This is a genomic window from Colwellia sp. BRX10-4 (genome assembly GCF_014077465.1).
Lineage (GTDB): Bacteria > Pseudomonadota > Gammaproteobacteria > Enterobacterales > Alteromonadaceae > Colwellia_A.
In genome coordinates, this window is record NZ_JACGVZ010000015.1 from 57,672 (window position 1) to 107,042 (window position 49,371).

The window sequence follows — 49,371 nt, forward strand, 5'->3', positions numbered from 1 at the left end:
TATTTAGCGTACATTAAAGAAATTGAAAATCGTAAGAATGAGCTAGGATTAGCGCCTCTACCCATTGATTCTGCCGATCTATTATCAGAAATCATTGCTCAAATTAAAGATTCTGGAAGTGAGCATCGCGAAGATTCCCTTAACTTTTTCATTTATAACACTTTACCGGGCACAACGAGTGCTGCAGGTGTAAAAGCTGTATTTTTAAAAGAAATTATTCTAGCTCAGTCAGTTGTCGCAGAAATCACCCCGACGTTTGCTTTTGAATTGTTATCTCATATGAAAGGGGGCCCTTCAATTGAGGTACTTCTTGATTTAGCATTATCTGATGACGCAGCAGTAGCAAAACCAGCGGCAGAAGTTTTAAAAACGCAAGTATTTTTATATGACGCTGATACAGTGCGTCTTGAAGCTGCATTTAAAGCAGGCAACGCACTTGCGAAAGATATTTTAGAAAGCTACGCCCAAGCGGAGTTTTTCACTAAGTTACCTGAAGTTGAAGCAAAAGTTGAAGTAGTCACTTATATTGCCGGTGAAGGTGATATCTCAACTGATTTATTATCTCCTGGTCATCAAGCACATTCACGTGCTGACCGTGAATTACATGGCCAATGCATGAGCACACCAGAAGCTCAAGCAGAAATACTCGCATTACAAGTTAAGCATCCTAATGCGAAAGTGATGTTAATTGCTGAAAAAGGCACTATGGGTGTTGGTTCATCTCGTATGTCGGGTGTTAACAACGTTGCACTGTTGGCAGGCAAAAAAGCAAGCCCATACGTACCGTTTATTAACATTGCACCGGTAGTTGCGGGTACTAATGGTATTTCTCCAATATTCTTAACAACCGTTGATGTAACTGGCGGCATTGGTCTTGACCTTAAAAACTGGGTTAAGAAAGTAGATGCAAGTGGCAAAGCCGTTGTTGATGCAAATGGTGATGCAGTTTTAGAGGAAGCTTATTCTGTAGCGACGGGTACCGTATTAACTATCGATACCAAAGCGAAGAAATTGTACAACGGTGACAAAGAGCTTGCGGATATATCTTCAGCCTTCACACCACAGAAAGTAGAATTCATGAAAGCAGGTGGTTCTTACGCGGTAACATTTGGTAAGAAATTACAAACGTTCGCTGCTAAAACACTTGGCATAGCCACACCACCGGTATATGCCACTTCAAAAGAAATTTCTCATGAAGGTCAAGGTTTAACCGCTGTTGAAAAAATCTTTAATAACAACGCTGTTGGTGTAACATCGAACACACCATTACATGCGGGCTCAGATGTTCGCGTTAAAGTTAACATTGTTGGCTCTCAAGACACCACAGGCCCTATGACATGTCAAGAGCTTGAAGCGATGGCAGCATCTACTATTTCTCCACTAGTAGACGGTGCATACCAATCAGGTTGTCATACAGCATCAGTTTGGGACAGTAAAGCTAAAGCTAACATTCCTAAATTAATGGCATTCATGAACAAGTTCGGTCTTATTACTGCACGTGACCCGAAAGGCGTTTACCATGCAATGACTGATGTTATTCATAAAGTATTAAATGATATTACCGTAGACGATCGCGCAATCATCATTGGTGGTGACTCGCATACTCGTATGTCTAAAGGTGTAGCCTTTGGTGCTGACTCGGGTACAGTAGCAATTGCGCTTGCCACAGGTGAATCGGCTATGCCAATCCCTGAGTCTGTAAAAGTTACTTTTAAAGGCAAGATGCAAGACCACATGGATTTCCGTGATGTAGTTCACTCTACTCAAGCGCAAATGCTTAAGCAATTTGATGGCGAAAATGTCTTCCAAGGTCGTATCATTGAAGTGCATATCGGTACATTATTAGCTGACCAAGCATTTACCTTTACTGATTGGTCTGCAGAAATGAAGGCAAAAGCCTCTATCTGTATTTCTGAAGATGAAACATTAATTCAATCACTTGAGCTTGCTAAGAGCCGTATCCAGATAATGATCAACAAGGGTATGGAAAACGAAGCGAAAACACTTAACGGTTTAATCGCCTTAGCAGACCAACGCATCGAAGGCATTAAATCAGGTGAAACACCTGCATTATCACCAGATGATAATGCTAAATACTACGCTGAAGTGTTAATTGATTTAGATATTATCGACCAGCCAATGATTGCTGATCCAGATGTAAACAACGACGATGCTTCTAAACGTTACACTCATGATGTTATTCGCCCTGTTTCATACTACGCTGATAAATCAGTTGACCTAGGTTTTGTTGGTTCTTGTATGGTTCACAAAGGTGATATGCAAATTATCGCTCAAATGTTCCGTAATATGGAAGCACAAGGTAACAAGATAGAATTTAAAGCTCCATTAGTTGTTGCACCACCAACTTACAATATTGTTGATGAGCTTAAAGCTGAAGGCGATTGGGAGATTTTACAAAAATATTCAGGCTTCGAATTTGACGATGCTGTACCTAAAAATGCTGCACGTACTAAGTACGAAAACATCATGTACCTTGAGCGCCCAGGCTGTAACTTATGTATGGGTAACCAAGAAAAAGCTGAACCTGGTGACACGGTTATTGCAACATCAACACGTTTATTCCAAGGTCGTGTTGTAGCAGATACTGCTGAGAAAAAAGGTGAATCGTTACTTGGCTCTACACCATTAGTTGTGCTTTCCACAATGCTTGGTCGTTTCCCAACAATCGAAGAGTATAAGTCAGCAGTAGAAGGTATCGATTTAACACGATTCGCTCCTCCTACACATGAGATGACTACTAAGTACACTGCACCAGCAGTACCGATTAAAGTAATGTAATTAGCTATATAGAGTCCTTAATGGGGACTCTATTTTAAGTGATACATTAAGATAGATTTAGAAATATAAGGGTTATTTATTTTGGTTGAGTGAGGTAAAACTTACTATCAACTAAAATAAGTAATCCTTTTTTATTTTAATCTTCTAGTTATTAAAAATGGCACAGCAATGCAAGGACTAGACTCACTTAACTGGGTCGTAATTAAATGAGTATTTGGGAGGAGTTTACATTGACAAGAAATGCCTCTACTGACGAGCGCATTCAATATTAGCGGATAATGAAGGCATAATTAAATTGGGAAACGATTTTCTGTCGTCAAACTTTTCAATCCCTTTTAACACTTCAATGGTAAAACCATAAGTGCCACAAATCTCGTAAGATTGTCTCATCATAAAAGTAGCAAGTTTATCAAAGTGGGTGTCCGACTTGGGGTTCACCTCTAAGTGATATTTATTTTCAGCCAGTTTTGTTTGTTTAAACTGAATATTGTGATCAAAATCCCATTGTGAAGCTCCGTTTTCAGAAACAATGTTGGTACAAGCAGATAGAGCAAAACAAGTAATAGCTAAAGTAAATAAACGCATCATAAGCCCTTTTTCTGATAATAATTATATTGTATAAGGCAGCGGTACTCTACCATCGACAACCAAGAATGCACTAATACTGAGACAACATAGCTGCCAAGGCATGGCGATGGTGCTGAGACAGGTTACTGTTCCTAAAAATAAAAACCAGCAAAGATGCTGGTTTTTATATAAAGTTAGTCAAGCACTTACAAGTGCTTGTCTAAGAATTCACCTACCACCTTAAATGCTTCTATGCGATTTACATTTTCATCGAGGTAATGCGTACCATTGGCAAACTCAACAAAATCGATATCTAAATCAGCGTCTTTAGCCGCATCATAAAAATCGTCAGATTGGCTAAATCTTACCTGAGTATCATGTTTACCATGAATTAATAATATCGGTGCTTTGATCTGCTTAAGATAGTTAATTGCAGAAGTCGCTTTAAGACTGGCAATAGTTTTATCGTCCGTTGGGTTACCAATAGTTTTATCAATAAAAGGTCGTTTAGATTCGTATCTGTACTCATCTTTTGCTAACTCAAGTAAGTCACCAATCCCAGCGATACTGGCAATACATTTAAATTGCTTGGGCCTTTGAAATGCCGCCGTTAATGCCACATAACCGCCATAGCTAGCACCAACGATACAGCTATTATTAGTATCAACCAGTTCCGTCTCAGCTAACCAGTCTATCGCTTCATAAATATCATCTTGCATACGTTTACCCCACTGTTGGTAACCAGCGGTTTGATAAGCGTTACTAAAGCCGGTAGATCCACGAAAGTTAACTTGTAGTACGGCATAACCTTTACTGGCAAAGTATTGCACAAACGGACTAAAGTATTGGTAATCTCTTGATTGTGGACCGCCATGAGGGTGAATAATCAAGGGTGGTTTTTTATTATTACTCATTGGCGTTGTTGGCAACGTTAAATACCCGTGCAAAGACATGCCATCAGATGCTTCAAATTGAAACGGTTGAACACTAGCCAGCGGCTTGCCTTCTAAATAGGGGTATTGACTGATCCAAAAACCACCCGATTTATTAGTCAAATCTAACCAAAAAAACTTAGGGGGTGAATTATCTCGCTGAGCAGCCACTAAAATTTTCTTTTTATCTTTGCTCATACTATAAATACTGGCTTGGTATTGCTTGAAACTATTTTTTACAATGTTATAGATTTCAGTGTCAGCATCAGTAAAAAAATGATTCTTACGGTAGTGCTCAAAATAAATAGCACCAATAACTTCATTTCTATCCGCATTAAAAATAGCACCTTCTACATCATAGTTATCATTAGCATATAATAGCTTATCGTAGGTTCCCGACTTAATATCATATTGCCAAAGTGCGTCTCTATGTATCTTGTGATCAGAGATAACAATCGCCTTATCATCACTAACCAAAATAGGAGAAAAAGTTTCACCTTCGAACGCTTTTTTAGAGTGTAATAACTTCCACTCATCATTATTGTCTTTTCTGTACCATATATTCGTAATAGTACTATCATAATCGTCAGAACCTACACCCAAGACGACATCACCCGCTTTATTGGCAACCCAACTATAAACGTCATATTTATTAACGAATAACTTTTCAAACTTATTTTCATAAATATTAACTTTATAGACAGATTGTCCTTTATCCTTAGGAGAGTACATCTGCAATAATACAAATTCTTTTTCTGCTTTTAATAACGAAACAACTTGTTGAGAGCTGTTTAAATCATACATAGCGATTTCTGCACCCGTTAAACTGCGTAGGTTTGCTGCACGATTTAATTCAATCAAGTTACTGCCGTCAATGTTAACCGAAAATAATCGATTAACTCGAAATCTATCACCCCATTGCTTTTTAGAGTAACTCGATGATACCAACAAACGTTCATTATTTGCCCACATAACCGAGTCTATTCTGTCTTTAGACTTTTTAAGGCTAACAAGTTTTATAATACTATTTGAGCCAAAGTCACTCATCACAACCGACGGACCATCTTCACTGTTAAATATTCCAGCAATATGTTTACCATCTGGCGATACGGTAGGTTCTTGAATTATAGGTAAGTGACCAAATTCCTTGTAGGTTAACGTTTGTTTTTCGGCATGACTTAAGAAGGTCACGCTGAGCAATAGAATAGTGATTATTATTTTTTTCATTATTGCATCCTAGCGACTTGTTGATTAGCGGTAGTTGTCATTATCGATGATACGATAAAAATCATTTACCTATATCTTTACAAATTATTTACAAAATTACCAGTAAACTTGCCATATTTATAATTCAGGTCGGTCCAAACGAATAACGACGTTGGTCATTGAAAGAAGATGACTGATAATAATGATCAAAAAACGAAGGTAATAGGTATATCGCTGAATCTCACTAAATAGCTTTGGTGAGTCGGGGCTTAGGCACTTAGTTCAGTAAAGATTAAGCGCTAACTAAAACAATCAGCCATAAAAAATGCCATTCACTATCAATAGTGAATGGCATTTCAGCATAAATGCAGGTTTATCGTTTACTTAAAAACAATGATTATTTCTTTTTCTTTACCGCTTTTGCATTAGGTAAATCAGTAATTGAACCTTCAAAAATTTCAGCCGCTAAGCCAATAGATTCATTTAATGTTGGATGAGCATGAATGGTTAAGCCTATGTCTTCTGCATCAGCACCCATTTCAACGGCTAAACAAATTTCGCCCAACATTTCGCCCGCGTTGATACCAACAATGGCACCACCAAGAATACGGCCCGTTTCTTTTTCAAAGATTAACTTAGTTTTACCTTCGGTACGGCCAGAAGCGATAGCACGACCAGAAGCCGCCCAAGGGAAGTTAGCTACTTCAATGTTTAAACCTTGCTCTTTAGCTTCAGTCTCTGTTACGCCAGTCCAAGCCATTTCAGGGTCAGTGTAAGCAACAGAAGGGATACAACGTGGTTCAAAGGTATGTTTCTTACCTGAGATAACTTCTGCTGCACAATGCGCTTCATGAACCGCTTTATGTGCCAGCATAGGTTGACCAACAACATCACCAATAGCAAAAATATGTGGAACGTTAGTACGTAGTTCATTCGTTACATTGATGAAACCACGTTCATCAACGTTAACACCTGCTTTGTCAGCAGCAACTAAATGACCATTTGGCTTACGGCCAACAGCCACTAAAATTTTGTCGTAACGTACTGGTTCTGCTGGTGCTTTTTTACCTTCAAAAGTCACATACAAGCCGTCAACTTTAGCTTCAACGGCAACCACTTTAGTAGATAACATAATGTTGAAGTTTTTATTGTTGAAATTAGTATAAATTTTAACAATGTCTTTATCTGCAGCTGGTACTAATTGATCAGCAAATTCAACCACTGAAACATTAGCGCCTAAAGCTCTGTATACCGTACCCATTTCTAGACCGATAATACCACCGCCCAATACTAACATTTCATCAGGAATGTCATGAAGTTCTAAAGCGCCTGTTGAATCAATAACGCGTGGGTCATCATTTGGAATAAAAGGTAAATCGATAACAGAAGAACCTGCGGCGATAATAGCATTATCAAAAGTAACCGTCGTTTTCTCGCCGTCATTGCCTTCAACTTCAATGGTTTTATCTGAAGTGAACTTGCCGTAACCGTAAACTGTAGTCACTTTACGCGCTTTAGACATTCCACCTAAGCCGCCAGTAAGTTGGGAAACTACGCTATCTTTCCAGTCACGAATTTTATCTAAATTAATTTCTGGCTTACCAAATGTAACTCCGTGAGAAGCCATAGCAGCTGCATCATCAATAACTTTAGCAACATGAAGTAATGCTTTTGATGGGATACAACCCACATTTAAACAAACGCCACCTAATGTTTTTCGGCTTTCAATTAAGACTACATCTAAACCTAAATCTGCAGCACGGAATGCCGCTGAATAACCACCAGGGCCTGAACCTAATACTACTACTTGAGTTTTAATTTCGTTACTCATGTTTACCTCAATTAACTTGTTGTTTTGTCATTTATCGCTTCGCCAATATGGAAAGCCACAAATATAATATTATTTATACTTTACTGGGCGGAATTTTACTTAAACTCCTACCAAAGTACCATCTTTAATCGCGCCTTCTTTGACCAAAGTAGTAAAAAGTGAGAAGCATTTCTGCCTACTCACTTTTATCTTAGCGTCAAAGACTCTATCAATTATAAGATCAATTGACGGATATCAGACATTACACTGGCTAAGTGTACCGTAAAGCGTGCAGCTAAGGCACCGTCAATAACACGATGGTCGTACGACATTGATAATGGCAACATAAGTTTAGGCTCAAAATCCTTACCATTCCACTTAGGTTTTATTTCTGATTTTGAAACACCTAAAATTGCCACTTCTGGAGCATTAACAATCGGCGTGAATGCTGTACCACCAATACCACCAAGGCTAGAAATAGTAAAACATCCACCTTGCATATCGGTCGCTTTCAATTTGCCATCTCGTGCTTTCATGCTAATTTCTAGGAGTTCACGAGAGAGTTGATGAATACCTTTTTGGTCGACATCACGTACTACCGGAACGACTAAACCATTAGGCGTATCAACAGCAACACCAATGTGAATGTATTTCTTGAGAATTAAGCTTTCTCCGTCTTCACTCAAACTTGAGTTAAACGCAGGGAATTCACGTAAAGCATCAGCAACCGCTTTTAAAATAAAGACTAATGGTGTGATCTTAAAGCCTAGTTTTTTCTTTTCACAAATAACATTTTGTTCTTTACGAAACGCTTCAACATTAGTGATATCAGCTTCATCAAATTGAGTAACATGTGGAATAGTTACCCAATTACGATGGAGAAATGGACCTGATATTTTTTGAATGCGCGTAAGTGCTTTCGTTTCAATTTCGCCAAACTTAGAGAAATCGATAGCCTTAGCACTGACGACCTGTAAGCCCCCCTCACCCGCAGCAACCGAGCTACCCGCATTAGCTTTAGGTCGAGACAGTTCGTATTTCACGTAAGACTTTACGTCTTCTTTTAAAATACGACTTTTTCTGCCCGTTCCTTTAACTAAGGTCAAATCAACACCATATTCACGAGCAATACGGCGAATCGATGGCGAAGTATAAATACTACCCGATGAAGCCACTGTGCCCGCTTGTGGATGATGCGGAACAGGAGCAGCCTTTTGTGGTGCGGGTTTAGCTTTTGGTGCTTCAGCAACTTCTTCAGCAACAGGAGCAGGAGCAGCGACTTCAATCGGTGAGCCACTTGATGTTTCAAGCTTAATAACAATAGCGCCCTGCTTTACTTTGCCACCAACGCTAACCAATACTTCTTTAACGGTACCCGCATGTGACGAAGGCACATCCATCGTCGCTTTATCTGTTTCTAAGGTGATTAAACCATCTTCAACTTCAATAACATCACCAACACTCACTAAAACATCGATAATTTCAACTTCGCCATCTTCACCAATATCAGGCACTGCAATATCAATAATTTCACTTTGTGCTGATACCGCCGCCTTAGCAGGAGCCTCAGCAGGTGCAGGAGTTGACTCAACTTCTGCAACCGTTTCTTCTACAGCTTCTGCTGGCGCTTCGTCTGTAGTTTCCTCTGTAGCTTCAGCCGTTTCGGGTACTGCTTGCGATGATGTCATTTCAGCAATCACATCACCTTCTTTAATCTTATCACCGACACTGACCAATAATGCCGATAACTTTCCAGCAAATGGTGCGGGGATGTCCATTGATGCTTTATCAGTTTCAACGGTAACAATTCCTTCGTCTGCTTCGATTGAATCACCAACAGCAAAACAAATTTCAATAATTTCTACTTCGTCGCCACCAACATCAGGGACTAGAATCTTTTGACTATCTGACATATTAAATCTCCTAGTCTGCTTATGCGTAAAGTGGGTTAAGTTTTTCAGTGTCGATATCAAAGCGTTTAATCGCTTCAGTGACTACTGAACGCTCAACATCACCACGGTTAGCTAACTCAAATAACGCAGCAACAACAACATAAGCAGCATTCACTTCAAAGTGAGTACGTAAATTAGCGCGACTGTCACTGCGACCAAAACCATCGGTACCTAGACAGCGATATTCGGTGTCTATGTAGGCACGCACTTGCTCTGAATAGTTTTTAATATAATCAGTTGCTGCAATTGCAGGACCATTTCCTTTGGTAATAACGTTAGAAATGTACGCTTGTTTTTGCTTACTTTCTGGGTGAAGCATATTCCAGCGTGCAACATTCTGACCGTCACGCGCTAATTCATTGAATGAGGTTACAGAGTAAACATCACTTGAAATACCGTAATCAGCACTTAAAATTTGCGCCGCTTCACGTACCTTTTCCAAGATAGTGCCTGAGCCCATTAACTGCACATTCACTTTTGGTTTTTTCGAAGCTTTCTTCGCCGCTACCGTTTCAAGTTTGTAAATACCTTTAATTATCTGCTCTTCAACATCTTTATTGTCAGGCATCGCCGGATGTTTATAGTTTTCGTTCATCAAGGTTAAGTAGAAGAAAATATTTTCATTTTCTTCATACATGCGACGTAAACCTTCACGCACAATAACCGATATTTCATAACCATAAGTAGGATCGTACGTCACACAATTAGGGATCAAACCTGCTTGCACATGTGAATGACCATCTTGATGTTGTAAACCTTCACCATTCAAGGTTGTTCGACCGGCAGTAGCACCTAGTAAAAAGCCTTTTGCTTGGCTATCACCTGCAGCCCAAGCTAAGTCACCAACGCGTTGGAAACCAAACATAGAGTAGTAAATGTAAAATGGGATCGTTGTCGCATTACAAGTAGAGTAAGACGTACCTGCAGCAACCCAAGATGCCATAGCACCTAATTCATTGATACCTTCTTGTAAAACCTGACCTTTTTTATCTTCACGATAATAAGCAACTTGGTCAGCATCTTGAGGAATGTATTTTTGCCCTTCGTTTGCGTAAATACCCACTTGGCGGAATAAACCTTCCATACCAAAAGTACGTGCTTCATCAGGGATAATAGGCACGATACGCTTGCCTATTTTTTTATCTTTTAATAGTGCATTCAATACACGAACAAAGGTCATTGTTGAAGAAACTTCACGATCACCAGAGCCTTTCAATATTGCGTCAAAGACTTTAAGAGATGGAATTTCTAACGTTTCATCTGCTTGTACACGACGAGCAGGCAAAGAACCTCCTAACGCTTCACGACGCGCCTTCATATACTTGAACTCTTCGCTATCTTCAGGGAATCGATAGAAAGGCAAATCAGCAATCTCATCGTCATTGATCGGCATATTGAAACGATCACGGTAAAGCTTAATAGATTCAACATCCATTTTCTTCACGTTATGAGCAACATTCAATGCTTCACCTGAGGCACCTAAACCAAAACCTTTTACTGTTTTTGCTAGAATAACAGTTGGACGACCTTTAGTTTCTATCGCTTTTTTATAAGCCGCATAAACTTTAACCGGGTCATGGCCACCACGGTTCAAACGATAAATATCTTCATCAGACATATTGGCAACCAATGCCGCTGTCTCAGGGTATTTATTGAAAAAGTTCTCACGAGTATATTTACCACCCTTGGCTTTACAATTTTGGTATTCACCGTCAACCGTTTCTTCCATAAGTTGTAAAAGTTTACCTGAAGTGTCACGGGCAATAAGGGCATCCCAGTAAGAACCCCAAATAACTTTAACGACCTCCCAGCCAGCGCCACGGAAAGTACCTTCAAGCTCTTGAATAATTTTGCCATTACCACGAACAGGGCCATCTAAACGCTGTAAGTTACAGTTAATAACAAATGTTAAGTTATCTAAATCTTCACGTGAAGCTAAACCAATAGCACCTAATGATTCTGGCTCATCGGTCTCGCCATCACCTAAATAACAGTAAACGCGTTGTGCTGAACAATCTTTAATACCACGATCGGTTAAATATTTAAGGAAACGCGCAGTATAAATTGCTTGTAATGGACCTAGTCCCATAGAAACAGTTGGGAACTGCCAGAAATCTTTCATCAAATGAGGGTGAGGATAAGAAGATAACCCTTTACCATCACATTCTTGACGAAAGTTATCCATTTGAGATTCAGTTAAACGACCTTCCATAAAGGCACGCGCATAAATACCTGGAGAGATATGTCCTTGCGCGAAAATAAAGTCACCACCGTCTTTTTCAGAAGCCGCTCTAAAGAAGTGATTAAAACCGACATCGTATAACATCGCAGAAGAAGCAAAACTGCCAATATGTCCACCTAAGTCTAAATCTTTTTTCGACGCGCGAAGTACCAGAACTAAAGCGTTCCAACGGATAGCTGCACGAATGCGCGCTTCAATCGTTTGATCACCTGGCATATTAGGCTCTTGCCCAGGAGGTATGGTATTTACATAAGCTGTTTTTGCTTCAAAAGGTAAATGTGTGCCACTGCGACGAGCGCGGTCAATAAGTTTTTCTAAAATGAAATGTGCACGATCTGGACCTTCATTTTCCAGAATAGAATCCATAGATTCCAACCACTCTTGGGTTTCCAATGAATCTAAATCAATTTTTGGGAGCTCAGACATAATTACTTAGTTTCCAATAGTTAGTAAGTGTATATAGTCATCATTACTCTATATGCAGGTTTATTGCGTTTCAAAACTAGCACTACGGCGTTACTCATTGTTGCAATAGCAAACCATTGCTGCAAACAAATGCCTTGTATCTATAATTTTGCACTCACACTAAACGTCAACATCTTAAATTATGATAGCTATAAGTTAAATTTCTGTGTTTAAAGATAGTCAACTTTTGCATATTTACATGCCTTGATTAACGTTAAACAGTTATTTTCTAAATTTTATTTTGCAACGTAATAGCCATTAATATTCACTACGTTGCATTCTGCGCATTGATCTTTCCATGCGACTATCTTCTTGTGACATTTTTAGTAGCACTTCTTCTATAAAAGCGAGGTGACGGTGACTTGCTCCCCAAGCTTTTTGTGGCTGACCACTAATAATTGCGTCTAACAAGCGTTTTCTAAATTCAGCCATTTGCGCAAATATATCTGGGCGCTTAGCTAAGACAGTAAGATTTTGCTCAATATTATCAATCAACAAACTCGACATACTTCGCGCTAAGTGCAGAGTGACCGCATTGTGTGACGCCGCACATATAGCAAGATAAAAGTCGAAAATAGCTTCAGCCTCTAAACGTAAATCATTTTCTAACTGGGCATTGCCGATACTGTCATGCTTTTTCTGTATTTCAGCAAAATCATTTTCAGTGCCCCGCATCGCCGCATAATATGACGACATACCTTCAATACCATGACGAAACTCTAAGAGATCAAATTGCGACTCTTTACTTTTCGACATTAATTCAAATAACGGATCAGACAAGCCTGATAGAATTTGGTCACTAACAAATGTGCCACCGCCTTGGCGACGATTTACTAAGCCTTTAGCTTCTAACTTTTGAATAGCTTCGCGTAATGAGGGCCGAGAAACATCAAATTGTTTTGCTAACTCTCGTTCAGGTGGTAATTTTTCACCTGCTTGCAAGCTACCTTCAAGAATCAAGGCTTCTAATTGTCGTAAAATTACATCCGACAACTTTGCTTGCTTAACTGGCTTTTGGATACCTGACAATGTCATAACTAACAGCTTAACCTATAGTTTTATTGGTCTAGAGTTAGATAAAACTAAAAAGTGATTAAACTTTCTTTGTAAATCTTCTAAAAACCAAGAGGTAAATTGGTCTTACCAATCAAAAAAGTGGTGTAAAAATACCAAAAAAAACACATTTTGTAAAGAGAAGATAGAACAGCTAGCCTGATTTTCCAAGTACTATTTTAGAGCTCGAACTCCAAACAACTGTTTGAATAGCTAGCACAACAACTCAAATAAAAGCCTTGTATCAAACACTATTTCGACCAAAAAAATGGTCATTAAGCTAAATTATTTTATCTGGTTAATCTCATTTTTATACGCATTGTGATTCGATAACAGATCAAAAAAACATCATAAAAATTATTGAACAGCCCACTATAAATTACGCTTAAATCTTAAAAAGGGCTAGATGTTAAATAAAATAGCCCTTTACAAAGGTGAGTTTCCATTAATTAAAAAGCAATTTAAGCGACACAAAACAATAATAAATTATGGGACTATTTTTAATTTATCGCTTTATCTGACCAATCTAAACGAATATCCCACCCTTCTACTCGATGCTCTGGCTCTAATGGTGCAACTGATTCATCGATTGTTTTATGAACGTTAATTGCAGGTGTAATATTAACATCGCGGCCATGAATAAAACTCTGCGTTCTGACAATTTGGGTATAGGCTTTATTCATGGCATAAGCACGTTGCTTGGACGGGGTAATTAAGGCATAAACGTCCGCTTGCTTTACTTTTTCCTTATTAACAGAGCCATCTTTGTTATACCACTTGCTCTGCATTTCCGTGTTTTCTCGAAATTCATTACCGCCACCATTAATTTGTAGATATTGTAAAATATCCCCCTCTTGCTGTCCTTTCGATGGTGCATCTTTCATGCCTTTTAAATTAATATAGCCCCAACCTGCTCGTCCAGTTACTTTTCTTGGAAAAGCAAACGTTTGATCAATAGTGGTACCTATAGCGGAGTGACAACCCATGCAGTAGAAAGTTTCTTCATAAGACTGAGGTCGTAACTCACCATTATAATCTTCTATGTAGCCTTGAATAAGCCAGCCAAATTTATTATTAAAACCACGGTCTTTAACACGGATATAACTGGGTAATTGTTCATCAAGTTTCTCTTTGCGCTCTCGCCGATAAGCACTATCTATTGCCGAGTCATTTAATAATTGCGTTTTTGTCATATAACGCAACTCTTTCATCCGCTGCGGAATAGTGGTTTCACCCTTTTGATCAATCCCAACATAACGAACTGAATGCATAATTTCGGTGTTAACCGGGTATTGTTGACGAGGCACCTTAATCTGCTTGGCATCGCCAACAAAGTATTCTTGAGCTAGCAATAATTCAACTTGTCCGGTTAATTGACCATCTATATTTAAGTCGCTATTAAGCGTTACTTCATCGGCTGGGAAAATATCTATTTGTGGTAAAGCCTTAATACTCATTTCAACTAGCGAAAGATTAATTAAATAGACATCTTCATTATATTCGCCATTAAGTTGCCTAAACTCTGCTGCTAAGCGAATTAATACATCATCTGTGGCGCCATTCGTTGGCCAAAAGGTTCCTGGAAAGGGCTTGTAATTAAACGCCACCCAACCTGTGCCATCTTTAGCAATACCTTTATCATTAAAGGCTTCACCAGCTAAATTATAGTTTTTCAAATCGGGAATAAAACCTTGCCAGTCATTATCTTTTAATGTCGTCAACAATTGACTGTAGTTATCTTGATCTATGTATTGTGCTATTTGTTGATCAGATATTTTTGCTATCCAAGGTTCGCGGTTAACAAATAAGTTTTTCCAGCTATTACCCTCACCTTCATCAGAAAAGTTGTAAAGCCCCTGATTAACCCCGTCATTACGTAAATTATTGCGGTAACTATCAGTTTCGCTATAGCTATAGGTTTGATGGCAGGTGTAACAGGGATTGTTACTCCCTGCAGTTTTGGTGTAACACTGCGAGGGAATAGGTGCTTCTTCATTAATACTACCATTAGCGGTTGGCGTGATTATTTCACTCATGTCAACATCGGGTAGTAAGCCCGGAATCATTTTTTCACTTTTTGATAAACTCGAAAAACCAATAAAGGAAATCGTCACTAGTAAACTAAATATTAACACGTAATTTTTCATAAGCTTTAATAGCCCCTCATTTATATATCAGTAAATTATACAAGGCTTTTATTACAGTTATTTGAAGCGAACTTTCATGTTTTCTTAACAATAAAGTCAAAAAGAAGTCACCTAATTGTCACACCCAGATATTACTTTAATAGCGTTTTTACACATAACTCTAGGAAGATAAAATGCTGAATCTAAAAAAAAGAAAAATAGCGACACTCATAGCAGTGATTCTTGGTTCGTCAATGTTAACAGCGTGTGGTGGTGATGACGGTAAAAATGGGACAAATGGTTCTAATGGCGTTATTGGATTAGATGGTAGCAATGGCAATGACGGTGTCAACGGTACTAATGGAACTAATGGAACTGATGGCGCTAACGGGAGTGATGGGGCTAATGGGCAAAACCTGACAGCTGCAGCAAAACTAACCCGCTTAGCAACCGTGCCAGTAGGGGCAGAAATTACGGGTATGTTTTTAACGGATAACGATGAACTTTTCTTCAATGTACAACACCCTTCAGATCTGTCAGGTAACGAAACACCAGCAAAAGTTGGCGTAGTAACCGGATTTGACTGGAGTACGCTTGACCCTATGACTGAGAGTTTATCGGTTCCAACAACCGATACAGAAAAAATGGCAGTACGGGTTGTTGCCGGAACTTACCAAGTTTTGGGGCAAGCAGGTGATACCTTAAATAACCAATTACCGCATGGTTTAGGCGCAATTGCTAGTGCTGATCAAGCCACTAAGATTAAGCAATCTCAAGATCCTGATTTTAATGCCTTCGTTCCAACCTCTGCCAGTGGTGACACAGGTTTTTTATTCACCGCATGGGAAGATCGCCCTGGGGCAATGAGCCGTATAGAACTATCTAAAGAAGACAGCGGCACTTGGACAATAGGTGATGCGATTAACGTTGATTTTTCAGCGGTATTAGGTACGTTAATTAATTGTTTTGGTACTTTATCTCCATGGAACACCCCATTAACGTCAGAAGAAAATTACGAAGCTGAAAATACCGAGCAATGGAATAACACCGCTTATTTAGATGGCTATCCTAGTTACCCAGATGTTAAAAACTTACAAACCTATTTAGCAAGTTCAACATTACCCAATCCCTATGATTACGGCTATATAGTTGAAATTACAGACCCAACTTCAACAAGCCCAACCCCAATAAAGCATTTTACCTTAGGTCGTGTTGCCCATGAAAATTCGGTGGTCATGCCTGATTGGAAAACAGTTTACACCACAGATGATGGTTCCAATAAAGCCTTTTATAAATTTGTAGCTACCAATGCTGGTGATTTAAGTGCTGGTACTTTATATGCCGCTAAATTAACGCAAGACGCAACAAGTGCGCCAGCAAAAGCCGGCTTTGATATTCAGTGGATTGAGTTGGGGAGCAGTAATAATACTGAAATAAAAACTTGGATAAATTCATACAATGGTATTACGGAAGCTGATTACATTGAAGGTGAAACCAGCTATATCACACAAACAGAAATAGATGATTGGGCAACCAATGGAACTGGCGACGACCGCTACGCCTTTTTAGAAACATTACGTGCAGCTAAAGCCAAAGGCGCAACCACTGAATTTCGTAAAATGGAAGGTGTGGTGATTAATTATGATGGTGTTGCTAGTGGTGCCGTACCTTACATGTATGTTGCGATGTCTGAAGTAGGAAAAGGTATGGTTGATAATGAAGGTGATATTCAGCTTGATTCATCAGCTTACTGTGGCGCGGTATATCGCTTTGGTGTCCAAACAGATTTCAACGTTAACCGCATGGAACCAGTCGTTGTCGGTGGCGCTTATAATTCAGACGGCGATGCCAATGGCAACAGATGCGATGTTAATGGTATATCCAACCCTGATAATTTAGCGGTGATGGACGATGGTCGTGTTTTAATTGGTGAAGACACCAGTAAGCATGTTAACAACGCCCTTTGGATTTATAACCCTAAAGGTGAATAATCTTTCAAAATTTAGCGTTAATATTGATAAAGCCCAGCATGTCTGGGCTTTTTTTCATATAAAAAACGAGGCAAATATAAGACTGTTTACCGCTCGATAGCAATCACTAGAAGTTGCTTTAATTTCAGCATTAAGAAATAACTTAGCAATACAAAACACTCACTAAATATTAACTCAACCATAGCAAGTAAATGCTAAGTAAATGCCATGGCAACTTAGCGTAAACAGCGGTATTTTTAAGCGATCAAACATATTATACCGTATATTTTATATCTTATTTGACCATGAAATACATTCTATGGTGGTATTGTACTATAGCGACATTTATAATTAGGTAAATCAGAATTAAACAAACAAATTCTATTGTAACTATCGCTATATAGTACCAAGTTGCTATGTAGTCATTTTGAGGAAGAGTATATGCTTTTTAATGGTTCGTTTAGCACAGACTGCCCAATTCGTCAGAAAATCCGTGAATTTTATCGTATTGATGAAAATATAGCAGTAGATCATATTCTACCTGTGGCAGAAGTTAATGTTAGTGCTAGAAGTAGAGCTTGGGAAAGAGCTCGCAAAATGGTTTTACAAATTCGTGAAGACCAATCTGGGAATGGCGCAATTGATTCCCTATTAAAAGAGTACTCACTCTCCAGTGAAGAAGGTGTGGTATTGATGTGTTTGGCAGAAGCCTTATTACGTGTGCCAGACAAACATACTCAAGATGCCTTAATTCGTGACAAAATTTCTCAAGGCCAGTGGAGCAGTCATTTAGGCAGCAGTGATTCACTGTTTGTTAATGCTTCATCATGGGGCTTATTAATTACCGGCACTATGGTTAATTATGCCGATAAACGCAAAAAAGACAGCTTTGGTTTATTGAAAAAAGTCATTGGACGCTTAGGCGAGCCAGTTATTCGAAAGTCAATGAACTACGCCATGAAAATAATGGGTAAGCAGTTTGTGATGGGCGAAACTATTCAAGCGGCAACAGCGCGTGCTGCCACTAAAGAACAGCAAGGTTATGTCTATTCCTACGATATGCTCGGTGAAGGTGCTCGCACCATGGCGGATGCAGATCGTTATTTTAAAGCATATCAGGTAGCAATAGATGCCATTGGCGGCGTTGCTCGCGCTTCGGGTAAAAGTGACCCTCGCAGAGTTCCTGGTATTTCAGTAAAACTTTCAGCGATTCATCCGCGTTATGAATTTACCCATAAAGCACGCGTTATGGCCGAAATTGTGCCAAAACTTAAAGCGCTTTGCTTACAAGCAAAAAGTTATAACATTGGTTTAACCGTTGATGCCGAAGAATCTGAACGCTTGGATATATCACTTGATATTATTGAAGCGGTTTTTAGTGATAACGAGTTAGGCGATTGGACAGGTTTTGGTATGGCTTTACAAGCTTATCAAAAACGTGCACTTTTTGTCGTCGATTGGTTACGTGACTTAACCCTACGTGCTAACCGAAAAATGATGATCCGTTTGGTTAAAGGTGCTTATTGGGATACTGAAATTAAGAATGCTCAAAAAGATGGTCTTCAGCATTTCCCTGTTTTCACGCGTAAGTCTTCTACCGATGTTTCTTACCACGCCTGTGCTAATAAATTACTGGAATACAGAGATAGCATCTATCCACAGTTTGCTACGCATAATGCTTACACCGCGGCAACCATTGTTGAGCTAGCTGGCGATGATAAAGAAGGTTTTGAGTTCCAATGTTTACATGGCATGGGCGATTCTTTGTATGACCAAATTGTCTCAAGTGAAAATATTCAATGTCGAATTTACGCACCTGTTGGTCATCATGAAGAGCTATTAGCTTACTTAGTCCGTCGTTTATTAGAAAACGGCGCTAACTCTTCTTTTGTTAATGCTATCGTTGATGAGTCTCAGCCAGTCGAATCTTTATTGGGCGATCCCGTTGAAAAGACCCAGCGCTTAAAAGATAAATATAACCAGCAAATAGTTAAACCTATCGCCTTGTATCATGATGCAAAAGGTCTGGGCCGTGATAATTCTAAAGGGCTAGACTTAACCGATATTAATGCTATCGCGCCGTTAAAATTGTCATTAGATAACTGGTTTACCGATCATCACATCAATGAAAATGATGTACCTGCAGGCTCGGTAGCGGTTAAAAACCCCGCCAACCATAGTGAAGTCATAGGTTTTCATCAACACCACACTAAAGATGACATGCTGGCAATGATCGACACCGCACAAGCAACATTTGCTTCGTGGTCGAAAACACCGGTATCTGAACGTGCCGATTTGTTATGTCGCGTTGCCGATATTCTTGAACGCCATATGGACGAACTTATCGCCTTATGTATTAAAGAAGCGGGTAAAATTGCTCAAGATGGTATTGATGAAGTCAGAGAAGCCGTTGATTTTTGTCGTTATTATGCTAACCAAGCGATTGAACTCGAAGAAGATGAACGCTTAGAAGCTCGTGGTGTAGTACTGTGTATCAGCCCATGGAATTTCCCATTAGCGATATTTTTAGGGCAAGTTGCTGCGGCAATCGCTACCGGTAATACCGTATTAGCAAAACCTGCTGAACAAACGAGTTTAATTGCCTTGCGCACCATTGAACTGATGGAGTCGGTTGGACTACCTGAAGGTGTTGTTCAAGCGGTTATTGCTCGCGGCAGCGAAGTGGGCAGTGTTATTGTGCCAGACAGTCGTATTCAAACCGTTATGTTTACAGGTTCCACTGAAACCGGCACAATAATTTCACAAACATTGGCTGATAGAGGTGGCGATCAGGTGCCTTTTATCGCTGAAACCGGTGGACAAAATTGTATGATAGTTGACTCAACTGCCTTGCCTGAGCAAGTTGTTGACGATGTTATTTCTTCAGGATTTCAATCGGCAGGTCAGCGCTGTTCTGCGCTTCGTGTATTATTTTTACAAGAAGACATCGCTGATAATGTCATTACTATGCTTAAGGGGGCCTTAGCAGAATTACATGTCGGTAACCCAGAATATTTAAGCACAGATATCGGCCCAGTAATTGATGAAAAAGCCCTCAGCGCGCTCAATGCACACAGTGACTATATGCAAACCCATGGTCAATTATTATATCAGTGTGAAATATCAGCTGAAGTGGCAGGTAACGAGCATTTCTTTTTTGCGCCTCGTCTTTATGAAATTAAAGATATTAGCGTCCTTAAAAAAGAAGTCTTTGGCCCTTGTGTGCACATTGTTCGTTTTAAAGGCAATGAAATAGAAGCGGTTATCGATAAAATTAATGGTACAGGTTTTGGTTTAACTATGGGTATTCATACGCGTATTGAACACCGTGCTTTTGATTTAGCTAAGTTGTCACGTGCGGGTAATGTTTATATTAACCGTAATATGATTGGCGCCATTGTTGGTGTCCAACCTTTTGGTGGCCGTGGTCTCTCAGGTACAGGACCAAAAGCAGGTGGACCCAATTACTTAACACGTTTAGTTATTGAAAAAGCTACGCCAGATGCCGAACAATTTAACTTACTACCTTCACAGGTAGAAGCCTTAGACGGTGATGCAGAATCAGATAAAGCCTCAACTTTGTTTATGGACAAGGCAAATGCTGCAGAAAAAGGCTGGCGCTTAACTGAGTTAAATACCCGTCTTTCTTGTGTTCGTCAGCTGTTAGCCAAAATTGCGCATATTGATATTGTTGAAGATTTAGCCGACGATTTAAATCTGACCTTAAAAGGCGCTCGTTCGCAGTTGATTGATATTGAAAAGCGTTTGAAAAAGCCGACATTCTTACCAGGACCAACAGGTGAGTCTAATGTGTTGTATTTGGAAAACCGCGGTAATATTATTTGTTTTGCCGATGCGACAGTGAGCTTTCACTTCTGGGTACTATCTATTGTAACGGCGTTGGCTACCGGTAATACCGTTGTTAGTGTTGTTTCTGATTTGTATTATGATGAAGCCATCGCCTTTAGAGACAAGTTCCTCTCTACGGGTGCCGATGAAGGTGTTTTTCAGGTTGCACGTTTACGCCACTTATCAACGATGTTAGCGCACCCTGCCTTGTCAGGTGTTGTGGTCGACAGTCATTGTGATCGTAAGCACTTTATCAGTGAAAAATTAGCTGAACGTCAAGGGGCGATATTGCCAGTGATCAGTTCAGAATATTTCGATAATTTGATCCAGCGTCTATTAACTGAGAAAACGATTAGTATTGATACGACTGCATCAGGTGGTAATACATCGCTGATGACCTTAGTTGAAGAAGATTAACAACTGATTGCCTAAAAAGTATGACCCGTTTCGGGTCATTACTCACAAATCAAACGAAAATGGGCATCATAAGATGCCCTTTTTATTGATATTTTTTGATATAGCTGTCATCAACGTTGTTTATATTGCGTTGGGCAGTATCCTCTCGATACGTCAGGAATTCTTAATTTTATATGCTTGGTTGAGCGTCCACTGACTCTTTCCCGCCATAATCTAAAGCTTCTAGGTTTTAAGTGACTACGCATAAACTTAATAATATCAGGCTCTTGTAAACTAAACTGATGTTCTATTGTTTCAAATAGTGTTCTATCTTCCCAAGCCATTTCTATAATTCTTGACTCTTCATCCATAGAAAATTGCATAAAAGGATCCTAAAGGTAATAAATAAACATAATCGTTATACCCGCCACTGATAAATAAAGACCATTAGCGCATAACTTTTATCCATTAACTCAAGGTCTGCCTATCTTGCCAGCGCTAACTCATGAGCCTATAAATTATCTAGATTATTCAATAACTGTGTTGCGTGCTCTCTAATTTCAATTTTTTTCGCAGTCTCCATTTTGTCCCAATTACGAATAGGAAAACTCATTCTATGATTGCCAGCAAACTTATCATAATTTTGATCAATAAAATTCCAATACAAACTGTTTAATGGACAGGCATTAGCGCCCACTTTTTCTTTAACGTTGTAATGGCAACCTTTGCAATAATCACTCATTTTATTGACATAATTACCACTAGCCGCATAAGGTTTTGTTGCTATCCAACCACCGTCAGCAAAAAGTGCCATACTGCGGGTATTAGGTAATTCTACCCATTCAATCGCATCAATGTAGATACCTAAATACCAATCATCGACTTGGCTAGGCTCTATACCTGCCAGTAAAGCAAAGTTGCCGGTGATCATCAATCGTTGAATATGGTGAGCATAGGCATGTTTTAGTGATTGCGAGATTGCACTTCTTAAGCACTGCATTTTAGTATTCGCGTTCCAGAAGAAAGCGGGTAAATCACGCTTTGCCTCTAAAAAATTCTGCTCGGCATAATTAGGCATGTTAGCCCAATACATACCTCTAACATATTCTCGCCAGCCTAATATTTGCCTAACAAAACCTTCGATTTGCGCTAAGGTTATTTTACCTGCTGATGCTTGGTAGGCAGCCAGAGCCGTTTCAATGACCTCAAGTGGATTAAGCATTTTACAGTTCAATGAAAAACTCAGCCGCGAGTGATACAAACTCCAAGCATAAGGTGACGCTACGGTCATCGCATCTTGAAAATTACCAAAGTTCTCTAACTGATGTTCACAAAAGAACGTTAATAATTCTAGCGATTGTTGGCGATTAATAGGATAAGCAACATGCTCAGATTCACGCCCTATCGTGTCAATCTTATGATGCTTTATCCGTTGTAAATAATCACTTGCTGGGTTGTCAAAGACCAGTGGTTTAGGGATAAATTTAAGATCGGTTTTTTTAAAAGATTGACGATTATTCGCATCAAAATTCCAAGCATCACCTTCAGGCTTAGCGCCATTCATTAAAATAGCAAAGCGCTTGCGCATAAAACGATAAAAATTTTCCATTCTTACGTGGGTAGCTGCTTTGAAATGATCAGCGAGTTCATCAAAAGGTAATAAAAAGTGTTCACTGTCGACTTCATAGACAGGTACTGATAATTGAGCTGACATCTCGCTTAATTGCGCGCGCAATCGATATTCATCAGGACGCACAAAACTGAAGTCTTCACTGGCATAAGTGGTCACTAACGAGGCGATCAAAGCAGGTAAATCTTGATGTTTTGCTGTTTCATCTAAGGTTAAATAGCAAACCTGATGCCCTTTACTCTCCAGAGTTTGAGCAAAATTATGCATGGCAGCAAAAAACGCGGTAATTTTCTGACTGTGGTGCTTAGTATAATTAGCTTCTTGATAAAGCTCTGCGATGACATATACAACATCGCTATCGACCTGTTCAAACCAGCTGTGCATAACATTAAGTTGATCTCCTAATATTAGCCTAAGATGTTTCGCCTTCATAGATTTACCTTACTTTACATTTAACTTTGAATTGAGCTATAAATAATTATTTTAGCTTATGCTGGTATTTTTACTACGTCGGCAACGCTCAGAGCAATAGCGGACATCTTCCCAACACGCTTGCCATTTTTTTCGCCAAAAGAAATTCTTTTTACAAGTCTGGCAATTTTTCTCGGGTAACGTTAGTTTTTTGTGCGTGATAACTTAGTCACTTTCTGCAATTTTTAACTGTTGAGGTTTTTTAGCTTTAGATATTTTTTTATTGCCTCTAACATGTTTAGCAACAATACGTTGCCCTTCTTTTTTTGTGGTAAATCGTTGACGAAAGCCCCACAATAAATCGCGAGCAATCTTGCCTGTTTCGTTGATATCAACCATAGGAGATGGATAATCCTCACCTAATTGGCATTGATAAAGCTGTTGTTCCATGGGTGACAATAACCAGGGTGTATGAATAACTTCATTGGATAACTCAACTAATTCAGGTAACCATTTTCTAAGGAATTCACCATGACTATCTTTCTCTAATGATTGCTTAACTGGGTTATAAACCCTTATGATATTAGTACCAGTAACACCAGACTGCATTTGAAATTGTGGGTAATGAATACCAGGTTCAAAATCAAGAAATAATTGTGCTAAATGGGTAACGCCTAATCGCCAATCCACCAGTAAATGATGGCATAAAAAACTCACTAGCATCGCCCGCATACGAAAATTTATATAGCCAGTTTGCACTAAACAACGCATACAGGCGTCAACTAATGGATAACCTGTTTGCGCAGTTTTCCATTTATCTAGTCGTTCTTCAACACTCAATCCACAATGAATATCTGGATACATTAAGTCATTATAGGCTTTATTAACGGGTCGCCATTGCATTTGATGTTCACTTTCAAACTTTTGAATAAAGTGACAATGCCAATGTAGCCGAGAAGCCAGCGCGTCTATTGGTCGTTTCCAACCCCGATCTGATCTTGTTATCAAAATAATTTGATAGAACTCTCTTAAACTTATATTGCCCCAGGCTAGATAAGGTGACAACCGAGAACAGCTTTTACGACTCGCTTGCGGTTTAGAGATATCAAAATGATACCCCTTACCACGACCCTTTAAGAAGGATTTCAGGGTTCTTTGCGCCCAAAGCTCGCCACCTTTGAGCATAAAATCATCTGTTATTGACCATGATATTGGAAAACTCGAGACAAATAACTTATCTATTAATGTGCAACTCACTAGAGCATCATCCGATAGATTGGCCTGTTCCAGCGGGGCTTTCATCACTTGGCGCCAGTGTTTGTCCCAATCAATTCTATTTTTTTTACCACGGCTTACTGCACCAAATTGACTCTCATTCCACACTATATCTTGTGCTTGGCACCACTGTTGGACCGATTTATCTCTCTCAAAGGTCGATAATAAACCCACTTCTTCATGGCTAAACAACCCCTTTATTTTAAAGACGTTATTGATTGCAACTAAGCCCGCTATTGCATCACCAAAATATAAATATACCCGTGAATTAAAAGCGGCTAACTGACTATTCATGTCAGCAATAGATTGCCAGATAAAACGCCAATGCCGTTCATCATAATGAGGGTCATTTATCAGTAGAGGTTCGAAAACATAGTAAAGCAAGGTTTGACCCGATTTAATCGCCTGCACTAAAGGTTGATGATCACTGAGCCGTAAATCACGTTTCAGCCAAACAACATTTACCGCAGTATTCATCGGTGTTTCTTCAATAAGTGTCTCAGTCATTTAGCGGTTGCACCGGCCAATCAGAAGCGTCGACAGAATCAAGAGGCTTACTAGAGTAATCATCTCGAGTAAGCCACTTAGCCTGATAAACTCCATCAGGGTCATACAATGCTGTTTGCTTTTCAATATTGAAATGTCTGCCACCTCTAGGGTCAACGCCGACACCCGCAATATACTGCCAATTACCCCAATTAACTCCAGCATCATAATCCATTAGCTGCTCTTCAAACCAAGCCGCGCCAAATCGCCAATCAACACTGAGTTCGTTAACCAAACAACTGGCTACAATTTGACGGGCTCGATTACTTATATAACCTGTGGCCATTAATTCATTCATACAGGCATTAACAAGCGGATAAGGAGTTTGACCTAAGCACCATTTATTAAAACGCTCAGGATAAAATGAAGTTAAGGGTGGATGTTCAGCCAAACCTTTAAATTGGTAGGTTTTCGCACCGACTTTAAAATGTAACCACTGGAAGTATTCGCGCCATAATAATTCTAAATATAGACATTGTGTTGAACTATTTTCCCCTTGCTGCTCTTCAAAATCAGTAATGGAGCGGTTTACTTGCCGTGCAGAGATACAACCATAATTTAACCAAGCCGATAACTTACTGCTATTATCCCAGCCGTCTAAATTATTTCTAACCTGTTTGTAATTTGAGGGCAGAGTTGACGAAAAATAGCGCCTGAGATGTGCTAAACCATTTTGTTCACCGCCATCGAAATTATAACCACGCTTAGCTCTTTGATAAGGGGTGTTAGGTAACCATTGCGGCCTAAAAATAGTGGGTGATGGCATATTTGCAAACATACTCGGCAAAGATTGAATCGTTGGAACAACTTCTGAAATAGTGACATCAGCCATAACTTTTCTAAACTTAGAGTAACTTGCCGGTAGCTGGTCAAGTTCAAAAGGAAGTGCTCGGTGTGGAAATAAAGTGAATTGATCAACTTGATTAACTTCTACTTCAGGCAAATGCTTAGCCAGTGTATTAATCAAACTATTTTCGTAAGTCCCCGGGACACGAGTAGTAATAACATCTGTAATTTGATATTTTTCACACAGCGCGGTTAAGCTCGACAGAGTATCGCCGTAAACAATGTAAAGCTGCTGTCCTAACGTTAATAAACTCTGATTAAAATCACTTAAACAGCTTTGTAAAAAATGCCATCGTTTATCACCCAAAGGTTTTGATTGGTAGTTATTAGGCTCGAACCATCTTTTGTCTACGACATATACACAAAGTAATTGTTCACTTTTGCTGGCTAAGTTGAGTGCAATATTGTCATTAAGACGAAGATCATTGGTCACCCAGTATAGAGAACGTTTCATAGATATAATTCAAATGGTTAAAAAAATTATATACGAATATACTCAGCGATTAGATCAACACTATTGAGTGATTATAGGCGAGGCTACATTATGAATGTGAGGCACTTTATCGCCCACTCAATTATAAAAAGAAGAAATTGTAGAAAATAATAGTATAGTCGGTTAGTTGAGGCTAACGTTAAGCGGATAAGAATTATTAACGCGTTTAATAAATAAAAAAACCTCTGCACTGCTGCAGAGGTTTTTTAATCAATTAAGCATCTTGAACAGGTTCATCCCAAGAAAGATGATGTTCACTTAATACAACCAAGTTTTCACTATTGATCAAGCGCTGTGAAGCACTATATCCGAGGATATTTTCAACCGTTTCATTTGGACGGCTTGAAATAATTGCTGTTTCATCTGATGAGAAATTACATAAACCACGTGCTATTTCTTCGCCTTTTTCATCATAAACGTGAAGCACATCTGCACGTTCAAAGGTGCCATGTATTGAAACAACATCATGACAGGTAAATCCTTCGTCACCACCAAATAAGGCATCAGCTACTTCTTGTTTTATCACTAGACTACCGGCCATTTGTAATCTGTCTGTTAACCAGATATTCCATGCTGATGATGGTGATGAGTGAGCAATACACTTAGTGTGTCTGCGTTCACCGCGCAATATTCCGGTAACAGGATCTTCCATCGTCCCTCTCGAAATTATAGTAGTACAACCAGCATTTTGCGCCATATTAGCGGCTTGTAATTTAGTCAGCATACCACCGGTACCTAAAGAACTGGTACCACTTGCCGCTTCCATATAACTACTAACATCTTCGATAGACTCAACGAAAACCGCGCCTTCTTCTGAAGGGTCTCGGTCATACACGCCATCGATACAGGTAAGAATAAACAAATATTCTGCGCCAATCATCTGAGCAACTTTAGCTGCAAGTCTGTCATTATCACCCACACGAATTTCTTCTGTGGTCACCGTATCGTTTTCATTGACGATAGGCATTACGCCTTGTTTTATCAAACGATGAACAGTGTTTTTGATATTTAAAAAACGACGTCTGTTTTCTAAATCATCTAGAGTAACTAAAACCTGAGCGATATCAAAACCATACTCAAGGGCAATTTGCTTGTAGGCATGCATTAATATCGGTTGTCCACAAGCCGCTGCGGCTTGTTTGTCTTGAACACTGGCGTTTTCAATAGTGCAGCCAACCGTGTTTAGACCTAATGCTACCGAGCCAGAAGATGTTAGTACAACTTCGTAGCCTTGTTCTCGTAACAAAGATATGTCACTTAGAAGACCGTGCATAAAAGCAAAACTAGGCGTTAAATTTTTAACATTTGCTAAGAGACTCGAACCCACTTTAATAACGATACGTGGCTTGCTTCGAGAAGATTTATCAGTTTTTTGTTGTTCAAATGAGGGCAAAATTACTCCGTGCTCTGATTAATTAAATTAAATAGCAGCTTGAATCGTTTACAAAATTGATTCAACAAATTGCAGCTATTTCCGTGATATTTTATTGTCGTATTAGAGTTATGCTTACTACTTATAAAGTCAGTTTTACTTGCGAAGGTCGCATTAAAAGTAGTAGATAAAAAATTACTGAAACGTCGGTTAAAAACGTTAGAATTTGACGGCAATCGACAAATGAGTGCAGATATCATATACTAAAAAACATATTTTTTCAATTGAACTCAAGATCACCTCTTTGAAAAATATCGTTAAGGACTTTTAAAAGTTCATACTGAACACCTGCAAAACGATCTGCATTTCATTCAATGTAAGCTAAAAAAACCAGGAGTTTCATGTCATTACTTATGATTGGTTGTGGTAAAATGGGCGGCTCATTATTGACTCGTTGGGCAACTTCTACAAATCACACTATCACTATTATTAATCCTTCATTAGTTAAAGCGCCTCAAGGTGTTATCGTCAAGCAAGCGATTGACGAGTTATTTGACCAGCGTTTCGACATTATCGTTATTGCGATAAAACCGCAGCTTATTGAACAAGTATTACCCTTGTATCGTCGACACCTTGCTGATTCAGGTTGCATTATTTCGATTGCAGCGGGTTATTCAGTAGCTTCAATAGAAAAACTGATTGGTGAGCAGGCCGTTGTGCGAGTGATGCCAAACCTACCCGCTCAAATTGGCCGAGGCGTTAGTGGACTTTACGCAAACTCACGTTGCAGTGCGGTTCAAATTGACAACGCTGTTGCGTTAACAGATGCGGTAGGTTATACCCATTTAGCCGCCACCGAGGACGAGCTAGACCGAGTAACTGCAGTTGCAGGAAATGGGCCTGGTTATGCATTTGAAATAGCACGCTGCTGGATAGAGTCGGCAATAAAGCTCGGCTTTTCTCCCCAAACCGCTAGAGAGTTGGTGTTAAACACACTCGGTGGTTCAATGGAGTTGGCTTTAACCAGTAAAGAAGATATCGAAAATTTACGTAATTCAGTGACCAGTAAAAATGGTACGACAGCTGCTGGGTTAAATGCGCTTATGCAAGATAAAAAATTAGAATTTTTGTTTGAGTCAACCGTTTCATCGGCTTATCAACGAGCAGTAGCCTTACGCTAATTTTTACCTCGTCAGCAATGACGTGCTCGAACATTTATTGATGAATACTATAGCTATAAATTCTTTAAACTGAACTTTTACTATTGCTTTGATATTAATATTAGCGATAAAAATAAAAGTCACATCATTCAATCAAGTTAGTTGAATTTGATCAAACAGTTTAGTGTTAAATGAACAAGTAAAAGGAAGACATTAATGTCAAATACCCCTAAAAATATTTCTATCGAAACAATGATCACAACCCTTGGTAAACAAGCAAAAGCTGCTGCGAAAGTGCTTGCTTGTGCAACGACTGAACAAAAAAACAAAGCATTAACGATTGCCGCAAATGCGTTACGAGAAAATATGGATGCATTACTTAAAGCTAACGCGCTGGATGTTTCAAGCGTCAAAAAAGCGGGCAAAGCCAACTCATTTGTAGACCGACTAGAACTTAACCCAGAAAGAGTTGAAGGCATGGCTGTCGCGTTAGAAGACATTGCTAAATTAGCTGATCCTGTGGGTCGAGTATTAGCCGAATTTGATCGTCCCAATGGTCTTAAAATAACCCGTGTAGCAACACCTATTGGTGTTATTGGGATGATTTATGAATCACGTCCTAATGTTGGCGCAGATGCTGGCGCGTTATGTCTTAAATCAGGTAACACAGTAATTTTACGTGGTGGCTCTGAAAGCCTAAATTCAACGCGTATTATTGTTGAATGTATGGCAACAGGTTTACGCGCAGCTGGCTTACCGGCTAACTGTATACAATTGGTTGACACAGATGATCGTTCTGCCGTTGCCGCTTTACTGCGCTGTGCTGATTATGTTGATTTAGTTATTCCTCGAGGTGGTCGTGGTTTAGTTGAGCTAGTAAGAAACGAGGCTCAAGTACCAACATTGTTGCATTTAGATGGCAATAACCATATTTATGTTGATAAAGATGCCGACTTTGCAAAAGCATTAAGCATTATTAAAAATGCTAAATTACGTAGAACCGGTGTCTGTGGCGCCACTGAAAGTTTAGTGTTAGACCAAGCAATAGCGACAGAATTTTTACCACAACTCGTTGATACATTAGAAGGGTGTGAAATTCGTGGCGATGTTGCCGCTCAAGCCTGTGATCCCCGTATTAATGCAGCGACTGATGTAGATTGGGATACTGAATACCTTGACGCCATTATATCGGTTAAAATAGTACAGAGCCTAGATGAAGCGCTTGATTTTATTGAAGAGCACTCTTCTAAACATACCGATGCTATTATCACTGAAAACGCAGAAATCGCGGAAAAATTTATGCGCTCTGTCGATTCTGCCGTAGTAATGCATAACGCCTCAACTCAGTTTGCTGATGGTGGTGAGTTTGGTATGGGCGCTGAAATTGGTATTGCGACTGGTAAAGTACATGCACGTGGACCCGTTGGTTTAGAGCAGCTAACCATTTTTAAATACCGAGTTGCGGGTCAAGGGCAAACTCGTCCTTAAACGCTTTTGCATAAAACACTACCACGCATAAAAGTGCCAAACTTTTAGCTAAAGCTATACCTAGTTAACACTTTTTAGTTAACGATAATAGTGCCTCTGACCAAGTGTTAGGGGCTAGCTATTTATATTAAGTTCAGACCTTTTTCACATAAATCCCCCATACATTTATCAAACGATTAAAACGTTAAAGCTACCGTTAGTTTAGGCGATGGATTAGTCTCACTTTCGTAAACCTTATCAATGCGCTATAGATTTAAATATTTGGTAAAACAGTATTTAAACCTTTCGTTTACAAATGTAGTTGGCTGAGAAATTCTAGCTATGTTATAGTTGTAACCCCTAGGACTAGGTATAGGATAGTTTATACTTGCCCGTCATTTATAAAGCCTTACCGTAAACCTATGATTTCATTATTAAAAAATGTAAACCTTTATAACCCTACTCCTATGGGTATTAAAGATGTGCTGATTGCCGGTGGAAAAATCGCTGATATTTTTGATGTATCCGATAATGCCGACCATAATATCCCTGATAACTGGCCAGTGGAAGTTATTGATTTTAATGGCGCATACCTAGTACCAGGTTTTATCGACAGTCATGCTCATATTACCGGTGGTGGTGGTGAAGCAGGTTTTTCAACACAAGTTCCCCCAGTTTCTCTTTCAGAATTTACCCAAGTGGGTGTGACAACCGTTGTTGGACTTTTAGGTACAGATGACACCACCCGGAGTATCGCCAACCTAATAAGCAAAGTTTACGGACTCCGAGAGGAAGGCATGTCGGCATATTGTTGGACCGGTGGTTATCATTACCCGTTAACAACGTTAATTGGTAGCGCAAAAGCAGATATTACTTTTTTAGAGCCAGTTATTGGTATTGGTGAATTTGCTATTAGCGATCATCGCTCTAGCCAACCAACTTTTGAAGAAGTAATAAAACTAGCTAGTGAAGCACATGTTGCAGGTTTATTGACAGGCAAAGCCGGTATTATTCATTTTCATCTCGGTGATGGTGAAAGGCGTCTTGAATTAATAGAGCGAGCGATTAGTGAAACAGAAATTCCTGCCCGTGTCTTTAATCCGACGCACGTTAATCGAAATAAGCCGCTATTTGAAGACAGTTGTAAATTGTTAACGCACGGCTGTTACATCGATATTACCGCTTTTCCTGAAGGCACAGCAGAGCCTGGTTTAGAGGCATGTGATGCCATAGAGATTGCCGTACAAAGAGGTTTACCTTTGGACAAAATAACCGTCAGTTCAGACGGTGGAGGTTGTTTACCTTGTTTTGATCAACAAGGTGAATTACAACACATGGACTTTGGCCGAGCCAGTACATTACTGGAAACATTACAAGCAACATTAAGAAAGAACATTGCGCTTGAAAGTATTTTACCGATGTTTACTAGCAACGTAGCTACGCTGTTACGTTTACACAGTAAAGGAAAAATAGTACGTAATAACGATGCCGATATGCTCGTACTTAACAACAAATTTGAAATTACTGACGTGATGATAAAAGGTCGTTGGCATAAACGTGACAACACAACAGTAGTAAGCGGAACTTTTGAGTAGAGGTAGGTATGTGTCCAGCAAAAATTGCTGATGGTCAGCAAAGGGGATTTATAATTCCAATCGGGGGGGCAGAAGAGCGTGTTGATGACCCAATAATTCTCCAACGTTTTGTAGAATTATGTGGTGATGAAAATGCCAATATAGTGATTATTCCAACCGCGTCACAGCTTGCTGAGACGGGGCCAAATTATGAAGTTATTTTTCGTAATCTCAATGTCAAAAATGCGATGTCTTTACCGATAAATAGCAGAGAAGATGCTGAGCGCGAAGATTATTTAACCGCACTTGAAAGCGCAACAGGTATTTTTATTACTGGTGGTAATCAATTACGCTTATCGACTATATTAGGTGGTACTTCGATTGCACAGAGTATAAGAAAATTAAATTCTGAAGGTGTGCATGTTGCAGGAACATCTGCAGGTGCCGCTATTATGCCTGAGCATATGATTGCAGGTGGCTCCACGGGGGCATTACCTAATGAGCAAGGTGTCACTTTTGCTCCTGGCTTAGGTTTGATAAGTAAAGTGCTTTTAGATCAACACTTTAGCCAACGTAATCGTTTGGGACGTTTACTTTCTGCTGTTTCATATAATCCTTTTGCTTCAGGACTAGGAATTTGTGAAAATACTGCGGCCTTTATTGCGCCAGACGGACTATTAGAAGTGGTTGGACACGGAAGTATTACAGTTGTTGACCCTTCTGATTTGCAGCACAGTTCAATGGCTGAAGCTCGTACAGGAGACTCCATCACCTTGATAGGGTTAAAGCTTCATATGCTTAGCCATGGTGATACTTACTGTTTACATACCCGAGTAGCTTCACCTAAAGCGGTTTAATGTCTCTAAATACAGATAAGTCGAGATAAAGTTTGCCCATGAATAAATGAATTGTTTATTCATGGGCAAATATATTAACATCTCTGATAAACGCTGGTTTTTTTCATCAAAAATAATTAAAAAACATCATTCTACAACCTTATTTACTATAACTTTTTAGCTTACTTTTATGCCGCATTCAATCATTACTGACTTTAGAGAATAATTATCTTGTCTATTAGTAAAAGCATGGTATCTTTTTGTTATACCATTATTTTTTTATGGCAATTTTTACTTCTATTTGATCTTGTAAAGATCTTAAGTGTAATGCGTTGAAACTTTTCGGTTTGTAACTCAACATATGCACATCAATAGAACCTGTGCACATATTCAGTTCAATATCTCCGTGATTTATTCCTCCCAATAATTGTCATATTATATTTTGTTGCACCTTATTTTCAACAAAAGGTTCAACTTGTAGGTACACATAATAATAATTCTAATCACCTGATTTTTGGACATATAATGAAAATATTAACAAGTAATGTTTATGTTGGCCCTAATGTTTACGCCCATTTTCCTGTTATTCGACACGCTGTTGATGTTGGCATATTAGAGCAATACCCTTCGGTAAAATTAGGTAAAGAATTCATTAATGGCTTAATTGAAGCCTTACCCGGTTTAAAAGAGCATGGCTGTTCATACGGCGAATCTGGCGGTTTTATTAGGCGCTTGCAAGAAGATGAAGGTACCTGGATAGCTCACATATGGGAACATGCAACCTTAGAACTGCAATGCATGGCCGGTACTGAAGTTACTTTTGGCAAAACCAGAGGCAATGGCGAAGTTGGTCAATATGACATGGTCTTTCAGTACAAACAACGAGATGTTGGATTAGCTGCTGCTGAACTTGCCAGAAACCTGCTTATCTCAGTTATGCCACTAGATATTCAAGCACAACTACAAACAAAATTAGAAGCCGATTTCGATTTTCCAGAAGAGCTATCAAACTTTATTCGTTATGCACAACGCAAAGAATTTGGTCCCAGCACTCAATCTTTAATAACGGCAGCCGAAGAACGTCATATCCCATGGCTACGTTTAAATCAGTACAGCTTAGTACAATTTGGCCATGGTAAATACCAACAGCGCATTCAAGCCACCATTACTAGCCAAACGAATCATATTGCTGTTGAAATATCCTGTGATAAAGAAGACACCCACAATTTATTAAATGATCTCGGTTTGCCTGTGCCTAGACAACAATTGGTTTATTCTGCCAAAGATGCCATAAAAGCGGCAAAACGTATTGGCTTGCCAGTTGTACTTAAACCCTTAAATGCAAACCATGGCCGTGGCGTCTCTATCGACTTAACTACTGATGAGCAAATTAATACTGCATTTGATTTTGCCCGCGAACAAGGCACCAGTCGAGCTGTTTTAGTTGAGTCATTTTTAACCGGTTTAGATCATCGTATGCTTGTTGTTAATGGCGAACTTGTTGCTGTCGCAAAACGTGTACCGGGTCATGTTGTTGGTGACAATAAACACACCATTACGCAATTAATCGACATTGTAAATGAAGACCCGCGTCGAGGTGTTGGCCATGAAAAAGTGCTCACTCAACTCGAAATGGACTCACAAGCAACACGTTTAGTTGAAGAAGCTGGCTATAGTGTTGATACTATATTACCCGAAGGCGAAATTTTCTATTTACGTTCAACCGCTAATTTATCAACGGGCGGCACAGCGATAGATATGACTGATGTAGTTCATCCCGACAATAAAGTGATGGCTGAACGAGCGATAAGAGCCGTTGGTCTTGACGTCGGCGGTGTTGATTTTCTGACCTCTGATATTACACAATCATATAAAGATATCGGCGGTGGTATCGTTGAAGTCAATGCCGCGCCAGGTTTTCGTATGCATGTTGCACCAAGCCATGGCAAACCTCGTGATGTTGCTGGCAAAGTTATTGATATGCTATTTCCACCTAATACACCCACTTGTATCCCTATTGCCGGCATCACAGGTACCAACGGTAAAACAACAACCTCACGAATGCTTTCGCACATTTTAAAAACAGCAGGGCATGTGGTGGGTATGACATCAACTGATGGTGTGTACGTTGATGGTCTTTTATCAGTAAAAGGCGACATGACCGGACCCGTTGCATCACAAATTGTCTTAAGAGATCCTTCAGTTGATATTGCTGTTCTTGAAACTGCCCGTGGTGGCATCGTTCGCTCAGGCTTAGGTTATAGAGAAAGTAATGTTGCCGCCTGCATTAATGTTCAACCCGATCATTTAGGCTTAAAAGGTGTTGATACCCTAGAACAACTTGCTGAAATTAAACGTATTGTTGTTGAAGTAGCCAAAGACGCGGTCATACTTAATGCCGACGACCCACTTTGTTTGAAAATGGCCGACCATACTAAAGCAAAACATTTATGTTATGTGACTATGAATTCAGGGCACGGTTTAGTTAGAGAGCATATTCGCGCGGGTGGACGTGCTGTAGTGCTTGAAAAGGGTATCAATGGTGAAATGATCACCATCTTTGATAACGGTGCGCATATTCCATTACTTTGGACACATTTAATTCCGGCGACACTGGAAGGTAAAGCCACTCATAACGTACAAAATGCGATGTTTGCCGCTGCCCTTGCCTATTCTCTAGATAAACCACTTGATGCGATTCAACAAGGATTAAGAACGTTCAACACCACTTTCTATCAAGCACCGGGGCGAATGAACGTCTTTGATGAACACCCTTTTAGAGTTATTTTAGATTATGCTCATAACGCCGATGGTGTTCGCCATATGAGCGAATTAGCGACTAAATTAGACGTTAATGGTAAGCGTATTGCGGTATTAGCCGCACCGGGTGATCGCCGCAATGAAGATATTGAAAACATAGCCAAAGCAGCCGCTGGACATTTTGATTTATATATCTGTCGCGCCGATGACAATCTTCGCGGACGTGGTAGTGATGAAGTGCCACAAATGTTAGCTGCAACATTAAAAGCACAAGGTATCAGCGAAAACAATATCTTGATGATACCTGACGAGGTCACGGCTACTGAAAAAGCCTTATCGATGGCAAATAAAGATGATTTAGTGATTGTCTTTGGTGATGCTATTACCCGTTGTTGGAAGCAAATCATTAATTTTAATGGTAATGAAGATAATCCAGCAGAAACATTAACAAAACCCGTGCATACGGTTGTTTCAATGTTAAACACCGATGAACCTGATCCCTTTATACTAGAATCAGGCATGAAGTTAGTTAAGGATGATCGAGGTGTTCGCATTGTTTCAACCATAGAAGAAGAAAGTGATTAAAACCAAGTTAATGCAGTTATTTGCCATTAACTGAAGATGAATAAGCTTAACCTCGCTAGGCGATGTGTTACCAACATAACCTAGCGGCATAGACTAGCGCAGCCTATTGTTAAACCAATAAAGCTGCGTATTAGTTTTTAAAATCATCATCGAGCTTGTGATACAAATAATGACCTAACAAAACCGTCTCAAAGTGAACAATTATATTGATACAGCTTTACCTTCTTCTCACTTTCCTAACAGCGCTGCGTTGGGAATAAATTTAATCAAATTGGTATACCATGAATAACACTATAACCTTAACATTAGATGACCAGCGACGACTTACCGGCAAAAGCTTATTATGGAATAAATCCGGCGCGATTATTGACGCTTTTGTCTCAGGCATCGATAAGCAAACAGTCGTTGATCAATGGTTAATTTACGTTAATCAGTTATTGGCAGCAGTCAACTGGCAAGATGAATCTACGTGTTATCGTATTTTTGAAGACGGCATAAGCCTTGCGATAAGTGCGCCAATGGATGCCCTGTATGCATCTTGCGATGTCAACGAAGCCGCATGGGATTTTGCGTGTAGCAAAATTTTAACCGGCAGTATAAGTGACAATCATCAACAAGAAATGGATAAAACCATCACTCGTCTTAAACAAATGATTGTCGAAGAGGCTAACCCTGCTCTGCTTAACTTAATAGATTTAGCCATAAAGAATCATGTCGATTATTTAGTTGATGATGATGAATTTTCGTTAGGTTACGGTAAAAGCTGTCAACGCTGGCCAGTGGCATCATTACCAGATCCAACGCAGCTCAATTGGCAACACTACCAATCAATTCCTATTGCATTGGTCACTGGCACTAACGGAAAATCAACCACCGTGCGTATCATGTCTGAAATTATTAAGCAGTCTGATAAATGTTGCGGTGTCACCTCGACTGACTTTATTCGTGTTGGCGAAAAAATAATAGATTATGGTGATTATTCAGGACCCGGTGGTGCACGAATGTTACTTCGACATCCAGAAACAGAAACAGCTATTTTAGAAGTCGCGCGCGGCGGAATATTGCGCCGTGGCCTGCCCATAGATCACGTTGATGCCGCATTAATTACCAACATAGCTGAAGACCATTTAGGGCAATATGGTATCAATACCGTAGCCGGGCTTGCACAAACCAAAGCGGTTGTTGCAAAAGCGCTAACCAGTGGTGTATTAGTGCTCAATGCTGATGATCCGTATTTAACAGCACTTGCACCAACATTAACTGTTAATAAATGTTGGTTTTCATTAAATGAAAATAATCTAGTACTTCAACAGCATAAAGCCATTGGTGGTGCTATTTGTTTCATCCGTGACGGCGCAATTTTTTATTGTACGCAAAATACCAGCACTGGTGAGCGCCTTGAATCGATGATCGTTGCCGTTAACGATATACCGATGACATTAAACGGCGCTGCCCAACATAATGTTCAAAATGCCTTAGGGGCGACCGCTTTAGCTAAGAGCTTACACATAGATAGCGCAGTGATTGGTCTTGCCTTACAAAATTTTTCAAGTAATGTTGACGATAATCCAGGCCGCGGTAACCAATTTAAACTCAATGGCGCTTCGGTTATTATGGATTTTGCCCACAATGTTCATGGTATGAATGCCATGGCACTGACCATGGCCAATATACCAGCATCACGAAAGTTTTTGATGCTTAGTCATGCCGGTGATCGCAGCAATGACGATATTATTAAAATGACAAAATCAGCCTTAAAAATGAAACCTGATATCTTGGTTGCGGCCGAAACTGTCGAGTACTTAAGAGGAAGAGAGCTTGGCGAAATATCAAATTTAATAGCTAAAGTAGCGATTGAAATTGGTATGTCTGCCGATAACATCTATTTTTCAGAGGGTCCTTATCAAGGTGCGCAACAAATTGTTAATCAACTGTCAGCTAATGATTTAGCCCTGTTAATCGTTTTATCTGAACGAAATGAAGTGATCGAGTTATTAACTAAAAAGACAAATGAAAAATAAAGTTCAATAATAGAGAACTTTAGAATGCCGCTGAGCGATTTGAAATAGCTCAGGCGGTTACTAAAGTTTACTTTTAAAAGACTAAAACAGCAGCTTCTGTTTTGAAAAGTCGATTGTGTTAGGTTTCATCGTTTGATTGCTTTGCGCTTTCCAGTAAATAAGGAGCAAGAGCGCTTTTAAAATCGAGTGTCGCACCTAACTTATTGGCTAGCAATATCATACCAGTAATTTTTCGATTGACTAATGCAACTTCAAATATCGGAGATGCTATCGCTGTTTTATCGGTAATTAATGGCATACTAACCTCTCTAATTCGCTTAATCAGTTGCTGTTTTTTTAAGTTGTAGCCCGTATTACTTTGTAAGCAATAACTGGCTTCAAAACAAGTCTTTAGCACCGTATCTATTGCAGTATCACTCATATTATTGTCAACTAAACCAAGCGAATACAGCGCTAAACGCATGTCGTTATTATCTTGGCGCTGCATAGCATCAGCCATAGCAAGATAATGTACTGAAGTATGTTGAGAAAGCTGCCGGCAAGCGCCAAAATCAAGTAACACTATTTTTTGTGTGTCGCTCTGATACAAGAAATTAGCAAAGTTGGGGTCACTTTGCATAAGTTTATGCGTAAATAGCTCTTGATAAGTTAAATCCATTAATTGGCTACAGACTAAATCCACAATACCAGCACTCATCGTACTAATATCAGTGATGGGAGAACCTTCGATATATTCCATCGTCAGTATATTTTCATCCGTTAGCTCGTCAACAACAAAGGGCACAATAAAGCGAGGGTCGTTACCCAGCTTTTTACGATAAGTGTTAAGAAATTCCGCCTCCTGCAAATAATTAGCTTCAGCTTTAAGCTGGGCTTTTGCTTCAGCAAGCACGCTAGTCAAATCAATATGTTTAGGTAAAACACCACTGAGTTTTAGTAAATTCATGACGTTATCAATATCACTGTCAATGCTTTCTCTAACACCCGGGTACTGGACCTTAATCGCCAACTGACGACCATCCTTTAGTGTTGCCCGATGAACCTGACCGATACTTGCCGATGCGATGGGGGTAAATGAAAAAGAACTAAATTGTTGATGCCAATCTTTAGACCAAGACGCAACCAAGGTTTTCAGTAGTTGCGCCTTAGGCATAGGATCAGCTTCTTGGCGCAATCGTGAAAGAATAGGTTCCCATTCGATAGGCAGTAATTCACCGGCATCCATGGAGAGTAGTTGACCAAGTTTCATCGCTGCGCCACGCATATGTGCTAAACGCTTGGTGATAGATATAGCGTTGTCGATATTACGTAAGGACTCAGTTAATGATGGACGCTGACCACTGAGCATTTGTTTTGTCGCACCTTTAACAATATTGCCGGCAACCGCTGAGGCCAAACCACCCAATTTAGCGAGACGAGCAATTCTTCCAGAAGGTACTTTCCGCTCTTTACGTTTTTCTGTCATCGCAAAATGGCTTCGTTGGGCATGTTAACTATTACCTTAGTGGTGTTTAATCTAACCTCCCTGCTATTTATAGCAAGCGTTGAGGGACAAGAATAAGATTAACAAAGATTAAGCCAACAACCAATGACATTAGAATCAAAAAAGACAGGTTACTTCAACACGTTCAATTACTACCTTATTTATAGGTATTCATATATTTCGAAGACTAAAATGAGATGTAAGTTAAAGAACATAGAAAGCCCTTAAGTTCCCTGTAGCTTACTCTATAAAATTATTTGGAATTGCACAGATTGATATGAAAGGATTTTAGAAAACTGCTTGCTTCCATTAACGAAAACAAGCAGTTACTAAAATTTGTGAGCTAACACTATAAGTCAGCTCTTGGTATGGAATTAAGGCTATGATTTAATTGCATTTAATAACTTAGCGCATTTATAAAGATAACAGATTTGTACTTCGATCTCGCCTTCAGAACGAGATAGTACTAACCGTCACTATTGCACACTGCTGACCTGATTTAGTCCTCAAAACTAGGTAAGTTTATGTTCACTAATATACGAATATAGTCCTTTTGGTCTGAATAAACCTATAATTAGGGTGTTCAGATCATGTGCCTATTTCATACGAATATTGATACGATATCATTTTGATGGTCACCGCTTTACTTTCGATGTCATAGGTACGCCCTAGCTTTAAAACGAATACTCAGGGCTTGCTTAAACTACTTATTATATTGCTTTCGAAGAGTTTGGGAACACATGTATATATGAAACAAGAGATTGGCATGACTTCACATTTAAGTAAGACTAACTACAAGGTATTTGTTGGTATTGATTGAGCAAATGACAAATACGATATTTACATTTAGGATCCACTCACAGGTAAACGTAAGTTTCTGTTATTAAGCATGAAGTAAATGAAATTGATAAATGGGTGAAAGGGCTTCATAAAAGATTTGGTTCACCTATTGCCGTTGAGTTAAGAAGAGGGCCTATCGTTTATGCCCTACAGCAATATGATTTTCTTGTAATTGTTCCAATAAACCCAACAACACTTGCAAAATACCGAACAGCTTTTAAAACCAGTAAAGCTAAAAATGCTCCCACTGATGCTGAGTTTGCATTAGAGCTTATGCTTCGTTACCCAAATCATTTTCCTCCTGTAAACCAGTAAAGCATCAACATGCGTAAACTGTTTTTTTTAGTGGAGCATAGGAGAAAGGTAGTAGATGATAAACAACGAGTGGTTAATCAGATGATTAATGCAATCAAACAGGATTATCCTCAGGCGAATGAATGGTTTTGCAAAAAAGACACACATATTTTTTGTGCTTTTATTACTTGATGACCAACCATTCAACAAGCTACAAAGCCCATAAGTCTACCTTAACAAAGTTTTTCAATGATCATGGTATTCATAACACTGCCATTGTTGATAATCGACTGTCACTGATAAAAAAAACCAATCCTCTCGCGGATGACAAAGCCATAATTGACAGTCATTCAATGTTAGTGGTTTCCTATGTTGAACGCATTGTCAACTCAATGAAGTGCATTCAAGAGTATAATAAAGCGATAACAGAACTAATGAAAAAACTTCCTGTCGCTCCTATTTTCAATAGTTTACCTGGCGCAGGTGCTGCCTTGTCCTCGCGGTTACTTGCTGCATTCGAAGAGCAGAGAGATAGGTTTAAATCAGCCAACTAAGTGCAACAATACGCAGGTATTGCGCCTATAACAGAAAGAAGTGGCTAAAAGTCTTGGGTTCATTGGCGCTGGCAATACTCAACATTTTTACGACAAAAATTTATAAAATGGGCAAGTCATTCTCGCCTAAAATATTACTGGGCTAATTTGTATTATCTACAACAAAGAGAGAGAAGTAGTTCTCACCAAGCAGCTCTTCAAACACTAGCATTCAAATGGATTAGGATTGTGTAGAAGTGCTGGCAAGATGCAAAACCTTATAATAACTCACTATATTTACGGGTTTTAAAATATAGGGGTTCTCCATTGATTTCAGGTTAAATTTAACTTGATATCAGGCTCAGGGCGGGAAGTAAGTTAGAAACTATAAATCATACCGTACCACCAATTATGGGAAATTATGAGTTATAACGCCACATTAAGAGGAAAATAATAGTTGGCTAAAATAAGCGACGAATGCGCAAATAATCAACTGTTATTTGTCCTGCTTGAATGGCTATTAAGTATTGGCTTACCTAAATACTGACTCACACCACATAAGACAATTATCGTAGCTATAAGCTTGTTAGGCCATTAATGGCTCTTTACACGAGCGACAATTAAGCCCTGATTGTTTAATTTGATGAGCATGAAACTTGTTAATACGATTATATTACCAAATATAAATGCAAAGAGAATGATTAAATAAAGCCACACCCAATCTTCAGGTAACAAATCCCAGACACTAACAACAAAATAATTTGCGAAAATTAATAAAATAAAGACAGTACTATAAATCCAATCATTCCTTTTGAAACGCTCCTCAAACTCTTTACGCCTTTTAATAAAGTCCTGTTTACGCATACTACTCCTAAAACACACAGATACAGTGACTCCCCAAGAGGCACGAGCCTCTGAACGTGGGTTAGTTTTACAAACCAGAGCTATAAAATATGTGTCAACATTATCAAACAGGGGCTAGCATAATAAAACACAACATACTTTTTATTGGCTTAGATACCCATAAAACATCCACGGATGTCGCATATATCCAAGACCAGCGTGGCGCTAAATCAACACATCTTGGTAAAATATTCAGTAATAAAGCCGCTTTTAAATAACTAGCGTGACAATTACAATCAAAATACCCAGATGCCACACTTAATTTTGTTTACGAAACAGATCCTTGTCGCTATTGGATTTACCGTTTACTGACCAGATTTAATCATTGCTGTTATGGTATCGCTCCTTCGCTTTCCCCTAAAAAAACCAGGAGAGAAAATAAAAATCGATAAGCGTGATGCCCTTAACCTCGCTAAATTACTTAAATCTCAAGACTTACCCCCTATCTATGTCCCTGAGCCCAAAGATGAAACCGTTCGCGATTTATCACACGCCCGTAAAACCAGCATCAAAGATTTAAAAGATGCAAAATACCAACTAAAAGCTTTGCTGTTACGAACAACATCAACAGCAAAGTAAAAGATAACTGGTCATTACAGCACTTACCTTGGCAGGGATGAATTAGTACGACCTCATCCCTGCCAAGGTAAGTGTTTTACAAGAAGCCGTTTCAACTATTACCGAAAGGTTAAAACATTTAAAACGTTGGATTATGAATTAACCCATCAAATGAAGCGTTGGCGGTTTTATCCGGTAGTCAAAGCGATACAGGTTATGCGTGGGGATAGATTATTAGTCGCAACTGGCGTTATTGCTCAATTAGGCGATTTATCACGGTTCGACCACCCCAGAAAATTAATGAGCTACCTTGGTCTGATACCAAGTGAACATTCAAGTGGTGCAAAAAATCACTTAGGGGCTATGACCAAATGCGGTAATAGCCATACAAGACGACTACTGGTCAAAAGTGCACATTCGTACAAACAAAACGTCAATGTATCAAAAGAAATGTGACTTAGGCAGGAAGGCTTAAACAAAGAAATTGTTGGTATGCTATGGCAGCACAAATGAGGTTATGCAGACGATACAATCGTTTGATGTAAAAGGCAAACACCGTGATGTCGTCACGGCTATTGCTAAAGAAATGAACGCTTATATTGGGGCTATTTCTCGAAAGGTCGTACTACCAAAAATTGACGTAAATCTTCGACTATCAATAGTGCCCACATGAGTCATTTTATAAGAAAAAGTGTTGAGTTAGCGCATGGGTTCAAGCATCGGGTGTGGCACAATCACCGACGGTGTTGGAACGGCAATAACCTAATGGTTATTGAACCAAAAACGTAGACTGAAGACAGGTGCCACAACGAAATGAGTAAGGTAGACCCTGCTAATTAACAAGTTAGTGATCCACAAATATCGGCATGATAAACGACGAAATTACTTGTTTCATTCTATGCGTTAACTCACTCAATTAAAAAAGTGAATAAAAGGTCCTTAAATTAATGAACAAGGATCAGTGTATTTAACTTAACGTGAAAAGTCATACCAAAGCCCCATTAAGAAGCTTTTAATTGTTGGCTAAAATGTAAAGTGAAGCGGAATCTAGCCAACTGTCATTTGTTAAATATCATTAGCATGTGGGGTCTTTATATAACTTATTATTCCATATCAACAGGTTAACATTCAACAAGTGTAACTTAGGCTAGGTCAATGATGCAGACGATCTCTTCATGCTACTGATACACAGTTCTAATGAAATAATTTTTATAAATTACGGATGTTTAACTTGCAGCCACTGCAAAAAATAATTATACAACGAAAACTAATTTGCCTTATGATAAAGATAAGCACAAAGAAATAATATCAATGCTAAAATATGTGGCTAAACCTTTTTTCCATTGACATCCTGTATGCATAAAGTTGAGAATGCAATTAAAGACGGTATGATGGATAGATTTGGTGAAGGCTCTCGGCTTGGTACATGAAGGAGAGGTAAGACAATTTCATTGAATTCCTTTTCAGTCAAATCGGTCGGTATGATATTCCAGATGGGCTTTTTCGGATTTTCAGCCATCAATACTATTGTCTATTATGAAAAATGGGTAGTTTATCTAAAAAACGTTATATAAAGGCCTTTAAGATAAATTCACTGCTCTGCAGAAACCCGCTATGAGTTGATAGTAATCTATTAAAATGAGTTGAAATTTGAGTTGATATTGCAGCCTAAAGAATTAATTAACCTCTACTTGCAAATGATTAGAGAATTTTGCCAGACAGTAAACGCAGTACTTTATTTGCCTGCACTAACTGAACATAGAAATAGTGAAATTCTTATTGAGTTAAATCCCAAACTTGCTATTTATCCATTATCCACCCCACAAGATGCACATCAGTTTATTCAAGTACAGGAAAATTTAAGATCAGAGAGAAATACGACCAATGAACTTTTTGTTAATGTAACTCCAAAAAACGATAATTATTTTAAAATATTTAGAATAGACCTAAACAAAGCCACTGAGATATCACTAAAAAATTCAGGTGATCTACAACTAAAAACAAACCCTATTAAAATAAAAAATTATTGTTGGTTAGGGCTACGTTATGAAAATAACGAACAACTTAATATGTTTTCTGAAAATCATCTACCAACAAGTCTATACAAAATGCTACTGGCTTTTGCTGGCTCCTTATCAACGTATTGTCAGCAATGGCAGTCAAGTCTTTTAGACCCGTTAACGCAATTATTTACTCGTAATGAGTTAAAAATACAAATAGCGAAATTACAAAAAAGGAAACAAAAATTTGTCGTTATCCTAATTAATCCTAATGACTTTAAACAAATCAATAAGCAATATGGACGTAAAGCTGGAGATAGTATTCTTATTGAAATAGCCAATAGGTTAAAAATTAGCTTTGCTGAACATACGCTTATAAGCCGTTATGGTGCAGCACAATTTGCTGTTGTGTTACCTTTTTTTGCCACGGAGAGGAATGACGATTTGGCACAATGCCAAAAATATACGGAACAATTAACAATAAATCTATCACAGGCTAACTTTTTAAATAACACCTGCTCAATTGCATTCAACTTTGGCCAGAGCCTTAATTTAAATACTATGTCAACAGATATAACATTGCAAACGTTACTGTTACGAGCAGAGCAAGCACTGGACGTTGCAAAACTTAAAGGTCAAAATATATCGGTAGTATGGCATAAAGCGCTTGTTAGCCAATGTAAAGAAAAAGTAGACAAATTACAGGGGATTTTTACCACCTCTGAAAGTAAAGATTATCGGAATATGTTGTTACTATGGGATGTCATGTCAATGGTCTCTGTGGCTACTGAGCAGAAAGTACTGGCAACAAATTTTATTGAAAGACTATTAGCTACTTTCGCTGTTAAAAATATTTACCTTTTCCTTGAGGCGTCAAATGACAACGCCGCTTTAATTATTGGGCGGCAAGCACAAAAACAAAGTAAAGTTGATTTGTTACCTTCACACAGCATTACGGAACCACAGCTAGCCTTAGTTGATAAATGTAGAAGTAAAATATCCAATGTCGAAATCGTATTTGACGAAAATAATCAAAGTTCACCATTATACGCATATGCTTTTCCATTCATTGCTCAGGGTAGCTATATAGGTTGTTTATATGTCGATGGTTCCGAAGACAGTTTATTGATTAATATTGGTGAAGTTTTACTCTTAGATGCTTTAACCAGTCAGTTGAGTGCTGCTTTTGAGCGACTTTTTCTACAAACAACACTTAAGCGTAATCAAGAACTTGAACAGTTACGTCTGCAGCAAGAGTTAAAAGAGTTACGTTCGGCAATACAGTTTTCTAATCTGGTTTATTGCTCTATACAGATGGAAGCACTGGTCAATAAAATACAAAAAGTTGCGGTAACCGATGCGACAGTACTCATTGTTGGAGAAACAGGCACAGGGAAAGAATTACTCACTCATACGTTACATAAACTTAGCTCAAGAGCCGACAAACCTTTTGTGTTGATAGATTGTGGGGCGATTCCTGATGCTTTAATTGAAAGTGAGTTGTTCGGTCATGTAAAGGGAGCGTTTACAGGTGCGGAACAGCGGAATTTAGGGCGTATTATAGATGCCATTGGCGGTACCTTAGTGCTTGATGAAATCGGGGAAATACCACTAGATGTTCAAAGTAAGTTATTGCGCTTCGTTCAGGAAAAGCAAATAACCCCTATTGGTGGAGGTAAGACCCAAGTCCTTGATGTCAGAATTATAGCCGCGACCAATCGTAATTTAGCTAAAGAGGTTAGTGCAGGTCGATTTAGAGCCGATCTGTATTATCGACTCAATGCTGTTGAGATTCACGTGCCACCATTGCGAGAAAGATCGCAAGATATTTTATACTTGATCAAACATTTTATGACTAAGTTCAGTGTACAATATCATAAAGAAAAGTTGCAATTGAGCCCGTCAGCCGCCACAGCGGCATTATCTTATCATTGGCCTGGAAATGTACGAGAATTACAGCATAAAGTCATGCAGGCAGTAATTTTCAGTGAAGGAAATATACTATCTCCACATAACTTAGCGTTAGATATTGACGGCATTAATCCCCCAAAAACTCATCATAATTATGTGAATACTATGATTGATCAAAATATGGATACTTCTCATATTAAAGTCAGCAGTGAAAAAGGTAATATAATGACAGAGCAATTGAGTGATACAATTTCAATTCATACGCTATGGCAGCAACTTGAGCAGCAGCTCTCGCAGCAAATAAGTGCCATTACTGAAAATACTCCTATAGTGCCAATTCCGCTAGGTAGCTGGCTGAATGATGATCTGATTCTTATCGCGTATCAAGTTTCTAATCATATTTCGCGCCAAGCGGCATCATTACTTAGTATCCCTGAAAGTACTTTTCGTCGGAAATTACAAAAAGCAGAAAATAAAAAGCAAGCAGGCTTAGCGCCTCGTCCAAAAAATTGGTCTGAACTCACATCTTTACTGACGCAACTTATTAAACTTGATATCGATATGATTAAAAAGAGTAAGATAAAATTACTGAGTCAAATAAAACTCAGAATCCCTGATAATGTTAGTTTAACAGCCCAGCTTATGGCGGTAAGTGAACCTACGTTACGAAAGTTAGTCTCAAGCTAGCAAATATCAATTAAAGCAAAAAAGTAATAATCATTAAAATTATGGCGCGCCGAATATTTAATTTTTGTGCGCCATTTTTTTTGTTTATAATTAAATTATGGCGCACCACGTTGTAAGTATTATTACTGCAAAACCTTAACCATATGATAATATTGATTTAAAATAAATTGGCGCAATCATTGCTGTTCATAAATCTTTTAACAAGTAATGTGCATTTTCTTTGGTACATTTCCTCAAATAAAACATGGTCAGTAACTAGGATGGTATTTATGACATTTAGCAGAAAACAAGCAATATTATTAATAGGGATTTTATCTCTTATCTTTACAACCGTTTTGTGGATGACAGCTAAAGCGCCAACACAAAGTTTTATCGTTCAAGGGAAAGATATCCAATCAGTTACCCGTTTAATTGAACGTGTCGGTGGCCAAATTACTCATACATTACCTATCATCAAAGCTATTGGAGTCAATCTTACAAAGCAACAAAGAAAAACCTTACAAGGCTATGCTAATATTCGCGCTATCTATCAAAATCGCACCATTGAAAATGATGATTTGAAAGGAGATGATTCTGGCGATTTAAATCCTGATTTAAATTATGCCGCAAGAGTTGAAGCAGATCGCCTTCATGACAGCAATATCAATGGCAGTGGAATTACGATTGCATTTATTGATACGGGGATTGATAAAAAGTTAAAAAATATAGCAGAAAATATCACCTCAGATATACGATTATTAGTGCAATTTGATGCGATCAAAAACGAGGTAGATAATGCTTCATCTGATCAAAGTGGCCATGGTAGTCATGTGGCGAGTATTGCTACTAGCAGCGAGCGGCAAAAAGATGAAGAAAACTACACAGGGATAGCACCAAATGCCAATATTGTCAGTGTAAAAGCATTTGATGATCAAGGTAAAGGTCGTTATTTAGATGTGATTAGAGCATTAGACTGGGTAGTTAGCAATAAGGATACTCACAATATTCGTGTATTAAATTTATCATTTAGTGCAGAACCACAATCATTGTATTGGGACGATCCAATTAACCAAGCCGTGATGGTTGCATGGCAGTCAGGTATTGTGGTTGTTGCTTCTGCTGGAAATAGAGGGCCAGAAGCCATGACAATCGGCGTGCCTGGTAATGTACCTTATATCATCACGGTTGGGGCAATGAGCAATAATAAAACCAGCTTGATCACTGATGATATTCTTACCGGATTTTCTTCATCAGGGCCAACCATTGAGGGGTTTGTTAAACCAGAGATTGTTGCGCCAGGTTCTCGTTTATTAGGCTTAATGAAAGAAGAAACAGTAATAGGTAAAGCGCATGACGATTTCTTTTCTAGTAAAAATCATTTTGCGATGTCAGGCACTTCGCAAGCAACAGCAGTAGTAACAGGTGCTATTGCGTTAATATTACAACAAGATCCCTCATTAACACCGGACATGATTAAATGTAAATTAATGGCAACAGCACAACCTGCGTTATCATCTGAAGGAAAGTTAGCCTATAGTATATTTCAACAAGGGGCAGGAATGATTAATGCTTATGAAGCTGCCTATAGTACCAAAACAGATTGTGCAAATAGTATGCTTGATATTGAGATGGATATTCAAGGAGAGCAGCATTATGCTGGGCCAGCTCGACGCGACCAAGCGGGTAACTACTACATTGAAGGCACTAATGAGTATACCTGGGATGGTGGTTACGCCTCTGATAGTGGTTATATGTGGCGAGATGGTTATATGTGGCGTGATGGTTATATGTGGTGTGATGGTTACTTGCGGGGTGAAGGTTATGTTCTGCGGGTAGGTTA

Annotated in this window: 28 protein-coding genes and 1 pseudogene (1 of these 29 cut by a window edge); 14 read left to right on the forward strand and 15 right to left on the reverse strand. The window is 39.0% G+C overall.

What is annotated here, in order from left to right; translation table 11 throughout:
• On the forward strand, positions 1 to 2,799 hold the 3' portion of the coding sequence (locus tag H4J67_RS12740; RefSeq protein ID WP_182203947.1) for a bifunctional aconitate hydratase 2/2-methylisocitrate dehydratase. Its footprint begins 9 nt before the window's first position; the window shows 2,799 of its 2,808 coding nt (coding positions 10–2,808); the start codon falls outside the window, past its left edge; the stop codon is at positions 2,797 to 2,799.
• Between the two features lie 246 nt (positions 2,800 to 3,045).
• Here H4J67_RS12740 and H4J67_RS12745 read toward each other — a convergent pair whose 3' ends face one another.
• The 7 genes from H4J67_RS12745 to H4J67_RS12775 form a co-directional block, all read right to left on the reverse strand.
• Complete coding sequence (locus tag H4J67_RS12745; RefSeq protein ID WP_182203948.1) at positions 3,046 to 3,384, reverse strand: hypothetical protein; 339 nt, start codon at positions 3,382 to 3,384, stop codon at positions 3,046 to 3,048.
• Positions 3,385 to 3,572: 188 nt separating this feature from the next.
• Complete coding sequence (locus H4J67_RS12750) at positions 3,573 to 5,525, reverse strand: S9 family peptidase (RefSeq protein WP_182172682.1); 1,953 nt, start codon at positions 5,523 to 5,525, stop codon at positions 3,573 to 3,575.
• A gap of 376 nt (positions 5,526 to 5,901) precedes the next feature.
• Complete coding sequence (lpdA, locus tag H4J67_RS12755) at positions 5,902 to 7,335, reverse strand: dihydrolipoyl dehydrogenase (RefSeq protein ID WP_182172685.1); 1,434 nt, start codon at positions 7,333 to 7,335, stop codon at positions 5,902 to 5,904.
• Between the two features lie 212 nt (positions 7,336 to 7,547).
• Positions 7,548 to 9,227, reverse strand: a complete 1,680-nt coding sequence (gene aceF / locus H4J67_RS12760; protein ID WP_182203950.1) for a dihydrolipoyllysine-residue acetyltransferase — start codon at positions 9,225 to 9,227, stop codon at positions 7,548 to 7,550.
• 19 nt (positions 9,228 to 9,246) lie between these two features.
• A complete protein-coding gene (gene aceE / locus H4J67_RS12765) occupies positions 9,247 to 11,934 on the reverse strand; it encodes a pyruvate dehydrogenase (acetyl-transferring), homodimeric type (protein WP_182172691.1) in 2,688 nt (895 codons plus the stop codon).
• A 297-nt stretch (positions 11,935 to 12,231) separates the two neighbouring features.
• Positions 12,232 to 12,993, reverse strand: a complete 762-nt coding sequence (gene pdhR, locus H4J67_RS12770) for a pyruvate dehydrogenase complex transcriptional repressor PdhR (protein ID WP_182172768.1) — start codon at positions 12,991 to 12,993, stop codon at positions 12,232 to 12,234.
• Between the two features lie 533 nt (positions 12,994 to 13,526).
• A complete protein-coding gene (locus H4J67_RS12775) occupies positions 13,527 to 15,173 on the reverse strand; it encodes a hypothetical protein (RefSeq protein WP_182203952.1) in 1,647 nt (548 codons plus the stop codon).
• 173 nt (positions 15,174 to 15,346) lie between these two features.
• Between H4J67_RS12775 and H4J67_RS12780 the strand changes: the two genes are divergently transcribed.
• Together H4J67_RS12780 and putA are read left to right on the forward strand one after the other, a co-directional pair.
• Positions 15,347 to 17,143: a PhoX family phosphatase gene (locus H4J67_RS12780; protein ID WP_182172696.1), complete on the forward strand. Its 1,797-nt coding sequence runs from the start codon at positions 15,347 to 15,349 to the stop codon at positions 17,141 to 17,143.
• 420 nt (positions 17,144 to 17,563) lie between these two features.
• The gene (putA, locus tag H4J67_RS12785; RefSeq protein WP_182172699.1) at positions 17,564 to 21,388 is read left to right on the forward strand and encodes a bifunctional proline dehydrogenase/L-glutamate gamma-semialdehyde dehydrogenase PutA; all 3,825 of its coding nucleotides are present in this window, start codon (positions 17,564 to 17,566) and stop codon (positions 21,386 to 21,388) included.
• Positions 21,389 to 21,498: 110 nt separating this feature from the next.
• Here putA and H4J67_RS12790 read toward each other — a convergent pair whose 3' ends face one another.
• The 6 genes from H4J67_RS12790 to proB all read right to left on the reverse strand — a co-directional run bounded on the left by H4J67_RS12790 (position 21,499) and on the right by proB (position 27,961).
• Positions 21,499 to 21,750: a TIGR03643 family protein gene (locus H4J67_RS12790; RefSeq protein ID WP_182172702.1), complete on the reverse strand. Its 252-nt coding sequence runs from the start codon at positions 21,748 to 21,750 to the stop codon at positions 21,499 to 21,501.
• A 128-nt stretch (positions 21,751 to 21,878) separates the two neighbouring features.
• Positions 21,879 to 23,429, reverse strand: a complete 1,551-nt coding sequence (locus H4J67_RS12795; RefSeq protein ID WP_182203953.1) for a cryptochrome/photolyase family protein — start codon at positions 23,427 to 23,429, stop codon at positions 21,879 to 21,881.
• A 51-nt stretch (positions 23,430 to 23,480) separates the two neighbouring features.
• Entirely contained in the window at positions 23,481 to 23,630 is a 150-nt protein-coding gene (locus tag H4J67_RS12800) for a DUF2256 domain-containing protein (protein ID WP_182172771.1), read from the reverse strand.
• A 3-nt stretch (positions 23,631 to 23,633) separates the two neighbouring features.
• Complete coding sequence (locus H4J67_RS12805) at positions 23,634 to 25,190, reverse strand: cryptochrome/deoxyribodipyrimidine photo-lyase family protein (RefSeq protein ID WP_259368597.1); 1,557 nt, start codon at positions 25,188 to 25,190, stop codon at positions 23,634 to 23,636.
• Entirely contained in the window at positions 25,183 to 26,529 is a 1,347-nt protein-coding gene (locus H4J67_RS12810; protein WP_182172708.1) for a DASH family cryptochrome, read from the reverse strand. The genes H4J67_RS12805 and H4J67_RS12810 overlap by 8 nt, the downstream gene beginning before the upstream one ends.
• Before the next feature lie 253 nt (positions 26,530 to 26,782).
• Positions 26,783 to 27,961 carry a glutamate 5-kinase gene (gene proB, locus H4J67_RS12815; RefSeq protein WP_182172711.1) on the reverse strand — a complete coding sequence of 393 codons (1,179 nt, stop codon included), beginning with the start codon at positions 27,959 to 27,961 and terminating at the stop codon, positions 26,783 to 26,785.
• Positions 27,962 to 28,341: 380 nt separating this feature from the next.
• On the opposite strand from proB, the gene H4J67_RS12820 reads away from it, so the two are divergent.
• The 6 genes from H4J67_RS12820 to H4J67_RS12845 all read left to right on the forward strand — a co-directional run bounded on the left by H4J67_RS12820 (position 28,342) and on the right by H4J67_RS12845 (position 38,343).
• The gene (locus tag H4J67_RS12820) at positions 28,342 to 29,121 is read left to right on the forward strand and encodes a pyrroline-5-carboxylate reductase (protein ID WP_182203955.1); all 780 of its coding nucleotides are present in this window, start codon (positions 28,342 to 28,344) and stop codon (positions 29,119 to 29,121) included.
• 195 nt (positions 29,122 to 29,316) lie between these two features.
• Complete coding sequence (locus H4J67_RS12825; protein WP_182203957.1) at positions 29,317 to 30,588, forward strand: glutamate-5-semialdehyde dehydrogenase; 1,272 nt, start codon at positions 29,317 to 29,319, stop codon at positions 30,586 to 30,588.
• A 401-nt stretch (positions 30,589 to 30,989) separates the two neighbouring features.
• Positions 30,990 to 32,162: a beta-aspartyl-peptidase gene (iadA, locus tag H4J67_RS12830; protein ID WP_182172720.1), complete on the forward strand. Its 1,173-nt coding sequence runs from the start codon at positions 30,990 to 30,992 to the stop codon at positions 32,160 to 32,162.
• An 8-nt stretch (positions 32,163 to 32,170) separates the two neighbouring features.
• Positions 32,171 to 32,998 (forward strand): cyanophycinase, encoded by an 828-nt coding sequence (locus H4J67_RS12835; protein ID WP_182203958.1) that lies wholly within the window; start codon positions 32,171 to 32,173, stop codon positions 32,996 to 32,998.
• 504 nt (positions 32,999 to 33,502) lie between these two features.
• Positions 33,503 to 36,322 (forward strand): cyanophycin synthetase, encoded by a 2,820-nt coding sequence (gene cphA / locus H4J67_RS12840; RefSeq protein WP_182172726.1) that lies wholly within the window; start codon positions 33,503 to 33,505, stop codon positions 36,320 to 36,322.
• 281 nt (positions 36,323 to 36,603) lie between these two features.
• Positions 36,604 to 38,343 (forward strand): Mur ligase family protein, encoded by a 1,740-nt coding sequence (locus H4J67_RS12845; RefSeq protein WP_220471651.1) that lies wholly within the window; start codon positions 36,604 to 36,606, stop codon positions 38,341 to 38,343.
• Positions 38,344 to 38,461: 118 nt separating this feature from the next.
• On the opposite strand, the gene H4J67_RS12850 is transcribed toward H4J67_RS12845, so the two are convergent.
• On the reverse strand, positions 38,462 to 39,808 hold the full coding sequence (locus tag H4J67_RS12850) for an AarF/ABC1/UbiB kinase family protein (RefSeq protein WP_182203960.1): 1,347 nt from the start codon (positions 39,806 to 39,808) through the stop codon (positions 38,462 to 38,464).
• A 933-nt stretch (positions 39,809 to 40,741) separates the two neighbouring features.
• Between H4J67_RS12850 and H4J67_RS12855 the strand changes: the two genes are divergently transcribed.
• Positions 40,742 to 40,981: a hypothetical protein gene (locus H4J67_RS12855; protein WP_182172735.1), complete on the forward strand. Its 240-nt coding sequence runs from the start codon at positions 40,742 to 40,744 to the stop codon at positions 40,979 to 40,981.
• A gap of 128 nt (positions 40,982 to 41,109) precedes the next feature.
• Complete coding sequence (locus H4J67_RS12860; RefSeq protein WP_182172738.1) at positions 41,110 to 41,514, forward strand: hypothetical protein; 405 nt, start codon at positions 41,110 to 41,112, stop codon at positions 41,512 to 41,514.
• Between the two features lie 573 nt (positions 41,515 to 42,087).
• Here the strand turns inward: H4J67_RS12860 and H4J67_RS12865 are convergent.
• Entirely contained in the window at positions 42,088 to 42,357 is a 270-nt protein-coding gene (locus H4J67_RS12865; RefSeq protein ID WP_182172741.1) for a hypothetical protein, read from the reverse strand.
• 119 nt (positions 42,358 to 42,476) lie between these two features.
• Here H4J67_RS12865 and H4J67_RS12870 point away from each other — a divergent pair.
• The 3 genes and pseudogenes from H4J67_RS12870 to H4J67_RS12880 all read left to right on the forward strand — a co-directional run.
• Positions 42,477 to 43,627: pseudogene (locus H4J67_RS12870) on the forward strand (IS110 family transposase).
• Positions 43,628 to 44,615: 988 nt separating this feature from the next.
• Positions 44,616 to 47,552 carry a sigma 54-interacting transcriptional regulator gene (locus tag H4J67_RS12875; RefSeq protein ID WP_182172744.1) on the forward strand — a complete coding sequence of 979 codons (2,937 nt, stop codon included), beginning with the start codon at positions 44,616 to 44,618 and terminating at the stop codon, positions 47,550 to 47,552.
• Between the two features lie 269 nt (positions 47,553 to 47,821).
• A partial coding sequence (locus H4J67_RS12880) for a S8 family peptidase (protein WP_182203962.1) occupies positions 47,822 to 49,371 on the forward strand: 1,550 nt, incomplete at its 3' end.

Coding starts and splice junctions, on each gene's coding strand:
- lpdA (WP_182172685.1), bottom strand. CDS start 7,335: ATGAGTAACGAAATTAAAACTCAAGTAGTAGTATTAGGTTCAGGCCCT.
- H4J67_RS12835 (WP_182203958.1), top strand. CDS start 32,171: ATGTGTCCAGCAAAAATTGCTGATGGTCAGCAAAGGGGATTTATAATT.
- H4J67_RS12810 (WP_182172708.1), bottom strand. CDS start 26,529: ATGAAACGTTCTCTATACTGGGTGACCAATGATCTTCGTCTTAATGAC.
- H4J67_RS12780 (WP_182172696.1), top strand. CDS start 15,347: ATGCTGAATCTAAAAAAAAGAAAAATAGCGACACTCATAGCAGTGATT.
- H4J67_RS12845 (WP_220471651.1), top strand. CDS start 36,604: ATGAATAACACTATAACCTTAACATTAGATGACCAGCGACGACTTACC.
- iadA (WP_182172720.1), top strand. CDS start 30,990: ATGATTTCATTATTAAAAAATGTAAACCTTTATAACCCTACTCCTATG.
- cphA (WP_182172726.1), top strand. CDS start 33,503: ATGAAAATATTAACAAGTAATGTTTATGTTGGCCCTAATGTTTACGCC.
- H4J67_RS12775 (WP_182203952.1), bottom strand. CDS start 15,173: ATGAAAAATTACGTGTTAATATTTAGTTTACTAGTGACGATTTCCTTT.
- H4J67_RS12750 (WP_182172682.1), bottom strand. CDS start 5,525: ATGAAAAAAATAATAATCACTATTCTATTGCTCAGCGTGACCTTCTTA.
- H4J67_RS12805 (WP_259368597.1), bottom strand. CDS start 25,190: ATGACTGAGACACTTATTGAAGAAACACCGATGAATACTGCGGTAAAT.
- aceF (WP_182203950.1), bottom strand. CDS start 9,227: ATGTCAGATAGTCAAAAGATTCTAGTCCCTGATGTTGGTGGCGACGAA.
- H4J67_RS12865 (WP_182172741.1), bottom strand. CDS start 42,357: ATGCGTAAACAGGACTTTATTAAAAGGCGTAAAGAGTTTGAGGAGCGT.
- H4J67_RS12795 (WP_182203953.1), bottom strand. CDS start 23,429: ATGAAGGCGAAACATCTTAGGCTAATATTAGGAGATCAACTTAATGTT.
- H4J67_RS12790 (WP_182172702.1), bottom strand. CDS start 21,750: ATGCAATTTTCTATGGATGAAGAGTCAAGAATTATAGAAATGGCTTGG.
- aceE (WP_182172691.1), bottom strand. CDS start 11,934: ATGTCTGAGCTCCCAAAAATTGATTTAGATTCATTGGAAACCCAAGAG.
- H4J67_RS12820 (WP_182203955.1), top strand. CDS start 28,342: ATGTCATTACTTATGATTGGTTGTGGTAAAATGGGCGGCTCATTATTG.
- H4J67_RS12745 (WP_182203948.1), bottom strand. CDS start 3,384: ATGCGTTTATTTACTTTAGCTATTACTTGTTTTGCTCTATCTGCTTGT.
- H4J67_RS12850 (WP_182203960.1), bottom strand. CDS start 39,808: ATGACAGAAAAACGTAAAGAGCGGAAAGTACCTTCTGGAAGAATTGCT.
- H4J67_RS12825 (WP_182203957.1), top strand. CDS start 29,317: ATGTCAAATACCCCTAAAAATATTTCTATCGAAACAATGATCACAACC.
- putA (WP_182172699.1), top strand. CDS start 17,564: ATGCTTTTTAATGGTTCGTTTAGCACAGACTGCCCAATTCGTCAGAAA.